Raw genomic sequence first — 54,495 nt, forward strand, 5'->3', positions numbered from 1 at the left:
GGACGCGCGCGGGCTCGGCGACCGCCTGCTCGGCCGGGGTGCCACGCCGCTCGCCGTCGGCCCCGTCACCGCCGCGGGTCGGCTCGCCGCGCAGCAGGTGCACCGCGACTCCGTGTGGCTGCAGAACAGCCTGCGCACGGGCGCCGGGCTGGCGATCGCGGTGCTCGCCGCTCAGCTCCTCCACGTCCAGCACGGGTTCTGGGTCGCCCTCGGCGCGATGTCGGTGCTGCGGACCTCGGCCCTGACCACGACGTCGACGGTCCTGCGCGCGCTGCTCGGCACGGTGGCGGGGTTCGTCATCGGCGCCGGACTGATCCTGCTGGTCGGCACCGGCCCGGCGACCCTGTGGGTCCTGCTGCCGCTCGCCATCCTGGTCGCCGGGTTCGCGCCGCAGACCGTCTCGTTCGCCGCCGGCCAGGCGGCCTTCACGGTCGCGGTCGTCATCCTGTTCAACATCCTTCAGCCGACGGGCTGGCAGGTGGGCCTCCTGCGCGTCCAGGACGTCGCGATCGGGTGCGCCGCGGCGCTCGTCGTCGGGCTCCTCCTCTGGCCGGGGAGCGCCGGAGCACGCGTGCGGCGCGCCCTGGCCGAGGCGTACCGCACGACCTCCGACCTGCTCGTCGACAGCGTCCGCCGCACGCTCAGCCCGGAGCTGCCCCGGACGGACGGGTTCGACGCCGCCTCGGCGTCCCTGCGACTCGACGGCGCCCTGCGGCAGTACCTGGCCGAGCGCGGCGTCCGCCCGGACGACCTGGAGACCGTCACCGCGGTGATCAACGGCGTCGGACGCCTGCGCCTCGCCACCGAGGCGATCGACGAGCTCCCGCGGCCCGACCCCCAGCCGCCCGACCACTCCGGCGAGATCTCCGCGCTGCTGCTCGGCCGGTCGGCCGGCGCCCAGGGCTGGTTCCACGGCATCTCCGCGGCCCTCGTGGAGCGGGGTCCCGTGCCCGCCCCGCTGCCCGCGGACACCCAGGAGCTGGTCGTCGGGCTGCTGGCGGCGGCGCGGCGGCCACGCAGCGAGGCCGTGGCGCGCCGGGAGCTGCAGCTCGCGTGGGTCGGGCTGTTCCTCGACGACACCGCGGCGCTGTCAGCCCGGCTCGGCGGGCCGCTCGCGCGCCTGTGCCTGGGTGGCGACGGACACCCGGAGACGACGACGGGCGCCGACCAGATGGTCGACGCCCGACGCGATGGGGTGGCTAACGGGACTTGAACCCGCGACCCCCTGGACCACAACCAGGTGCTCTACCACCTGAGCTATAGCCACCACGATCCCCCGACGCGGACGCCGGGGCGTCCAGAAGTGTACCCGAGCCTCGGAGCAGTTCTGGAACCGGCGGTCAGTGGCCTCGGCCACTCTCCGTCACGTCCGTGCGAGGCTCAGAGCCGCGCGACGATGGCGTCCGCGAACTGCTCGGCCGACCCCTCCGCGTGCGCGAAGAACAAGGACGGCTCCGTGAGCTCGATCTCGAGCACCACGGGGTTGCCGTCGTCGTCCGGGATGAGGTCGACGCGCGCGTACAGCAGCGGCCCCTCGACGCCGGGCACCAGCTCCGGCAGCGCCGCGACCACGCGCTCGGCCACCTCGCGCTCGGCCTCGCTCGCCTCGCGCGCGCTCATGATCTCCTGGCGGTACAGCTCGTCCGCCAGCTGCTCGCGGTACGGCCCGTCCAGCAGCGCGCCCTTGCGGACGGAGTGGCTGAACTTCCCCTCGACGAAGACGAGCGCCGTCTCGCCGACCGTGTCGACGTTGCGCAGGTAGCGCTGGATCATCACCCACCGGCCCACGCTGAGCAGGTTCTTCGCGTGCGTGATCGCGAGCGAGCGCTGCTGGGTGACCCCGGCCTCGTAGCGGCCGGTGTCGCGCGAGCCCGCGCTCACGGTCGGCTTGACCACGAAGTCGCCGAATGCCGGGAAGCGCGTGTGGATGGCCCGGGAGTCGTGGTTGCGCTCGGGGTCCAGCCAGATGGTCGGGACGATGGGCAGCCCGGCCTTCTCGAGGTCGCGCAGGTACGTCTTGTCGATGTTCCACCCCACCACCGAGGCGGGGTTCAGCAGCGTGCTCGTGCGCTCGACCTTGCGGGTCCAGTCGACGAACTGCGCCGGCCGGTCCGTGTAGTCCCACGTCGAGCGGATGACGACGTGGGGGTACGTGCCCCAGTCGACGGTCGGGTCGTCCCAGACGACGACGTCCGTGGCGACGCCGCGCTCGAGGAGAGCGTCGCGCAGCGCGTGGTCGTCGGAGTCGAGATCGGGCAGCGCGGCACAGGTCGCGAGCGCCAGGCGTGCGGTCGTCGTGGTCACCTGCGCAGCGTACCGACGGGGCCGCCGTCGTCCGCTGTGGCGTGCGTCTCCTCGTCCGAGGGATTGTCCGTGTCGTCGTCGGGCTCGGTCATGCGGTCCAGCGCCCGGACGACGGTGCCGGGAGTGGCGCTGCCGACGACGCGCCCGCTCTCGTCCTGCACGGGGAGTGGACCGTCCGCCCCGACGAAGGCCGCGAGCACGTCGCCCAGCTCCGCGCCGACGGTGAGGACCGGACCGCCCGTCGTCTCCGGACCCACCGGATCGAGGTCGGCCTGCTCCAGGTGCCCCAACGCGAGCAGGCGGGCCGTGCGTCCGCGCCCGACCAGGTCCGCGACGGCCGGGGTGGCCGGGCGCGCCACGACGTCGAGCGGCGTCGAGAGCTGCTCGATGTGGGCACCCGGGCTGAGCACCGCGACGCGGTCCGCCATCCGCACGGCCTCGTCGATGTCGTGCGTCACCAGCATCACCGTGATGCCGAGTGTGCGCTGGATGCGGGCGAACTCCGTCTGCAGCCGCCGGCGGCCGACCGGGTCCACCGCGCCGAACGGCTCGTCCATGAGGAGCACGGGCGGATCGGTCGCCAGCGCGCGAGCCACGCCCACGCGCTGGCGCTCGCCGCCGGAGAGCTCGTGCGGGAACCGGCGCGCGTACCGGTCCGGCGGGAGGCCGACGAGGTCGAGCAGCTCGTCCACGCGCGCGGCCGTCCGCTTGCGGTCCCACCCGACGAGGCCGGGCACGGTGGCCACGTTCTGGGCGACCGTGCGGTGCGGGAACAGGCCGACGTTCTGGATCACGTAGCCCATGCGGCGGCGCAGCCCGACCGGGTCCACCGTCGTGACGTCCTCGCCGCCGAGCAGGATCCGCCCCGACGTCGGCTCGACCAGCCGGTTCGCCATCCGCAGCGTGGTCGACTTCCCGCAGCCCGACGGACCGACGAGCACGAGCACCTCGCCCGGCCGGACCGCGAGCGAGAGGTCGTCGACGGCGGCGCCGGCCTCGCCCGTGCCGCTCGCGTAGGACTTGCTGACGTGCTCGAAGGCGATCGCCGGGTCGTCTGCCACCTCCCGGACGCTAGTACGTGCGTCCGACACGCGCACCGCCTGCGGCAACGTCATCCCCTCCGGCACTGCGCGTGTCGGAGGGCCCGGGTACGTTCGCGGGATGCGTCTGGCCCAGGCCCCACCCAACCCGTGGTTCTCGTGGGAGTACGTCGAGCGCAACGCCTCGGACATCGCCCACGCCCTCGAGCAGCACGCGTCGCTCACGTTCCAGGCCGTCGTGATCGCCTTCGTGCTCGCCCTCCCCCTCGGCGCGCTGGCGCACCTGCGGCCGCGGCTGGCAGGCCCGGTGCTCGGCGTCGCGGGCGTCCTCTACACGGTGCCGTCGCTCGCCCTCTTCGCCATCCTCGCGCCGTACACGGGCATCGGCCGGACCACCGTGCTCATCGGCCTCGTCTCGTACGCGCTCCTGGTGCTGACGCGCAACGTGCTGGTCGGGCTCCAGGGCGTGGACCCCGCGGTGCGCGACGCCGCGCGCGGCATGGGCTACGGGCGCACCCGGATGCTGTTCTCCGTCGAGCTCCCGCAGGCGCTGCCCAGCATCGTCGCCGGCCTCCGGCTGGCCACGGTGACCACGGTCGCGCTGGTCACCGTCGGGGTCGTGGTCGGCTACGGCGGGCTGGGGCAGCTGATGTTCCGCGGCTTCCGCAGCAACTACCACGCGGAGATCATGACGGCGACGGTGCTCTGCCTCCTGCTGGCGCTGGTGTGCGACCTGGTGATCGCGGGCGTCGGCCGACGCCTCACGCCGTGGGCGCGCGTCGAGAGGCCGGTGTGACGTGGACGTCCTGACCAGCGCGTTCGCGTGGCTCAACGACCCGCTCAACTGGGTCGGCCGCAACGGGGTCCTCGCCCTGACGAAGGACCACATCATCGTGTCCGTGCTCGCGGTCCTGCTGGCGGGGGTCGTCGCCCTGCCGCTCGGTCTCTGGCTCGGCCACCGCGGGCGCGGAGGCACCGCCGGCGTCGTCGTCGCGAACACCACCCGCGCCCTGCCGACGCTCGCGCTCCTCACGCTGCTCGCCGCCAGCGGCCTGTTCGGCAACACCGCCACGGTGCTGGCGTGCGCCGTGTTCGCCGTGCCACCGCTCCTCACCAACGCGGTGACGGGACTGGGCGGGGTCGACGCCGACGTGCGCGACGCCGCCCGCGGGGTCGGCATGTCGGGCCGCCGCAGCCTGTGGGCGGTCGAGCTCCCGCTCGCGGTCCCGCTCATCGCCGCGGGCATCCGCACGGCCTCGGTGCAGGTGCTCGCGACGGTCCCCCTGGCGGCGCTCGTCGGGGGGCGCAGCCTCGGCACGATCGTCGTCACGGGCTTCGGTACCCAGGACTACGGACAGGTGCTCGCGGGCGGCATCCTGGTCGCCGGGCTGTGCCTGGTGTCCGAGGGGCTGCTGGCGATCGCCCAGCACCTGATGACGCCGCGGGGCCTGCGCGCGCTGGCGCGGGACACCTCCGACGGTCCCACCCGGCGAACGCGCCGGTCACCCGCCACGTCGCCAGGGGTTGCCGAGCCCGCGGCGAACGGATCGAATAGGTCCGGCCCATCTTCCTGACCTCGTAGACGGCGTCCCCCGATCGCCACCAGGTACCCCTTTCCCCCGCTGACTCCCCGAGGAGAGCACCATGCGAGCGAGACGCTCCACCACCCTGACCCTGATCGCCGTCGCCGCCCTGGCGCTCGGCGCGTGCGGCGCTCCCGGCTCGGGCGGCGGCGAGGCCGAACCCACCTCGTCCGGCAGCTCCGGGCTCGCCACCTGTGACCCCATCGCGGGCGACAAGCTGGTCGTCCTCGAGGACGACAAGGGCCTGCAGAACGCCGACAACATCATCCCGGCCGTGAACAAGGCCGCGGCCGCGGCCAACCCGTCCATCGTCGAGCTGCTGGACACCGTCTCCGCGACGCTGACCACCGAGAAGCTGATCGAGCTCAACAAGGCCGTCGACATCGACCGGAAGACGTCGAGCGAGGTGGCCGGCGAGTTCGTCGACACCGAGAAGCTGGCCGCGACGGACACGCCCGGCGCGGGCACGTCGCTGGTCATCGGCGCGGCGAACTTCTCCGAGAGCGCCACGCTCGCGGAGATCTACGCCGCCGTGCTGCGCACCGCGGGCTACACGGTCGAGGTGCGGACCATCGGGAACCGGGAGACGTACCTGCCGCCGCTGGCGGACGGCACGCTCACCGCGGTCCCGGAGTACGCGGCGACGCTCGCCGACTTCCTCAACGCCCAGCAGAACGGCGCCGACGCGGCGTCCGTGGCGTCGGCGGACGTCGACGCGACCGTCACCGCGCTGGCGCCGCTCGCGGACGCGGCCGGTCTGGTCGTGGGCAAGCCGTCCGCGGCGCAGGACCAGAACGCGTTCGCCGTCACCAGCGAGTTCGCCGCGAAGCACGACGTCAAGACGCTCAGCGACCTGGCCGCCACGTGCGGCGGGCTGGTCCTGGCCGGCCCGGCCGAGTGCCCCGAGCGCCCGTTCTGCCAGCTGGGCCTCGAGGACACGTACGGGCTCGAGTTCGCGGACTTCAAGTCGTACGACTTCGGCCTGATCGGCCAGGCGGTCCGCCAGGGTGAGGCGGCCATCGGCCTGGTCCTGTCGAGCGACGGCTCCCTCGCCGCCGACAGCTGACAGCATCGACGACGGGCCCGACCGGGGAGAACCGGTCGGGCCCGTTGCCGTGCCAGGGCGTCGCCGGCTCTACAGGCCGGAGTGACGACGAAGGGCCTCCTCCAACGTTTCCGCTGGTGGGAGGCCCTTCGGTGGTGCGCCATCAGGGACTCGAACCCCGAACCCGCTGATTAAGAGTCAGCTGCTCTGCCAATTGAGCTAATGGCGCGCGGTTGAGAACGCTAGCAGGCCGGACGCCCGATCTGCCAATCGAGAACCGCTGTCGTGACGACCGTCACGCATCCTCGGCGCGGGGCTGGTCCTCCCACCACTCGGAGTCGGGCAGGCCCTCCGCCTCGAGGATCTCGGCGGACGTCGCCTCGGGTGTCACCAGGTCGACGATCAGGGCCAGCGGGACGTGCTCGGCGAGCAGGTCGAGGACAGGCTGGGTGTCCGGGTCGCCGTCGGGTCCGGCTGCTGCCGCCCCGTCGGGGAGCGGTGTCGTGTCAGTCATGGTGCGACCTCCTCGGTCCATCCGGACGCGCGTCCGACATGTCCCATCCGTTCATGCCACCACCACGACCGGCAGGGCGCAAGGCGCCGGACCGACGTGGCACGAGGCCGTCGACGAGCGAGGCGCTCGACGAGCCACCTCACCCACAGCAGACGCGCGCCGACCGGCGGCGTCGCGTGGAGGAACGCTCAGAGGTACAGCCCGGTTCCCTCGCCCGCGCCGCGGGGCTCCGCGACCGCGTGCACGTCCTTCTCGCGGAGCAGCAGGTACGTCGCGCCGCTGAGCTCGACCTCGGAGCGGTCCTCGGGGTCGAACAGCACCCGGTCGCCCACCTCCACCTGTCGGACGTGCTGCCCGACGGCGACGACGGCACCCCAGGACAGGCGTCTGCCGACGACGGCGGTCGCGGGGATGACGATGCCGGCCGACGAGCGGCGCTCCCCGGCCTCGCCGTCGAGCGAGACGAGCAGGCGGTCGTTGAGCATGCGGATGGGCAGCTCGCTGCTGCCGGGGGCGGTGGTGCTCACGCGACCGACGCTACCTCGCACGCCGACGTAGGCTGGCGGCAGTCCGCACCCCCCACGCGCCAGGAGACACCGTGCCCCGCCTCGCCGTCGGCGACCTCGCTCCCGACTTCACGCTGCCGACCGCCGACGGAGGGTCGATCACCCTCTCCGACCTGCGCGGTCGTCGCGTCATCGTGTACTTCTACCCCGCCGCCATGACCCCGGGCTGCACCACGCAGGCGTGCGACTTCCGGGACAACCTCGCGTCGTTGCAGGGCGCCGGGTTCGCCGTCGTCGGCGTCTCCCCCGACGGCATCGAAGCCCTCGCGAAGTTCGTCGAGCAGGAGCACCTGACCTTCCCGCTCGGCTCCGACCCGGAGCACGCGGTCCTCGAGGCGTGGGGCGCCTGGGGCGAGAAGCTGAACTACGGCAAGACCGTGGTCGGCGTGATCCGCTCGACCGTCGTCGTCGATGCCGAGGGCCGCGTCGAGCTGGCGCAGTACAACGTCAAGGCCACCGGACACGTCGCCAAGCTGCGCCGCGACCTCAAGGTCGCCTGACGCGTGTGGGAAACTTCCGCTGCGCGGGAGTGGTGAAACGGCAGCCACGCCAGGTTTAGGTCCTGGTGCCTGAGAGGGCGTGCGGGTTCAAATCCCGTCTCCCGCACGACGAAAGGGCCGGTCCCCCATCGGGAGGACCGGCCCTTCGTGCGTGGTGATCAGGCCGTGGTGGCGGCCGCGGCGATCTTCTCGCGCACCTCGTCCATGTCGAGCGCCTTCACGGCCTCGACCACCTGCTCCAGCGCGGGAGCCGGCAGCGCGCCGGCCTGGTTGAACACCAGGATCCCGTCGCGGAAAGCCATGAGGGTCGGGATCGAGAAGATCTGCAGCTCGGCGGCGAGCTCCTGCTCAGCCTCCGTGTCGACCTTCGCGTGCACGACGTCCGGGTGGTTCTCCGAGGAGTCCTCGAAGACGGGTCCGAACCGCTTGCACGGCCCGCACCACTCTGCCCAGAAGTCGACAAGCACGATCTCGTTGTCCTTGATGGTCTGGCCGATCGTGCTACCGGTCAGCTCAGTCGTCGCCATGACGTTCCTCCAGTCCTCGGTTACCGCCAGGTAGAGCGCGCAGGCACTGACGACTATTCCCGAGCCTGGCGTGACGCACACCTCGGGACGGGGTGATCCGGGCGGGTGAGCGCGCCGCCTCGTCGCGGGCCGCGGCGGCGGGGTAGACATGGTCAGTGACCGCTTCCGCTGAATATCCCCGCGGCCCCGAACGCCCGGCCGGCTGGCTGAGTGCCGACGAGATCTCCCGGGCCCGCACGCAGCTGCCGATCCTCTACGTCGACGCCATCCCGGTGCGCGTGGACGACTCCGGAGACGTCGTGCAGGTCGGGCTGCTGCTGCGCGTGACGCAGGAGGGCGTGATGTCGCGCGCGCTCGTGTCGGGCCGCGTGATGTACCACGAGCGGGTGCGCGACGCGCTCGTGCGGCACATCGAGAAGGATCTCGGCCCCGTCGCGCTCCCCCAGATCCCCGCCTCGCCGCAGCCGTTCACGGTCGCGGAGTACTTCCCGACGCCGGGCGTCACGCCGTACCACGACGCGCGGCAGCACGCGGTCTCCCTGGCGTACGTCGTGCCCGTGCTCGGTGACTGCCGGCCGCAGCAGGACGCGATCGACCTCGCGTGGATGACGCCCGAGGAGGCGTGCGCCGAGCAGATCCAGTTCGAGATGAACGGTGGGCAGGGCCTGCTGCTCCGGCAGGCGATGGGGCACGTGGGCCGGCTGCCGTGAGCGAGGCCGACCCGAGGGCGTCCGCCGTCCAGGTCGCCGGCCCGCCGCGGTACCTGCTCGCCCGGACGCTGCACGCGATCGTCTTCGTCGCGGCGTCCGTGGGCATCCTCATGGAGGTGGTCACCGCACTGGGCTCGGACGACGTGGGCACGCGGCTGGTCCGGCTGGTCAGCTACTTCACCATCCAGTCGAACATCCTCGCCGCGATCGCGTCCGGCATGCTCGCGTGGCGGCCCGACCGGCGCGGCCGGGTGTTCGCCGTCCTGCGGCTGGACGCGCTGCTGTGCATCGCCGTCACCGGGATCGTCTACCACGCGGTGCTCGCGGGACTGCAGGACCTCACCCCCGCCGGCGCGCTGTCCAACCTGCTCCTGCACACCGTCGTCCCCGTGGGCACGGTCGTCGCCTGGCTCGTCGTCGGGCCGCGTCCTCGCCTGTCGCCCGCCGTCGTCGGCTGGTCGGTCGTCTATCCGCTGGCCTGGATCGCGTACACGTTCGTCCGCGGTGCCGTCGTCGAGTGGTACCCGTACCCGTTCCTCGACGTCTCCGAGATCGGGCTCGCCTCGGCCCTGGTCCGCACGGGGATCGTCGCCGTGATCTTTCTCCTGCTCGCGTTCGGCGCGCTCGCACTGGAGCGCGTGCTCCCGCCGGCGCCCCGCCCGGCCGCCGACTGAGCGCCGTCAGAGACTCAGCTCGGGCCAGTCCGCGAGGTCCGTGCGCATCCGGCGGTCGTGGGTGGCGACGACGACCGCGGCCGACGTCGCGCGCAGCGCGGCCGTGAGCTCGTCGACGAGCCCGACGGACAGGTGGTTGGTCGGCTCGTCGAGGATGAGGACGTGCGGCGCCGCCAGCAGCGCGCACGCGAGGTCGAACCGGCGCCGCTGGCCCACCGAGAGCTCCCGCAGCGGGCGGTCGAGGTCCTCCTCGGTGAGCAGCCCGAGGGCCGCGACCGGAACCAGCTGCCCGGGGTCGAGCAGCTCGGACTCGAGCAGGGTCAGCGCGTGCCGCGCGTACGCGTCGAACCCGGAGAGCTGCTCGGCCACGCCGGCCGCGCGCGGGTGGGCGATGACCGCGGCAGCGTGCTCGGTGGGTCCCTCCTGCGCCAGGACGCCCAGTCGGACGCCGGGGGCGACCGTGCGGACGCCGCGGTCGAGCGCGATCGCCCCCGAGAGCGCGGCGAGCAGCGTCGACTTGCCGGACCCGTTGGGCCCGGTGACCAGCAGCCGACCGCACGCGGGGATGTCGATGCGCACGCCCGCGAGGTCGAGCCGGTCCGCGACGCGCGGCGCCCGCAGCTCCAGCAGCGGGCCCGGCCGGGGGTCCGGGGGCAGCGACGGCAGGTCGGGGAACGTGAGCACGAGCGGTGGAGTCGGGACCTCCACGGCCTCGCCCTCGAGCTTCTGGATCAGGCGGTCCGCGGCCTTCACGTGCCCACGCGCGCGCGTCGCCCGTCGGTGGCCCTGCGAGCCCTTGGGCGGCCGCCACGCGTCGGAGAGGCCCTCGTAGCTGGCGTCCAGCTGCTCGGCCAGAGTCAGCGCGCGCTTGCGCTCCGCGCGGTAGCGGGCACGCCAGCGGCGGACCATCTGGCTCTTGAGGAACCGGTAGTCGGAGTACCTCGTCGCCCCGTACAGCGCGGGTCGCCCGTCCATCGCGGGGTCGAGGTCGAGGATCGCGGTCATCACGTCGTCGAGCAGCCGACGGTCGTGGGTGACGATGACGACCGCGCCCGGCCAGTGGCGCAGCTGGGCCGTGAGGTAGTCGATGCCGGCGGCGTCGAGGTGGTTGGTGGGCTCGTCGAGCAGCAGCAGGTCCGCACGCTCGCCGATCCGGCAGGCCAGCCGCACCCGGTACCGCTCCCCGACGCTCAGCTGGTCGAGGCGACGGTCCGGGTCCCGCGGGGCGCCGAAGCGCGTCAGTGCCTCGTCGACGCGCCGGTCGGCGTCCCAGGCGGCCAGGTGCTCGAACCGCGCGACCGCGGCGGTGAGCCGGCCGAGGTCGCCGGTCTCGTGGTCGAAGCCCGCGATGGCGGCCTCCAGCTCGGCCGCGGCGGTCCGGACCCCGGCGAGCGCCTCACCGACGAACGTGCCGACGGTCGCTCCGGCCGGCGCGTCCAGCTCCTGCTCGACGGACGCGAGCGTCCCGGAGCGGCGGACCGACCCCGACTGCGGCGCGAGCTCGCCGGCGAGCACGCGCAGCAGGGTCGTCTTGCCGGCGCCGTTCTCGCCCACGACGCCCACCCGGTCCCCCGCGCTCACCGTGAGGTCCACGCGGTCGAGCACGGCGTGGCCGGGATAGCCGTAGGTGACGGCGTCGGCGACCAGCTGGACGACGCCGGCCGAGAGGTCCTCACTCACCGCAGGTCATCCGCCGAGCACCCGGACCAGCGTGGGCACCAGGGCGCGGAACGCCGTGCCGCGGTGGCTGATCGCGTTCTTCTCCTCGGGCGTCAGCTCGGCGCACGTCCGGGTCTCGCCCGTCGGCACCAGGATCGGGTCGTAGCCGAAGCCGCCCGCGCCGCGCGGCTCGGCGGCCAGGACGCCCTCGAGCGTGCCCGTCTCCACGTGCTCGAAGCCGTCCGGCGTCACCAGAGCGGCGGCACAGACGAAGCGGGCACCGCGGTGCGCCTCGGCGATGTCCGCCAGCTGCGCGAGCAGCAGGGCCAGGTTCGCCGAGTCGTCGCCGTGCCGGCCCGCCCAGCGCGCCGAGAAGATCCCCGGCGACCCGCCGAGCACGTCCACGGCCAGCCCGGAGTCGTCGGCCACCGCCGGCAGACCCGTGAACGCCGCGAGCGCCCGCGCCTTGAGCAGCGCGTTCTCCGCGAACGTCACCCCGTCCTCGACGGGCTCGGGCGCGCCCACATCCCGGGCGCCCACGACGGACGCCGGGTCGAGCCCGGGCAGCACGGGCGCGAGGATCGCCCGTAGCTCGCCGACCTTGTGAGCGTTGTGCGTGGCCAGCACGAGCCGGGCACCGAGCGGCACGCTCACCGGTCCGCCGGGAGCACGAGACGCGTGGCCGTGCCGTCGCCGGGAGCCGACGTCAGCGCGGCGACCTGCAGCGCCGTCAGCTGCGCGGTGCCGGCGACCGCGAGGTCGAGCAGGGAGTCGAGCTCCGCACGGTCGAACGGCGCGTGCTCGGCGGTGCCCTGCACCTCGACGAACGTGCCCGAGCCGGTGACCACGACGTTCATGTCGGTCTCGGCCCGGACGTCCTCGACGTAGGGCAGGTCGAGCACCGGCAGCCCGTCGACGATGCCGACGGAGACCGCCGCGACCGAGTCGCGCAGCACGACCTTGTTCTTGGGGATGTGCTTCTGCTCGACGGCCCACGCGACGGCGTCGGCCAGCGCGACGTACGCCCCGGTGATCGACGCCGTCCGGGTGCCGCCGTCGGCCTGCAGGACGTCGCAGTCGAGCACGATCGTGTTCTCGCCCAGCGCGGAGACGTCGATGATCGCGCGCAGCGACCGACCGATCAGGCGCGAGATCTCGTGGGTCCGGCCGCCGACCCGGCCCTTGACCGACTCACGGTCGGAGCGGCTGGACGTCGCGCGCGGGAGCATCGAGTACTCGGCGGTGACCCAGCCCTCGCCGGACCCCTTCTTCCAGCGCGGCACACCCGGCGTGAACGAGGCGACGCACAGCACCTTGGTGCCGCCGAACTCGACGAGGACGCTGCCCTCCCCCGCCTCGAGGAACCCGCGGGTCAGGGTCACGGGACGCAGCTCGTCGGGGGCGCGGCCGTCGGCACGCACGCGCGCGAGGGAGGACGTGGAGGGAGCAGAAGTCATGGCGCCGAGCCTAACCGCGCACCCGGACACACCCCTCCGCCGTCCGCGCCAGCCCGGCCGGACGTCCGCACTCCTATGGCCCAGGACCCGCTCGAGTGCGGACGTCAGAGCATGAGGGCGAGGGACGTCCGCACTCCGGGGGGTCAGGACCCGATCGGGTGCGGACGTTGCGGAACTGAACGAGCGCGGTTGCAGGGTGCGCCGCTACAGGACGTGCACGCCGCCCGGGGCCGCCAGGTCGATCGGACCGTCGTACGCCGCGGCAGCCTCGGCCAGCGTGGTCGCGGGGTCGTTCCAGGCGGGGATGTGCGTGAGCACCAGCCGCCCGACGCCGCCGCGGGCCGCCGCCTCACCGGCCCGCCGGCCGGACAGGTGGACGCCGCGCAGGGCGTCGTCGCGCCCCTCGAGGTACGCGGCCTCGGAGAGCAGGAGGTCGACGCCGGCCGCGAGGGTGTCGAGGCCGGCGCACGCGTCGGTGTCGCCCGTGTAGGCGAGCGTGACGGTCCGGGAGGGGTCCGCGTCGCTGGGCCCGGCGACGCGGACGCCGAACGCGGGGATCGGGTGCTCGACGGGCACCGGCTCCAGGGTCAGCGGACCGACCGTCACGGGAGACCCCGGCCGCCACTCGACGACCTCGAACTGGCCGTCGGTGCTGGTGGCCGGGTCCTTGCCGGACAGCTGGGCGAGCCGTTCCGCGGTCCCCGCCGGACCGTGCACGGCGACCGGGTCGCACGGGCCGTCGGGGTGGTAGCGCCGCAGCACGTTGAGCACAGCCAGGTCGGCCACGTGGTCGGCGTGCAGGTGGGACAGCCCGATCGCGTCGAGGCGGGTGGGGTCGCCGAATCGCTGCAGCGCGCTCAGGGCCCCGTTGCCGAGGTCGAGCAGGACCGTCCACGTGCGGCCGTCGGCGTCGTCGGCCTGCACCAGGTAGCCGGACGCGGCGGAGTCCGGACCGGGGAACGAGCCCGCGCAGCCCAGGACGGTGAGCCTCATCGCAGGGCCGCGCTGGACTCGACGCTCTCGACCTCGGGGCCGAGAAAGCGCCGCGCGAGGGTGCGGAACTGGCCAGGGTCCCCTGTCGCCAGGAAGCGGTGCTCGGGCGGTCCGGCCGCCGGGTCGCGCTCGAGGTCGTGCGCGACGAGCGTCCGGTAGACGTCCTTGGCGGTCTCCTCGGCGCTGGACACGAGCGTGATCTCCTCGCCCATGACGTAGCTGATCGCGCCGGTGAGCAGCGGGTAGTGGGTGCAGCCGAGGACCAGGGTGTCGACGCCGGCCTCCCGGACCGGGTCCAGGTACTCGTGGGCGTAGGCGAGGACCTCGGGACCGGAGGTGATGCCCGCCTCGACCAGGCGCACGAACTCCGGGCACGCCTGCGTGGTGAGCACGACGCCGGGCGCCACCGCGAAGGCGTCGTCGTAGGAGCGCGACTCGACCGTGGACTTGGTCGCGATGACCCCGATCCGGCCCGACCGGGTGGCGGCCACGGCGCGTCGCGCGGCCGGGAGGATCACCTCGACCACCGGGATCCCGCGGCGCAGCGTGTATCGCTCGCGGGCGTCGCGCAGCATGGCCGACGAGGCGGTGTTGCACGCGATGACCAGCAGCTTCACGCCGGCGTCCACCAGGTCGTCCATGACCTCGAGCGCGTGTGCGCGCACCGCGGCGAGCGGCTTGCTGCCGTACGGCGTGTTGAGGGTGTCACCGATGTAGAGCGTGGACTCGTGCGGCAGCTGGTCCAGGATCGACCGGGCCACGGTGAGCCCACCGACGCCGGAGTCGAAGATGCCGATGGGGGCGTCGTTCACGCGCACGAGCCTAACCGCTGCGCGCTCACGGTTCGGCCGGGCGCCCGTGGGCGCGCAGGTCGTGCAGCAGCATCTCGACCAACGACTCCTGCAGCCAGCTCAGCGCGCCGTACACGGCGACCAGGTAGCGCCGGGCCGCCGGGTCCATCTCGACGTCCGTGACGTCGTCCAGCTCCGCCTGCGGCGACACCAGCAGCGAGTCGTACAGCCGCTCGGCCTGCTCGTCGGTCCGGATGTCCAGCCGCTCCGCCAGGACCAGCCGCAGGTCGGTCAGCGAGGCCGCGACGTCCTTCGCGTCCTCGGGGGCGACGACGAACGCGTCCGCCCGCCAGCCCTCGGTAGGCGTCGTCAGCGCGACCCACAACCGGGTCAGCCGGGCGATCTTGTCCGCCCGCAGGTCGTCCTCCGTGAGCCGGCGGAACTCCGCGGCGACGCCCGGGTCGTCGCGGGAGGCGTCGGGCAGCAGGCGGCGCACCGCGGGGTCGGACGGCGGCGTCAGGGGCTCCAGGCTCATCCGCGGAGCACCGTCGCCCGCCGCGACGGTCGTCTCCTCGGGCGCCTCCAGCCGGCCCGCGCCCAGCAGCTCGGCGACGTCCGCGACGAGGGCCGCGATCACCTCGCGCTCGTCGTCGTCCAACCGGGCCGCGTACATCCCCCGGCGACGCCGGAACCCCCGCATCACTGCCCGCTGCGCTGGAGCGTCGCCCAGAGCCCGAACCCGTGCATCGCCTGCACATCGACCTCCATCGCCTCGAGCGATCCCGTCGAGACCACGGCCCGCCCCTGTTCGTGCACCTGCCGCATGAGCCGCTCCGCCTTCTTGCGCGGATGTCCGAAGTAGGACTCGAACACGTACGTCACGTAGCTCATGAGGTTGACCGGGTCGTTCCACACGATCGTCACCCACGGGTCGGCGACCGCGGCCTCCTGAGCCTCCTCGACGGTGGCGTCGGGGAGGGTCTGCACTGGCACGCCGTCCACTGTAGGTGCGGGGCGCCGCGGGCGAGCACCTGCGGCCCCGCACGCCGACCCCTACGTTGAGCCCATGACGGCCCCGCAGGCGCCGAGCGCCGCGCTCCTGACCGACCGCTACGAGCTCACGATGCTGCAGGCCGCGCTGGCCGACGGCACCGCGCACCGCAGGTGCGTCTTCGAGGTGTTCACGCGGCGGCTCCCGCACGGCCGCAGGTACGGCGTGCTGGCCGGCACCGGCCGGGTGCTGGAGTCCCTGGACCGGTTCCGGTTCGGCGCCGCCGAGCTCGACTGGCTCGCGCGGGCCGGCGTCGTCGACGACACCACGCTGGCCTACCTCGAGGGCTACCGGTTCACCGGGTCGATCGTCGGGTACGCCGAGGGCGAGGCCTTCTTCCCGTCGTCGCCGGTCATGGCGGTCGACGGCAGCTTCGCCGAGGCGGTCCTGCTGGAGACCCTCGTCCTCTCGATCCTCAACTACGACTCGGCGGTCGCGTCCGCCGCGTCCCGCATGACCAGCGCCGCCGTGGACCGACCGGTGCTGGAGATGGGCTCCCGCCGCGCGCACGAGGAGGCGGCGGTCGCCGCGGCGCGCGCGGCCGTCGTCGCCGGGTTCGTCGGCACCTCCAACCTCGAGGCCGGGCGGCGCTACGGCCTGCCGACCATCGGCACGGCGGCGCACGCGTTCACGCTGCTGCACGACGACGAGGCGGCGGCCTTCGCGGCGCAGGTCGCGGCCCAGGGGCCGGGCACGACGCTGCTGGTCGACACGTACGACGTGCGGCGCGGCGTCGAGCTGGCGCTCGCGGCGGCGGGGACCGGGCTCGGGGCCGTGCGGCTCGACTCCGGTGACCTCGGCGTGCTCGCGCACGAGGTCCGCGCGCAGCTCGACGCCGCCGGTGCGCGGGCCACCAAGATCACGGTGACGTCCGACCTCGACGAGTACGCGATCGCGGCGCTCGCGGTGGCCCCGGTCGACAGCTACGGCGTCGGCACGTCGGTGGTGACCGGCTCCGGGGCGCCGACGTGCGGGATGGTCTACAAGCTCGTGGCCCGCGAGGGGGCCGACGGGACCCTGGCCCCCGTGGCCAAGGCCGCGCGGGGCAAGGTCAGCGTGGGCGGCCGCAAGGCGGCGGCCCGACGGCTCGGCGCGGACGGCCGCGCGGTCGAGGAGGTGCTGGTGGAGGGCGCCGACGACGCCGTCCGCGGCTGGTCACCGCCCGACGCGTCCCTGCGCGGGCTGCACGTGCCCCTGGTCACCGCCGGTGAGGTCGACCCGCGCTGGGTCGGTCCCGACGCGGTGCGCCGGGCAGCAGAACGGCACCGCGCCTCGCGGGACGAGCTGCCGCGCGGAGCGCGACGGCTGTCTGCCGACGAGGCAGCGGTGCCGACCGTGACGCTGCGGCTCGGGGACTGAGGGGCCCGAGCCGCAGCGTCGGTACTGCGCCTGCGGAGGCCGGGTCGTGCGGCGGGGCGGGGTACCGGGATCACCCGGTGATCAGCACGCCCGCGCCGCACCCGGCCCGGCTAGACCCGCGAGCCGCGCCGACCGACCAGCCCGAGGATCAGGCTGACGACGAGCACGATCACGCCGATCCAGATGAGCCAGTGCCCGATGGTCGTCGCGACGCCGAGGATGACGAGGACGACACCGACAAGGATGAGGATGAGCCAGGTAGGCATGGTTGACCCTTTCGATCTGTGGTCACCGATCCGGCGTCCGGGGGTACCCGGGGCCGTGTGTCACGGGGACAAACCTGGCAGCGGAATCCGCCGTCGGCACGTCGAGGGAAAAGTTGCGCGGGGGAACTGAAATGCTATGTGGTCGCGCGTCCAGGTCTGTGACCTGCGGCTTTACCGCGCTTTGACCGTGTCCACATGCTGAGATGCGCCTTGCGGCCGCCCGGTCGACGGATGTAATCGCGCGATGCTCATCGAGCACGCCGCACGTCAGCGCTTGCCGACGAACCACCCGCGCACCATGGCCACGCGCGCCGTCAGCTGGTCGGGGTCCGCGAGGGCGACCTCGGGGCCGCCGCACCGCCGCCGCAGCTCGCTGTGCACCGACCCGTGCGGCTGCCCGCTCTTGCGCGCCCACGCCCCCACCAGCTGCGACAGCTCCTTGCGCAGCTCGGCCTGCTTGCGGTGGTCCATCTCGGCCAGCTCCTCGGACGCCGGCACCCGCTTGCGACCGCTGATCTGGTCGGCCTGCCGCTGCCGCAGGAGGGCGGAGACCTGGTCGGCGTCGAGCAGCCCGGGCAGCCCCAGGAAGTCGAGCTCCTCCTCGGAGCCCATCTCGGCGCCCGTGCCGAACTCGCCGCCGTCGAAGAGCACGCGGTCGAACGACGCCTGCGCCTCGAGCGCCTCGAACGCGCCCTGCTTGCCGTCGGGGCCGATCTCGTCGGGCCCGTTCCGCTCGCGGTTGGCCTCGGCCAGCGCGTCGTCGTCGAGACCGACGTCGACGCCCTGCTCCTCCAGCGTCTTGGGGCGGTCGAGGGCGTGGTCGCGCTCGAGCTCGAGCGTGTGGGCCAGCGCCAGCAGCTGCGGCACGCTGGGCAGGAACACCGACGCCGTCTCCCCGCGACGGCGAGCGCGCACGAACCGGCCGACGGCCTGCGCGAAGAACAGGGGCGTCGCGGTGCTGGTGGCGTACACGCCGACCGCGAGCCGCGGGACGTCGACCCCCTCGGACACCATGCGGACGGCGACCAGCCACCGGGAGTCGCTCGCGGAGAACGCGTCGATCCGGTCGCTCGCGCCGTCGTCGTCGGAGAGCACGACGGTCGGTGACTTGCCGGTGATGCGCGCGAGGTGTCCCGCGTACGCGCGGGCGTCCGCCTGGTCGGTCGCGATCACCATCGCGCCCGCGTCGGGAACCGCCCGTCGCACCTCGGAGAGCCGGCGGTCGGCAGCCGCGAGCACGCTGGGGATCCACTCGCCGTTCGGGTCGAGCGCGGTCCGCCAGGCCTGGGCGGTGATGTCCTTGGTGAGCGGCTCCCCCAGCCGGGCGCTCATCTCGTCGCCCGCCTTGGTGCGCCACCGCATCGAGCCGCTGTAGGACAGGAAGATCACCGGGCGCACGACGTGGTCGCGCAGGGCGTCCCCGTAGCCGTACGTGTAGTCCGCGACGCTGCGCCGGATCCCGTCGCTCTTGCGGTCGTACCGCACGAACGGGATCGCCGCGGTGTCGGACCGGAACGGCGTGCCCGTGAGCGCCAGCCGGCGCGTGGCGCCCTCGAACGCCTCGCGCACGGCGTCGCCCCACGAGAGGGCGTCACCGCCGTGGTGCACCTCGTCGAGGATCACCAGCGTGGGAGCGGCCGCCGTCCGCGCCGCGTGCAGCGCGGGCTTGCTGGCCACCTGGGCGTACGTCACCGCGACGCCGTCGAACCCGTGGCCGTGGCGCCCCTGGGCGTTGCTGAAGTTGGGGTCGAGCGTGATGCCCACCCGTGCGGCGGCATCGGCCCACTGCCGCTTGAGGTGCTCGGTCGGTGCGACGACCGTCACGCGCCGCACGACCTTCGCCTCGAGCAGCTCGGTGGCGATCCGCAGGGCGAACGTCGTCTTGCCGGCGCCGGGCGTGGCGACCGCGAGGAAGTCACGCGGGTTGGACGTCCGGTAGTGCTCGATCGCCTCGGCCTGCCAGGCGCGCAGCTTGCCCGCGGTCCCCCACGGCGCACGCGCCGGGAACGCCGGCGGCAGCGCGGAGGCCGCCGACGAGGACGCGTGGGTCGAGGGGAGGGACGTCGGGCGCGGGGCCGCCGTCACGCGCCGCCGCTGCCGGGGTTGCGGCCGAAGCCCCACGTGCGGCCGCCGCCGGAGCCCTTGCCGCCCTCGTTCTTGTCGCCGTCCTGCGGCTCCCGGAGACCCTCGTAGATCTCCTTGCAGACCGGGCAGACCGGGAACTTGTTCGGGTCCCGGCCGGGCACCCAGACCTTGCCGCAGAGGGCGATGACCGGCTTGCCGCTCAGCGCGGAGTCGAGGATCTTCTCCTTGCGCACGTAGTGCGCGAAGCGCTCGTGGTCCCCCGGCTCGACCTGCTCGCGCGTCTCCTCGCGCTCGAGCACGCTGGTCGACGTACCCGGGTCGGAGGAGAACGGGTCGTCGGGTCCGGTGCTCGGAGGCAGGGGCTCGCTCATGGCGACGAGTGTACGTCGGGGGTCCGACTCTCCCGGGGTGGGTCCGGGGTGCGGAAGGTCACCGGACGGGCTCAGAGTCCTTGCCAGCCGGGCTTCGCCGCGAACGTCTCGCGGTAGTAGTCGGCGAGCTGCAGGCGGCTCGCCGCAGCGTCGTCGACGAGCACCGTGACGTGCGGATGGTGCTGCATGATCGTCGCCGGCCACATGGCGCTGACCGGACCCTCGACCAGCTGGTGCACGGCCTCGGCCTTGCCCTTGCCGGTCGCCAGGAGCACCAGGTGCCGGGCCGACATGATCGTCGCCAGGCCCTGCGTCAGGCAGTGCTGCGGGACCTTGTCGATGTCCCCGCCGAAGAACCGGGCGTTGTCCTCACGCGTCTGGCGCGTGAGCGTCTTGATCCGCGTGCGCGAGGCCAGCGAGGACCCCGGCTCGTTGAACGCGATGTGCCCGTCCGTCCCGATGCCGAGGATCTGGAGGTCCACGCCGCCGGCCGCGGTGATCGCCTCCTCGTACGCCGCGCACGCGCCGACCAGGTCGTCGGCCAGGCCGTCCGGCCCCTGCACCGCGCCGGGCGCGAAGTCGACGCGCGAGGCGATCTCCTTCTCGATGACGTTGCGGTACCGCTCGGGGTGGTCCGCGGCGAGACCGACGTACTCGTCGAGCATGAACGCGCGGGTCCGGGCGAACGAGAGCCCGTGCTCGACGTGCCGGCGAGCGAGCTCGTCGTAGACGGCGAGCGGGCTCGAGCCCGTGGCCAGGCCCAGGACGGCGTCGGGCTGGGCGCGGACCAGCTGCTCGATCGCGGCGGCCGCGAGCCGGCCCAGCTCGGGGCCGGGCGCGATGACGACCTCCATCAGACGTACTCCCCTCTGCCCAGCAGCGCCGCACCCACGGCGCCGACCGGGACGTCGGCCGGCGCCAGGCTCACGCGCCGCTCGAGCCCCATGGACGCCAGGAACGGCGACGTCTGCGCCTCGCGCTCGAGCTCCGCGGTCACCGCCCGCAGCAGCGGCTGCCCGAGGGCGCTCACGCCACCGCCGATGACGACCAGCTCGACGTCGCAGGTCAGGACGAGGATCCGGACGGCCGAGGCGACCGCCCAGGCGAACTGGTCCCGGGTCTCGATCGCCCGCGGGTCGCCGGCCTCGGCAGCGACGAAGAGCTCCTCCGGCGCGGGCCGACCGTATCGGCTGGGCCACGCGGCGTCGAGGGCGGAGCCGGACGCGTACTGCTCCAGGCAGCCCAGCTGGCCGCACTTGCACGGCAGGCCGCCGGGCACGAGCGTGAGGTGGCCGATCTCCCCCGCGCCGCCCGTCGAGCCCCTGCGCAGGCGTCCCTCGAGCAGGAGCCCGGCCGCGAGGCCCGTGCCGAGAGCGAGGAAGGCGAGGTCGTGCACGACGTCGTCGGTGCCCGCGTGCTGGCCGTCGACCGTGTGCGCGGCGCCCACGACGGCGACCGTGAGGTCGTTCTCGACCCGGACGGGCAGGCCCAGCCGGTCCGCGACGAGGGCGGCGAGCGGCGTGCGGTGCTCGATGCCGAGGTTGACCGCGTGCTCGACCGTGCCGTCCGCGGAGTCCACCACGCCCGGCAGCCCGATCCCGACGCCGACCAGCTCGGCCACCGGCACGTCGGCGCTGGCGGCGAGCTCCTCGACCACGGACACCACGGTGTCGACGACCCCGTCCACCCCGCCGACGGTCGCGGAGCGCAGCTGGTGCCGGACGACGCCGTCAGCGTCCATCAGCACGCCGAGCACCTTGGTGCCGCCGACGTCCAGCCCGACCGACCACGGGCGTGCGTTCCCGTCCGACGCCCGCCCCTGCGGCGTCGGGATCCCCTGCGCGCTCACGTCAGCCCTTCACCGCACCCGCGACGAGCCCGGACGTCATCTTGTTCTGCACGAACAGGAAGAACACGATGACGGGGATCGCGATGAGCGCCGACCCGGCCATGACGACGCCCCAGTCCGTGGCGCGGTTGGACTCGACGAGCCCCTGCAGCCACAGCGGGAGCGTGCGCTGCGTCGGGTCGGTCATGACGACGAGGGCGAGGGTGTACTCGTTCCACGCCTGCAGGAACCCGTACACGCCGGCGGCGACCAGGCCCGGTGCGAGCAGCGGGAACGTGATCCGGAAGAAGGCCGCGGTGCGCGAGAGGCCGTCGACCATCCCGGCCTCCTCGAGCTCGATGGGCACCCCGGCCACGAACCCGCGCAGCATCCAGATGGTGAAGGGCAGGATCGCGGCCGTGTAGACGAGCGCCAGGCCGGCGACCTTGTTGACCAGGTTCCAGCCGTCGAGCATCTGGTACTGCGAGATGAACAGACCCTCGGCGGGGATCATCTGCACGACGAGGATCGTTAGGATGAAGCCCTTGCGGCCCCGGAACCGGAACCGGCTGACGGCCAGCGCGGCGAGGAACGCGAAGATCAGCGCCGCCACCAGGACGATCACGACGACGGCCAGCGAGATGCGCATCGCGGCCCAGAACGTCGGGTCGTCGAGCACGCGGCGGAAGTTCGATAGCGTGCCGCCGAGCGGGAAGAACGTCGGGTCGGGCGTCTGCAGCTTGTTCAGCGGCAGGAACGCGCTGTTGATCATCCAGTAGATGGGGAAGACCCACAGCACGGCGAGCACGACGGCAAGGATGCCGAGGGCGCGACGACCTCCGCGGGACTGCGCCCGCCCGGCCTCGGAGGACTTCGGCGTCTTGCGCAGCGGGATCTCCTGCGGCGTCGCCTGGGGCGCGGGTGCGGGAACGTGGACGGCGCTCACAGCTCGTCCTCCTTCAGCATCTGCCGGATGTAGAACCCGGTGAGGGCGAGCGTGAGCACCAGCATGATCGTGGCGAGCGCGCCGGCCAGCGAGAACTCCTTGGCGTAGGAGTAGATGAGGGTGCCCAGCAGGTTGGTCTCGCGCGTCGGCGCGCCGGCCCGCTGGAGCACGTAGATCTGCGTGAAGACCTTCAGGTCCCAGATGACCTGCAGCAGCAGCACGATGGAGAGCACCGGCCGGATCATCGGCATCGTGATGTTCCAGAACCGCTGCCGCGACGAGGCGCCGTCCAGCTGCGCGGCCTCCATCGTCTCCTCGGGGACCTGCAGCAGGCCCGCGTAGACGGAGAACGCGACGAAGGGCACGGACATCCATACGACGATGACCGTCGCGACGAAGTAGAAGGACAGCGGCTGGATGATCCACGAGTGGCCCGCCATGCTGTCGATCCCGAAGACGTTGCTCAGGACCCAGTTGATGACCCCGTACTGCGAGTCGAACAGCCACTGCCAGACGGTCATCGACGCGAGCACCGGGGTGCCCCAGGCCAGCAGGAGCGAGACCTGCAGCGTGATGCGCGACGCGGTGCCGATCCGCGACATGAGCACGGCGAACGCGATGCCGATGAGCATGGTCACCGCGGCGTTGACCAGGCAGAAGGCGATCGAGCGTCCGATGACGGCCCACACGTAGGGGTCCGTCAGGAGGTCGGTGTAGTTCTGGAGCCCGACCCACTCGGCGGGCTGACCGAACTGCTGGCGCAGGCCGTACTCCTGGAAGGAGATGACGAACTGGCGGATCAGCGGGTAGCCGAGGGCGACGCCCATGAGGACGGCGGCGGGGACGAGCAGGCCGTACACGCCGAGCTTGCGTCGGCGGCGGCGCGGGAAGGCGACGGCGACGTCGTCCTGCTGCAGCGCGGGGGCAGAGGCTGCCATGGGGAACTCCTGTCTGGTGGCACGACCGGGCCGGCCTGCGAGGCAGGCCCGGTCGTGCCCGGATCAGGTGGTCCGCCGATCGAGGACCGGTGGACCGTGATCGTCGAGCGGGGCGATCGGTCGGAGGTCGTCCGGCCGATCAGGTCCCGGCCGGCCGCACCCCGGGTGGGGAGGCGGCCGGCCGGAGCCGGATCAGTTCAGCGCGTCCTCGAGGAGCTTGTCCGTCGCAGCGGCGCTCTCCTTGACGTCCGCACCGGTCGCGAGCTTCTGGAAGAAGTCCTCCAGGATGCGGTCACCCTCGACGTCGGCCCACTTCTCGGCCGCCGGCGTGAGCTTGGCGTTGAGCGCGGCGGCGACGGCAGCCTTGGCGTACACGTCGTCACCCATCGAGTCGGCGAACTCCGTGTTGCCCGGGATCAGGCCGTTCTGGCCGAGCTGGTTCTGGAAGTCGGCCGTGAAGATGATCCGCATCAGGCTCTTGGCCAGCTCCTGGTGCTTGGACTTGGCCGCGACCGCGATGTTCGAGCCACCGGCGAAGCCGTTGGCGTACGAGTCGGCGTCGATGCCCGGCAGCGGGAAGACACCGGTGTGCTCCTCGTTGCAGGCCTGCTGCTCGGCGAGCAGCGCCTTGGCCGCGTCCGACTTGTCGTCGGCCGCGACGCCCTTGTTGCAGGCGGGCAGGTCGATGCTCCACCGCGCCCAGGTCGGGGCGGAGAACATGGCGGCCTGGCCGGCGTTGAACGGGACCCACGGCTCGTTCGAGTCGCTGTCGGCCGGGGCGTGAGTGGCGTTCTGGAACAGGTCCTGGACCTCCTCCAGACCCTTGATCGACTCCGGCGAGGAGAGCGCACCCTTCCAGGTGTCGCCGTCCTTGACCGCGAGGTCACCGCCGTTGGTGTAGATCCAGGCGGCGCCGTTGTACCAGTCCTGGCCGGGCAGCCAGAAGCCGGACTGCGTGTCCGTCTGGAGCTTCTTCGCGACCTCGGTGAACTCGGCGAGCGTGGTGGGGACCTCGACGCCGGCCGCGGCGAACGCGTCCTTGTTGTAGAACACGGCACGCGCACCGGAGTAGTACGGGGCGGCGTAGAACTTGCCGTCCGCGCTACCGGCGTCGACGAAGCCCTGGAGCAGCTTCTCGCCACCGAGCTCGTCGTACATGTCCGAGATGTCGGAGAACGCACCCGCGTAGGTGAAGGTCGGCGACTGCGTGTTGCCGATCTCGACCACGTCGGGGGTCTGGTCCTCCGAGGCGAGCGCGGTCTGGAGGCGCGGGACGAGCCCGTTCCAGTCCTGCTCCTCGATGACGAGCTTCGAGCCCGGGTTCTCCGACTCGAAGGTCGTGGTGAGGTACTCGCGGAGCGCGTCCGGGGTGTCCGTGCCGTTGAGCCACAGCTTGATCGTGGCGGGCTCGGGCGTACCGGCGGGCGGCGTCGTGGCGGTGTCGCCGGCGTCGTCGCCGGAGCCACAGGCCGCGAGCGTGAGCGCGGCCGCCACGCCGACGGCCGCGAAACGTAGGATCTTCACGTTGGGGTTCCTCCCGTGAGCGAGACGAGCGCCGGACGGCGTCGCCGGGGGTTTCTTCCGACCTGCAATGGGCCGGCTGGGGGTCGTCACGAGACCCCCAGCTGGCCTGACAGGACCAGGACTGCCGCACCAGCGAGAGCCCCGTCCTCGTCGAGGGATCCCATCCGCATGGCGAGCCCGTGCCCGATGACGGGCATGGTCCGTGCGCGGACGGTGGCGAGCGCCGAGTCGCGCAGAGGTCCGTCCAGCAGCTCCGGCGGGCCGGAGAGCAGGACCTCGGCGAGGTCGAGCGCACTGACGACGGGTGCCAGGGCGATGCCCAGCAGCCGTCCGACCGACGCCAGCGCGGCGTCGGAGTCTTCGGGGGACAGACCGGCGGTCCGGCGGCGCAGGGCCGGGACGCTCAGCACGGTCTCGAGGCAGCCGGAGCGGCCGCACGCGCAGTCCAGCGGGGGCTCGTCGCGCACGTCGCCGTCGACGACCGTGACGTGACCGATCTCCCCGGCGGCGTGGTGGCGGCCGAGCACGAGCGCGCCGTCGACGACGATGCCGGCACCGACACCCTCCCCGATCGTCACGACCATGCAGCCGGAGCCCGCCGCGGAGCCGTACGTGAACTCGCCCAGCGCGCGCGTGTTGGCGTCGTTGGCCACGTGCACCGGGACGCCGAGGCTCTCGGTCAGGCGCGCGGCGAGCGGCAGGTCGTACCAGCCCCGGTTGGGCGCCTGGACGACGGTGCCGGCGAGGTCGATGACGCCGGGCGACGCGATCCCGACGCCGATCACCGGGCGGGTCGCGGCGGCGAGCAGGTCGCGGCAGAGGTTCTCGAGCAGGTCGGCCGCGGCCTCCCCCGTGCGCCCCTCGAGGGCCACGGAGCGGCGGACGACGACGTCGCCGACGAGCGTGAGGACCGCACCGAGCAGGCGGGCGTCGTCGGTGAGGTCGACGGCGACGATCTGGAACGCCTCGGTCCGCATCCCGACAAGCGTGGCGGGCTTGCCGACCTTGCCCTCGACGCGGACGCCGAGCTCCTCGACGAGGCCCTCGGAGATCAGCTCCGCGACCAGACCGGAGACGGTGACGCGCGTCAGGCCGGTGCTCCGCGCGATGTCGGCGCGGGACGCGTGGCCGATGTGGAACAGGTGGGCGAGGACCAGCGAGCGGTTGTGCGCACGTGCGTGCTCGGGCAGCACCTTGCCGGTCGGGCGCAGGGCCCGACCGACTCCGCGTGCTGCCGCGAGGGGCTGCGTGGTCGCTGTCACGTTTGTTAGTAGACCTTCCTTACAAATCGAAGTCAACTCACTTCTGTGACTGTGACCACATCGTGACCGGACGTTCACTCGACCGACTCATGGGATGACACGGTCGTAACGATTCAGGTCCGGCCGGTGGGAACGCGCCCACGCTCGCCACCTGCGGCGACGCTGCGACCTGCGAGAACGCCGGGAACAGGGCGCTGGTTCGATGCGTTCGCATGGTCATGGAACTCGGCCTGTACACGTTCGGCGACGTCCACCCCGACCCCGTCACGGGCGTCCAGGTCTCACCCGGTCAGCGGATCCGCGACGTGCTGGAACGCGTCCGCCTGGCCGAGGAGGTCGGCCTCGACTACGTCGGGCTCGGGGAGCACCACCGGCCCGACTACGCGATCTCGTCGCCGTCGACGGTGATCGCGGCGGCGCTCGCGCAGACCTCGCGGCTCACCGTCGGCAGTGCCGTCACGGTCCTGTCGACCGAGGACCCCGTCCGCGTCTTCCAGCAGTTCGCGACGATGGACCTGCTCTCCGAGGGCCGCGTCGAGCTGCTGGCCGGGCGCGGCTCGTTCATCGAGTCGTATCCGCTGTTCGGTGCGTCGCTGGACGACTACGACGAGCTCTACGACGAGAAGATCCAGCTGCTCCTGCGGCTCGACCAGGCGGAGCGCACCACCTGGCAGGGGCGGTTCCGGCCGGCCCTCGACGACGCGCTGGTCCTCCCCCGCCCGTTCGACCACCCCGGGCGCGGCCAGCACCTGCGGATCGCCGTCGCCACCGGCGGCAACCCGCAGTCGTCGGTCCGCGCCGGCGTGCTCGGGCTGCCGATCAGCTACGCGATCATCGGCGGCCAGCCCGCCCAGTTCGCCCCGCTGGTGGAGCTGTACCGGCGCGCCCACGCCGAGTCCGGGCACGACGAGGCGTCGCGGTTCGTGTCGGTGGCCGGCATGGGCTTCTTCGCCGAAGACGGCAAGGGGGCCCGGGACTTCTTCTACCCCTACTGGCTCGAGTCCATGCGCCGGATCTCGTCGGAACGCGGCTTCCCGATGCCCAACCGCATCTCCTACGAGTCCCAGGCCGCGCGCGGCGGCGCGTACTTCGTCGGCGAGCCCGAGGAGGTCGCCGAGCGGATCGTCGCGCTGCACGGCGTGCTGCACCACGACCGGCAGTCGTTCCAGATGGACCTCTCGAGCGTGCCGCAGAAGGAGTCGCTGCGCTCCATCGAGCTGCTGGGCACCCGCATCGCCCCGCTGGTCCGCGCGGCACTCGGCGACTAGCTAGCGGCCCATCCGGCCCGTCTCGTACGCCCACATCGCGAGCTCCACGCGGTTCCGCGCGCCGAGCTTGTCCATGAGGCTGCCGAGGTGGGTCTTCACCGTCCCCAGGCTGATGTGGAGCTCGTCGGCGATCTCGGAGTTGGTCCTCCCCCGCGCCACCGTGACCAGCACCTCCTCCTCGCGGCCGGTCAGCGGGGCGATGGGCTGGGCCGGCGGACCGTCGTCGCCCCCGGCCGCGAACGCGGCGAGCAGGCGGACCGTGACGTTGGGGGCGATGAGCGCGTCGCCGGCGGCGGCCGCGTGGACCGCCTGGACCAGCAGCTCGGGACCGGCGTCCTTCAGCAGGAACCCGCGGGCACCCGCCTTGAGGGCGCCGTGCACGTACTCGTCGAGGTCGAACGTGGTGATCACCACGACCGCCATCGGGTCGGCGACGTCCGGGCCGGCCAGCCGCCGGGTCGCCTCGATGCCGTCCATCTCGGGCATCCGGATGTCGAACAGGCACACGTCCGGGCGCAGCTCGCGGGCCCGGGCCACCGCCTGGCGGCCGTCGGCCACCTGCGCGACGACCTCGATCCCGGGCTGCGCGGCGAGGATCATCGACAGGCCCGTCCGGACGATCTCCTGGTCGTCCGCCACCAGCACACGGATCGTCATCGGCACACCCTCGCACTCGGTCCGGCGGCTGTCGGCGTCGTCGGCACGCCGTCGTGTTCCGCCCGCCGACGACCATCTCGGACCACGACCGTCACCGGACCGCTCCCGCCTTCGGCAGCACGGCCGCGACCGTCCAGCCTCGCTCCGCGCCCGGACCCGCGTCGAGGGTGCCTCCCAGCAGCGCGGCGCGCTCGGTCATCCCGACCAGCCCGTAGCCCGTGCCGCTGCGCGAGTGGACCTCGCCGTCGTCGACCACCGTCAACCGCACGCACTCGTCGTCCCCCGCGACGCGGACGTCGATCCGCGAGGCGTGCCTCGCGTGCCGCAGCGCGTTGGTGATCGACTCCTGCGCCAGTCGGTAGACCGCCACGCCGACCGCGGGCCGCAGGTCGTCCAGGTCGCCCGACAGCTGCAGGTCGACGCGGGGCGGTCCGTCGATGGCCCGCGCGAGCCGCTCGATGTCCGCCACGCCCTGCTGCGGCGCCAGGTCGGGGGCATCACCGCCGCGCAGGGCGCCGACCATGAGCCGCATCTCCGTGAGCGCGCGGGAGGCCTCGGTCTCGATGAGCCGCAACGCGTCGACGGCAGCTTCGGGGTTCGTCGCCGCCACCACGCGGCCCGCCTGGGCCCGGACCGCGATCGCGGAGACGTGGTGCGCCACCGTGTCGTGCAGCTCTCGGGCGAGCTGCTCGCGCTCGCGGACACGGACGAGGTCGCGCTCGCGCATCCGCGAGCTGGCGCCGTACCGGACCCAGGCGCCGATCGCCGCCGGCGACATGACGAAGACGACCTCGAGCACGGCGTCGCCGATGCCGGTCCAGTGGCCCGCGATCCCGAGCGCCGCCGACGTCGCCACGACCGCGAGCCCGAGGACGATCTCCCGTCCGCTCCCCCACCGGCAGAGCGCGTACGGCAGCACGAGCACGACCGCCGTCGTGTAGAGCCCCCACTGCCCCGCGCCCGAGGCGAGCGCGATCGCGTCGACGAGCGCCTGCCCCCCGAAGACCGCCACGACCGCGGCGAGCGGGTGCGTGCGCCGCCACAGCAGCGCGAGCACGACGACGACGGCCACGACCAGCGCGACCGGGCGCCACGTCACGTCGGGACGGAGCAGCCCCTCGAGCACGGCGGTCGGCAGGAGGAGCCCGACCAGCACCCAGTCCCGCCAGACCCGCGCCGGCGCGCCCGGCGGTCGGGAGGCCGCCCACAGGGGGCGGAGGGCGTCGGGGATCACGCGTTGCAGCCTAGGCACGCGGTGCGCGCTGCGGGTCGGCCGAACGGTCTACCCCGCGCTCGGCCGATCCGTCGGGCGTCCGTCGCCCGGTCCGCGCCGACCGTCGCGGTCCTCGACGAGCACCGCTGTCAGCGCACCGCGCCGACCCAGCCGAGCGCGCCCGGCCAGCGGACGGACTCGCTCGCGCGGCGGACCCCCTCGTCCAGCGCGGCAACGATTCCCTGCCCCGAGGCGAGCGACGCCGCCGTCGCACCGTGCAGCACGTCGCCGGCGCCGAGCGTGTCGACCACCTGCACGGCCGGCGGCACGACGGTGGACCATGCGGCGCGACCGTCGGGGCCCGAAAGGCGGAGGCGCAGGGGTCCGGCACCCGCGGACCGGGCGACCGTGACCGGCCCGAGGGCCGCGACGCGGTCCAGCAGGTCGTCGGTCGGCGCGGGCGCGCCGGGCAGGGCGAAGTCCGCGGACAGGACCGCGTGGTCGACCACGGCGAGGAGCCGGTCGAGCCCGGGCTTCCAGCTGCCGCCGTCGAGGAGCACCGGGACGCCCCGGTCCCGAGCGCGCGTGGCGAGGGCGATCGCCGCCTCGAGCTGGTGCCCGTCGAGGAGGAGCGCGGTCGCCCCGTCGAGGGCGGCGGCGGCGGGCAGCGGCACGTCGGCGGAACCCGTCGCGTTGACCGACACCACCGCCCGCTCCCCCGTCGCGGCGGTCACCAGCACGGTCGAGACGGCCGGTGACCCGGGCCGCCCCGCCAGCAGGTCGACGACCTCGACGCCGGCGCGGACGAGCCCGTCGCGGACCAGGTCGGCCACCGGTCCCGACCCCAGCGCGGTCACCAGCCGGGTCCGGACGCCCAGGGCGACGGCCGTCGCGGCAGCATTGGCCGCCGGACCGCCGAACGTGACCTCGAGGCTGCGGGCGACCACCTTCTCGTCGGCACCGGGCACCCGGTCGACCACCTGCACGACGTCGAGCGTCGCGAGGCCGCAGCAGACGAGGAACGGCCGCGCGTCGGTCACGTTCACCCCACGCGCGCGGGCTGGGCGGCCGGCCTGTCCACCAGCGCGAACGTCGCCGCGCCGAGCACCAGGGCCGCGACGGCGACCGCGGGCCACGCCCCGATCACACGACCGAGGAGGTGCGACCCCGCGAAGCAGACGGCGCCCACCAGGACGACGGCCCCGACCCGCCACCAGCCGGCAGACCGGGCGCGGACGACGCACCAGGCCACGCCGGCGAGCAGCACCACGCCGCCCAGCGCACGCACGTCCGTGAGCTCCGCGACGGCGAAGCCGACCACCAGCGTGAGCGCGGCGAGGACCGCGGTGGGGATGCGAGACATGCCGCACAACCTAACCCGCCACGTGCAGGACGAACGTGCGGTGCGAGGGGTCGCCGCTGCGCCTTACGGTGGTCCCAGGCTGACGTCGCGACCGCCGCTGCGCAGCACTCCGCAGACCCGCCGCACACCCCCCGCACGGATCGTTCGTGCAGCCGGGTGGACGCCGGCAGAGAGGGAACACCGTGTCCACGCAGCCCATCGACGCCACGACCACCGACGCCTGGGAGGCGCTCAGCGTCCACGAGTCGACGCTGACGCCCGACCTGCGCGCCTGGTTCGCCGACGACCCCGGCCGTGCCGCACGCCTCACGCTCCCGCTGGCGGACCTCACCGTCGACCTCTCGAAGAACCTGGTCACCGACGAGACGATCGAGCTGCTGCTGCGGCTCGCCGACGAGGTCGGGGTCGCGGACCGGCTCCAGGCGATGCTGCGCGGCGACCACATCAACGTCACCGAGGACCGCGCGGTGCTGCACACGGCCCTGCGCCGCCCGCCCGGTGCGTCGCCCTCCCTCGCGGTCGACGGCCAGGACATCGACCGCGACGTGCAGGCCGAGCTCACCACGATGTTCGCGTTCGCCGACAAGGTCCGCGGCGGCGAGTGGACCGGCGTGACCGGCGAGCGCGTCCGGACGGTCGTCAACATCGGCATCGGCGGGTCGGACCTCGGGCCGGTCATGGCCTACGAGGCGCTGAAGCCGTACGTCCAGGACGGTCTCGAGGTGCGGTTCGTCTCCAACATCGACCCGAGCGACCTCGCGGAGACCGTCAAGGACCTCGACCCGACGACCACGCTGTTCATCGTCGCGTCGAAGACCTTCGGCACCCTGGAGACGCTGACCAACGCGCGCCTGGCCCGCGCCTGGCTGTGGGAGCAGCTGGGCACGGCCGACGACGACGAGTCCCGCAACGCCGCCGTCGCCAAGCACTTCGTCGCGGTCTCGACGGCGCTCGACAAGGTGGCTGCGTTCGGCATCGACCCGGCGAACGCGTTCGGCTTCTGGGACTGGGTGGGCGGCCGCTACTCGGTGGACTCGACCATCGGCACGTCACTGGCCATCGCGATCGGCCCCGACGCCTTCCGGGACTTCCTGGCCGGCTTCCACGCGGTCGACGAGCACGTGGCGACGACGCCGTTCGCGCAGAACGTGCCCGTCCTCATGGGTCTTCTCAACGTCTGGTACGTCAACTTCCTCGGCGCGCACACCCACGCGGTCCTGCCGTACGCGCAGTACCTGCACCGCTTCGCGGCGTACCTGCAGCAGCTGACCATGGAGTCCAACGGCAAGTCGGTCCGCTGGGACGGCACCCCCGTCACCACGCAGACCGGCGAGGTGTTCTGGGGCGAGCCGGGCACCAACGGCCAGCACGCGTTCTACCAGCTCATCCACCAGGGCACGAGGCTCATCCCCGCCGACTTCATCGCCGTCGCCAACCCGGCGCACCCGCTGCAGGACGCTGGCGTGGACGTGCACGGCCTGTTCCTGGCCAACTTCTTCGCGCAGACCAAGGCGCTGGCCTTCGGCAAGACCGCCGACGAGGTCCGCGCCGAGGGCACGGCCGAGGACATCGTGCCCGCCCGCGTGTTCTCCGGGAACCGCCCGACCACCTCGATCCTCGCCGCGTCGCTCACGCCGAGCGTGCTGGGCCAGCTCATCGCGCTGTACGAGCACATCACCTTCGTGCAGGGGGTCGTGTGGGGCATCGACTCGTTCGACCAGTGGGGTGTCGAGCTGGGCAAGAAGCTCGCCCTCGAGATCGCCCCGGCGGTCCAGGGCGACGCCGCCGCTCTCGACGCGCAGGACCCGTCGACCCGCGCGCTCATCAGCAAGTACCTCGAGCTGCGCGACTGACCCGCGACACCTCGCGTGAAGACTTCGTCGCGCCCCGCGGGACGAAGTCTTCACGCGAGCGACTGAGACACGCCGCGCGATCGCGGGCCGGCGCAGGATCGTGCGATCGTCGCGCTCTGGCGTCGTCACGCGGACGCAACCACGGTCGCGTGCTCGCCCTAGCTGAAGCGCGCCGACCTCTCGACCACCACGCCGCGGCCGGCGGTCGCGTCCCACTCGTAGACGGTCGCGCCGTCGATGAGCACGTGCTCGGCGCGCGACGTCACGTCGAGCGGGTCGCCGGACCATACGACGACGTCCCCGTCGAGCCCGGGCGCGAGCGCGCCGACCCGCTCGTCCAGGCGCAGGAACGCCGCCGGGTTCACGGTCAGCGCCTCGAGCGCGGTCTGCCGCGGCAGACCCTCCTTGACCGCGAGCGTCGCCTGGTGGACCAGGAAGTTGATGGGGACCACCGGGTGGTCGGTGGTGATCGCCACCCGGACCCCCGCGGCGGCCAGCGTGGCCAGGTTCGCGATGGCCCGGTCGCGCAGCTCGACCTTCGACCGGGTGGTGAACATGGGACCGAAGATCACCGGGATGTCGCGCTCGGCCAGCACGTCGGCGATCTTGTGCGCCTCGGTGCCGTGGTTGATGACCAGCCGGTAGCCGAACTCGTCAGCCAGGCGCAGGGCGGTCGCGATGTCGTCGTGCCGGTGCGTGTGCTGGTCCCAGGCCAGCTCGCCGTCGAGCACCCGGGTGAGCGTGTCCAGCGCGAGGTCGACCTTGAACGGCTCGCCCTTCGTCGCGGCGGCGGCCCGCGCCGCGGCGTAGTGCTGGGCGCGCGTGAACGCGTCGCGGATCACCAGGGCGGTGCCCAGCCGGGTCGACGGCGTCTGCTTGCGCTCGCCGTAGACCCGCTTCGGGTTCTCCCCCAGCGCCGACTTCACGCTCACCGCCGCGGAGATGACCTGCTCGTCGACCGTCCGCCCGCCCCACGCCTTGATGGCCACGGACTGCCCGCCGATCGGGTTGCCCGACCCCGGCTTCACGACGATCGACGTCACGCCCCCGCTGAGCGCGTCGCGGAAGCCCTCGTCCTCGATGTTGATCGCGTCGATCGCCCGGACCGCGGCGGCGTTCGGGGTCGTCATCTCGTTGGTGTCGTTCCCCGCCGCGCCCTCGCCCTCCTCGTGCAGGCCGACGTGCCCGTGCGACTCGACGAACCCCGGGAGCACCCACCGACCCGTCGCGTCGATGATCCGGGCGCCGTCCGGCACCTCGACGTCGGCGCCGACCGCGGTGATGCGGCCGTCGACGACGAGCACCGTGCCACCCTCGATCGGCTCGGAGACGACGGGGACGACGTAGCCGCCGGTCACGGCGACGATCTGACGAGGCGTGGAGGTCATCGCTCCACCGTATGTCGACCGGTCGCCCACCGTCGCCGACCGCCTCCGCGGGCGCCGCCGCGGTCGTCGACCATGCGGTTGGCAGTCTCATTCGCCGGAATGGGGCGACCAACGACATGGTCGACCGCGCGGACTCGGTCGGTCGCAGCCGTGTCGGTCGGCGGAGCCATCGAGCTCGGGCCGTCGGTCACTCCGCGAGCCGGCCGCGCGATGGGTCGGCCGCGGCGGGGGCTCGGCGGCGTCGTGAGAGGCTCGGGCCGTGGCGGAGGTGACGCGGGCGCGCGTGGACGCGTGGACCTGGGCGGTGCGGCTGTTCCCGACCCGGTCCGCCGCCGCGTCCGCCTGCCGCGCCGGTCACGTGCGGGTCAACGGCGACCGCGCCAAGCCGGCGACGATGGTGGTCCCCGGCGACGAGGTGCACGTCCGCGGCGGCGAGCGCGAGCGGATCGTCGTCGTGCAGCGCACCGTGGTGAAGCGGGTGGGCGCCCCCGTCGCGGTGGCCTGCTACCTCGACCGCTCCCCCGCCCCGCTGCCCAAGGAGCACGTGGTGCCCGGGGAGCGCGACCGCGGCGCAGGGCGGCCCACCAAGCGCGACCGCCGACTGATCCAGCGCCTCAAGGGCCGCTGACCCCGCAGCTACTGCGGCGGCGTGAGGCCGAGGCGGGCTGCGAGCGCCATGGAGTCGTAGGGCGCGCGGACCTTGATGTCGTTGTCGAAGTACACGAAGACGTCGCGCGCGTCGGCGTGCGCGGGAGGACCGGAGAGGGTGCGCGCGCCCGCGGGTGAGCCGCCGGCGGACCAGGTCCGGACCTTGGCGGCCCAGCGGTCGAGGGCCTCGTCGTCGTACCCGCTGGCGTAGAGCTCCGTCTCGCCGTGCAGCCGGACGTAGACCAGGTCCGCGGTGACGTCCTCGATCACCGGCCAGCGCCCGGCGGCGTCGGCGATCACGAGACCGATGCCGTGCGCGCGGAGCAGCTCGACGAACTCGGGCACCTCGAAGCTGGCGTGCCGGACCTCGAGCACGTGGCGCAGGGGTCGGTCGGCGTCGGTCGTGGTCCAGGCGCGGTCGTCCAGGCGCTCGTCGTGCTCGGTGGCAAGGGACGCCGCGGCGGCGGTGCTCCGCGGTAGGAGGTCGAAGAACGAGGCGAGCCTGTCGGGGTGGAACCCGAGGTTGGGCGGGAGCTGCCAGAGGATGGGACCGAGCTTGGGGCCGAGCGCCAGGACCCCGCTCGCGAAGAAGTTCGCGACCGGCACCCGCACGTCGGACAGCTTCTTCATGTGCGTGACGAACCGCGGCCCCTTGACCGAGAAGAGGAAGTCGTCGGGCGTCTCCGCCACCCAGCTCGCGTAGTTCTCCGGCCGCTGCAGCGCGTAGAACGATCCGTTGATCTCGATCGAGGTCAGGCGCCGCGACGCGTACTCCAGCTCGCGGCGTTGCGGCAGGTCGGGCGGGTAGAACACGCCGCGCCAGGGCGGGTAGCGCCAGCCGGAGATCCCCGTGCGGATCGTCATGCAGGCAGTGTGCCGTGCGACGCCGGTCGCGGCCCGACGGCGCATAGTGGAGGGGTGATCGCCGACGAGCAGACCTGGCTGGCCTCGGTCTACCGTCCGGCCGCGCCCGTCGACGTCCGGCTCACGCTCGGCCCGCTGCGCCGGGGCGCGGGCGACCCGGCCTGGCTGTTCGCCGCGGACGGCTCGGTCTGGCAGGCGACGTGGACGCCGGACGGACCCGCGACCCGCCACCTGGTCCGCCGGCAGGACGGCATCCACGCGACCGCCTGGGGACCCGGCGCGGAGCGTGCGCTCGAGGGCGTCCCGGACCTGCTCGGCGCGCGCGACGACCCCACGGGCTTCGACGCCGCCCGCCACCCGGTGGTCCGCGACGCCCACCACCGCCTGCCCGGGCTGCGGATCCCGCGGTCCGGGAACGTGGTCGAGGCGCTGGTGCCCGCGGTGCTCGAGCAGCGCGTGGTGGGCCTGGACGCCAAGGCGGCCTGGCGGCGGCTCGTCCTCCAGCACGGCACTCCCGCGCCCGGGCCTGCGCCGGCCACGATGCGCGTCCCGCCGACGGCCGAGGCGTGGCGCGCGGTCCCCGTCTGGGACTGGCGGCGGGCCGGCGTCGAGGAGCAGCGCGCCGGGACGGTCCTGCGCGCCGCCGTCGTCGCGAACCGCCTTCAGGAGGGCGCCGACCTGCCCATCGAGGAGGCCCGCCGGCGCCTGCTCACCGTGCGGGGCATCGGTCCGTGGACGGTCGCCGAGATCGCGTCGCGCGCGCTGGGCGACGCCGACGCGGTGTCGGTCGGCGACTTCCACCTGGCCCACCTGGTCGGCTGGGCTCTCACCGGGCGCCGCACGGACGACGCGGGCATGCTGCAGCTGCTCGAGCCGTGGTCCGGTCACCGGCAGCGGGTGATCCGGCTGATCGAGCTCACCCAGGCGGCGAACGCGCCGCGGTTCGGACCGCGCGCACCGCGCGCGCGTCCCCTGCGGTGACGGGCCGCTGAAAACTTCTCGCCGGATCGTGTCGATCCGCGGCGCTCAGGTTCGTCCATCAGATGACGGACCGAACGAGACGACCTGGAGGACCGATGCGTTTCCTGCTCCTGATCTGCGACGACCCCGCGGCTGAGCCCTACCGCCCCGAGGACGACACCATCGTCGACTGGGTCGCGGAGAACGACCGCCGCGGCCTGAGCCTGATCGGCGACCGGCTCCGTCCCGTCGAGGACGCCCGCACCGTGCGGGTGCGCTCGTCGCAGCTGCTGGTCACGGACGGGCCGTTCGCCGAGACGCAGGAGCACATCGCCGGGTTCGACGTCCTCGAGTGTGCCGACCTCGACGAGGCCCTCGAGCGGGCGGCCGCGCACCCGATGGCCCGCTTCGGGCGCGTCGAGGTCCGAGCCACCTGGCCCCTGGACCTCTGACCTCGTTCTTCTCACCGCGAAAGACGTCGACCCCGCGGGGCCGCACCGCACAGACTGTCCCTACCGTCCGCGCCGACCCCGTCGGCCGCGCCACACCCCTCCCTCTCACACCCGAGGTGCACCGCTGTGACCGACGAGACCCTGACCACCACTCACCCGCCGTCGAGCCCGACGGACAACGGCCCGCGCGACCGCCTCGCCGTGCGCCTGCTGCTCACCTCGACGTTCGTCGTCATCCTCAACGAGACGATCATGGGCGTCGCGCTCCCCCACCTGATGACCGACCTGGACATCCCGGCCAGCACCGCGCAGTGGGTCACCACCGCGTTCATGCTGACGATGGCCGTCGTCATCCCGGTGACCGGCTTCGTGATCCAGCGGTTCACCACGCGGACGACGTTCCTCGCGGCGATGACCCTGTTCAGCATCGGCACCACCATCTGCGCGCTGGCCCCCGGGTTCGGCGTGCTCATCGCGGGCCGCGTGGTGCAGGCCAGCGGCACGGCGATCATGCTGCCGCTGCTCATGACGACGGTCATGACCGTGACGCCGCCGGCCAGCCGCGGCCGCACGATGGGCAACATCTCCATCGTCATCTCGGTCGCGCCCGCCATCGGCCCCACGATCTCGGGGCTCGTGCTGAGCGTGCTCGACTGGCGGTGGCTGTTCGCGCTGGTCCTGCCCATCGCCATCGGCGCGCTCGCGCTCGGCGCGGTGCGGCTGCCCAACCTCACCGAGCCCAAGACTGCCCGCGTGGACATCGGCTCGGTGGTCCTGTCGGCGCTCGCGTTCGGCGGCCTGGTCTACGGCCTCAGCGGTCTCGGCGCGGCGGCGACCACCGGCGTCTCGACGGCCACCTGGGTGTCGCTAGGCGTCGGTGCGGTGTCGCTCGCCGTGTTCATCTGGCGCCAGCTCCAGCTGCAGAAGGTGGACGACGCGCTGCTCGACCTGCGGACGTTCTCGTCGTCGACCTTCCGGATCTCGGTCGGCGTGATGGCCATCAGCATGATGTCGCTGTTCGGCACGCTGATCCTGGTGCCGCTGTACGCGCAGACCGTCCTCGGGCTGGAGGCGCTGCAGACGGGTCTGCTGCTGCTGCCCGGCGGCCTGCTCATGGGTCTGCTCGCGCCGAGCGTCGGGCGCGCCTACGACAAGTACGGCCCTCGGCCGCTGCTGGTGCCGGGCGCGGTCGTCGTCAGTGCGGGCGCCTGGGGCTTCACGCTCCTGGGCACGACGAGCTCTCCGTGGCTGCTGCTGGCCTCGCACGTCCTGCTCAGCGCGGGCCTGGCCCTGATGTTCACGCCGCTGTTCACGTCCGCCCTCGGCTCGCTGCCCATGCACCTGTACTCGCACGGCAGCGCGGTCGTCGGCACCGTGCAGCAGGTCGCCGGCGCCGCCGGCACCGCACTGTTCGTCACCGTCCTGACGGCGCAGAGCGCGACGCTCGTGGCCGGCGGGTCCGACGTCCTCGACGCCACCGCCGGGGGCATCCACGCCGCCTTCCTGGTCGGCGCGGTCATCTCCCTGGTGGCCATCCCCGCCGCGTTCTTCGTGCGGGCGGCGCCGACCCCGCACGACCTGCCGGTGGACGAGACGGCGGAGGCCTTCGCGCACTGACGAGCCTCGTTCACTGACGAGCCTCGTCCACTGACGACGCCCGTTCACTGACGACGCGTCGTTCACTGACTACGCTGGTGGCCTCCGACGGAACCGTCGTCGGGGGCCACCAGCCGCCAGGAGGACGTTCATGAGCTACCCGGTGATCGAGCGTCGCGAGGACGGGTCCAGCACGCCGGGTCGCGCCCTGGCCGTCGTGTTCCCGGCCATCCTGTTCCTGCTGGGCCTCGGCCTGTTCACCGTGGCCTTCAACGTCGGCGACTGGGGCCCGTGGCTCTTCGCGGGCGGCATCCTGTCGATCACGCTGGCGTTCGCCATCCCGACGACGATCCTGCCGGCCCTCGAGGACCGCTGACCTCTCAGCGCGACCGGCGCCACCAGTGGCGCGGGGGCTCGGGGGGTGGCTCGACCGGTTCCGGCGCGGCCGACGCCGTGCGACGGGCGCGCCACGAGCGCACCTCGACCTCCACGTCGCGCAGCGGCGTGACCACCGGTGGGCCGCCCATCAGCTGACGCCGTGCCGACACGATCCGGGCGTTGAACTCGGCCAGGGCCTCCCGTACGTCCTGCTCGGTCCGCAGCGCGTCGAGCCGGTCGAGCAGCGCCGCGTCGTCCTTGCGCAGCTGGATCGCCTCGGGCACGACACCGGTGATCTGCTCACGCGCGATCAGCGCCTTGAGCCACCAGTCGGGGTCGTGCTGCGTGCCGATGCCCGGGATGGGCTTGCCGGCCAGGGGTAGGTCGTCGAACTCCCCGCGGGCGATCGCCTGGTCGATCACGACGTCGACCCACAGGTGCCGGTTCGCCATCCGCCCGGCCGCCGACGCGGGCGGGTCGCTCTCGGAGGACCGCTCGGCGGCACCGTCGCGCGCCGCGTCGCGGTCCACGCGATACCGGGCGGCGTCGCGCACCGGGTCGTGCTCGGGCATCGTCACCTCCGGTGCTCGTCGCCACCCCAACCTCGGACCCCAAACTACGACGGCCTCGGCCATCGCCGCACGTCACCGCGGCAGCCGCAGCTCCGCCCGCAGCCCGCCCAGCCCGGAGTCGCCGAGCACCACGTCGCCGCCCTGCTCCCGCGCGATCTCCCGCGCGATGGCGAGCCCGAGCCCGCTGCCGCCCGCGTCGCGCTCGCGCGCCTCGTCCAGCCGCACGAACCGCTCGAACACCCGCTCGCGGTCCTCGGGGGCCAGGCCCGCACCGTCGTCCTCGACCCGCACGCTGCCGTCGGCGACCACCACGTCGACCCGGTCGACGGCGTGCCGCGCGGCGTTGTCGACGAGGTTGCGCAGCACCCGCCCGACGGCCGTCGCATCGCCGTGCGCGCGGCCGTCGCCCGTCACCGTGATAGCCACGGCCCCGCCGGGCCGGACGACGTCCCGGGCGACCACGCCCAGGTCGAGCTCCTCGTGCGCGAGGGGTGTCGACCCCACGCGGGCCAGCAGGAGCAGGTCGTCGACCAGCACCTGCATCCGCAGCACCTCACCCTCGAGGTCGGACGCGAGCTCGTCGGTGCCGTACGAGGCCGGGTGCGCGCGGGCGACCTCGATGCTGGTGCGCAGCGCCGCGAGCGGCGACCTCAGCTCGTGGGCCGCGTCGGCGACGAACGCCCGCTGCCGCGCTGCGCCGGCCTCGAGCCGGTCGAGCATCGAGTTGAGCGTGCGGGCCAGCGCCCCGAGCTCGTCGTCGCGCGCGGGCACGGGCAGCGAGCCCGGCCCTCCCGACGACGCCACACGCGCGGCCCCCCGCCGCAGCTCCTCCACCGGCCGCAGCGCCCGCCCGAGGATGAGCCAGACGCCCAGGCCCAGCGCGAGCGTGAGCAGCGGGACGACGACCGCGAGCGCCAGCCGGAGCGCGTCCAGCACGCCCTGCACCTCGGTGAGCGGCACGCTCGCGACGACCGTCGCCGGCTCGCCGCGGTAGGTCGTCTGCTGCACCGCCACCCGTGCGAGGTCGTCGTAGGCGCTCTGGTCCGTGGTCGAGACCCCGCTGAGCCCGGCCAGGACGTCGGCCGGCACCACCGGGAGGGTGCGGCTGGCGTTCGGGGACGTGGCGAGCACGGCGCCGCCGGAGTCGATCAGCTGGACGATCTCGCCCGGCTCGGCCACCGGCAGCGTCTCGGGCAGCCGGTCGTCGGACGCGAGCGCGGCGACGGTCGCGGCGCGGTCGTGCACCACGTCGGACAGCGCGTCGACCCGGGTGTTCCGCAGGACGATCGTGAGGGCGATCGCCCCGACGACGAGCGCGACGCACAACGCCCCCGACGCCAGCAGCGTGAGCCGCAGCCGCAGCGACGCGCCGCGGCGGACGCCCGCCACGGTCAGCCCGCCACGCGGTACCCGGCGCCGCGGACGGTCTCGACCACGTCCCGACCGAGCTTGCGGCGCAGGTAGCCGACGTAGACCTCGACGACGTTGACGTCCTCGCCGGTGCCGTCCCAGACGTGGTCCCGCAGCTCGACCTTGCCGACCACGCGGTCCGCGTGGTGCATGAGGTACTCCAGCAGCGCGAGCTCGCGCGTGGTGAGCGAGACCGCCTCGCCGCCGTGGCTCACGCGCCGCGTCGCGGTGTCGAGCACGAGCCCCCCGACCGTGAGCACGGGCGGGCGCACCTGGCCCTGCCGGCGCAGGAGCGCGCGCAGCCGCGAGACCAGCACGACGAACGCGAACGGCTTGGTGAGGTAGTCGTCGGCCCCCACGTCGAGCCCGTCGGCCACGTCGTACTCGCCGTCCTTGGCGCTGAGCATGAGCACGGGGGTCCACACGTCCCGGGCCCGCAGCTCGGTCACCACGTCGTAGCCGTTGCGCCGCGGAAGCATGACGTCCAGCACGATCGCGTCGTAGCCGTCCTCCGACGCGAGCTCGAGGCCGCGCTCACCGTCATAGGCGACGTCGACCGCGAAACCCTCGGCCGTGAGGCCCCGGTGCAGGGCGCGCACCAGCCCCCGCTCGTCGTCGACCACCAGCACCCGCATGCTCCGAGCATCGCACCCGTCGGCCACCGGGGTGCGCCCGCGCTCTCAGCATGCCCTCAGCAGGGACGTTGCACAGTGGAGTCATGAACGAGTCCCGTCGCAGCGATACATCCCCCACCCGGCGCACCCTGTCTCCCCGGGCCCGCTGGGCCGTCCCCGTCGTCGCCGCGGTCGCGGTCGGCCTGGCCTTCGTCGCCCCGCCGCTGTTCGCCTCCGCCGACGACGCCGGCCTGCCGACCATCAGCCCCGAGGACCTCGCCGCCCGCGTGGCGAGCGCGGAGCCGTCGCCGCTGTCGGGCACCGTGGTCTACACGGCGCGGCTCGGGCTGCCGGAGCTCCCGTTCGGCGACGTCGGCGGCGCCAACCCCGTCGCGCTGCTGAGCGGCAGCTCGACGATGCGCGTCTGGTCGGACGGCGAGCAGCGGTCCCGCGTCGCCCTCCTCGGCCCGACGAGCGAGTACTCGGTGGTGCAGGACGGGCCGCAGGCGTGGACGTACTCGAGCACCGACGACGCGGTCGTCCACTACACCCTCGACGCCGCGGATGCGGCGCGCTACGGCGAGCTGGCCGCGCAGGCGGAGGCGGGTGAGCTGCCGGTGCAGGACGACCTGCCGACGCCGGCCGAGGCCGGGCGTGAGGCGGTCGGGCTGGCCGAGCAGTCGTCCACCGTGACGCTCGACGCGCAGACGGAGGTCGCGGGGCACGCCGCGTACCAGCTGGTGGTGACGCCGACCAGCGACACGACCCTCGTCGGCAGGATCGTCGTCGCCGTGGACGCGAAGACCTCCACCCCGCTGCGGGTGCAGGTGTGGAGCAAGGCCGACACCGAGACGCCCGCGTTGGAGATCGGGTTCACCGACGTCTCCTTCGCGACGCCCGCCGACTCCGTGCTCGCCTTCTCGGCCCCGGCCGGCGCCTCCACCAGGGACGTCGTCGTGCCGCTGCCGGACGAGCCCGCGGCCGCGAGCGAGGCCGCGGACAAGGAGCTCCCCGAGGGCGTGACGGTCACCGGCACCGGTTGGGACACCGTGGTGCAGGCGTCCGGCCTGGACGTGGCCGCACTGCTCGCCGGCCAGCCGGGGGCGGCGGGTGCTCTGCCCGGCGTCGACAAGACCTTCGGGTCGCAGGGCGCCGAGCAGCTGTACCAGGAGTTCGTGCCCGAGGAGGGCTCGGGTTCCCCGATGGGCTCGCTGGACACCTCCGCGCTGTACGACACGCTCACCACCGCCGTGCCCGAGGGGCGCCTGCTCCAGTCGGCGCTGCTCTCGGTGCTGGTCACCGACGACGGCCGCGTGCTGGTCGGCGCGGTGCCGGGCGCCACGCTCCAGGCGCTGGCGGCGCAGTGACCGAACGGGCTGCCGAGGCCGTGCCGCCGGGATCGTCCGGTGGTGCGGCCTCGGTCGACCTCGCCATCCGGACCGACGGGCTCACCAAGCGGTTCCGGTCCGGGCAGGTGGCCGTCGACGGGATCGACCTGCAGGTGCCGCGCGGCGCGGTCTACGGGTTCATCGGTCCCAACGGCTCGGGCAAGACGACGACCATCCGGATGCTGCTCGGGCTGGTCCGGCCGACCAGCGGGCGCGCGTACCTGCTCGGGGAGCCGATGCCCGAGGCCGGTGCCGTGGTGCTCCCGCGGGTCGGCGCGCTCGTCGAGGGTCCCGCGTTCCACCCGTACCTGACCGGGCGCGCCAACCTGGGCCGGCTCGACGCGAGCGACGCCACGGCGGACCCCCGCACGGCCACGCAGCGCGCCGACGAGGCGCTGGAGCGCGTGGGCCTCGGCGCGGCGGCCGCCAAGCCGTACCGGCAGTACTCGCTCGGCATGAAGCAGCGGCTCGGCCTCGCTGCCGCCCTGCTGCGCCCCCGCGAGCTGCTCGTGCTCGACGAGCCGACCAACGGGCTCGATCCCCAGGGCACGCGCGAGGTGCGGAACCTCGTGCGCGAGCTCGCCGAGCAGGGCACGACCGTGCTGGTCTCGTCGCACCTGCTCGCCGAGATCGAGCAGGTCTGCTCGCACGTCGGGATCATGGGCCGCGGTCGGCTCCTGCTGCAGGGCGACCGCGCCGCGCTGACCGACCGCGGCGCCGCCCGCGTGTCCGTGCAGACCTCCGCGGACCACGTCGGCGCCGCCACCGAGGTGCTCGCCGGGCTCGGGCTCACCGAGCTCCGGGTGGTCGGCCGCACGGTCAGCGGGCTGCTCGGCGGTGTGCCGCCCGAGAAGGTCTCGGCCGCGCTCGTGCACGCGGGCGTCGACCTGCTGGGCCTCGAGGTGCGCCGGCCGAACCTCGAGCAGATCTTCGTCGAGCTGACCGGGGAGGGCTTCGATGTCGCTCGTTGAGGCGGCGCCCCGGCGGGGCTCGCTGCTCCGGCTCACCCGCAGCGAGCTGCGCCTCGTGCTGGGCCGACGCCGCAACCTCGTGCTCCTCACCGGCCTCGCGCTGGTGCCGCTGCTGCTCGGCACGGTCCTGTTCCTGACCCAGGACTCGGCGCTCGACGGCCAGGGACCGGGGTTCATCGGCCAGGTGACCAGCAACGGGCTGTTCCTCGTCGTCGCGTCCCTGTTCCTCTGCCTGCCGTTCCTGCTGCCGCTGACCATCGGCATCGCGTCGGGCGACGCCATCGCCGGCGAGGCGTCGGCCGGGACCCTGCGCTACCTGCTCACCGTCCCGGTCGCGCGCGGCCGGCTGCTCGCGGTCAAGGCCGTGGGCGCGCTCGCGTTCGCGGCGTCCGCCGTGCTCGCCATCGCGATCGTGGGGCTGGTGGCCGGTGCCGGGTACTTCGGGCTGCACGGCGTCACCCTCCTCTCGGGTACCACCGTCCCGCTGGGCGACGGGGTGCTCCGCGTCGCCGCGATCGTGGCCTACGTCGGGTTGTCCATGACCGGGCTCGTCGCGGTCGGGCTGTTCTACTCGACGCTGACCGAGGTGCCGGTCGGCGCCATGGCCGCGACCGTCGTCACCGCCATCGTCTGCGGCGTCCTGGACCAGCTCCCCCAGCTGCACGCGATCGCCCCCGCGCTGCTCACGCACCACTGGCTCGACTTCGCGGAGTTCCTGCGGCTCGAGCCCGACTGGGGCGTGCTCGGGCAGGGGCTCGCGCTGCAGGCCGCCTGGGTGGTCATCTTCGGCGCGCTCGCGTGGAGCCGCTTCACGACGGCGGACGTCTCGAGCTGAGCGACACGCCGTGCGTGTCCGCTCAAGGCCGTGCGGGTCCGCTCGGGGTCGTGCGTGTCCGCTCAGGGCAGACGCGTCGCGGGGACGGGCGGCCGGGTTCGCGGGCTAGCGTGGCTGCGGAGCACGCAGCCGCACCCCGGAGGACGCCATGACGCACCTGGAGCACCGTCCCGAACCGCTGCTGCGCCGGCTCGTCGGCGCCATCCTGCGGGAGAACCGCGAGCGCCAGCGCCGCACGTTGCGGGACGTCGCCGAGGACGCGCGCGTGTCCATCGCGTACCTCAGCGAGGTGGAGCGCGGCCGCAAGGAGGCCTCGTCGGAGGTGCTCGCTGCCGTGTGCCGGGCGCTCGGGCTGCGGCTGGTCGACCTCGTCGGCACCGCCCACGCGCAGCTCGCGCTGGCCGAGGGCCGCGTCGTCGTCGACCTCACGGCGCCCGCCGCCCTCGAGCCGGCGTCGGCGTCCGCCCGGCACGAGCTCGCCACGGTCACGACGCTCACCGCGCGGGCGGACGCGACGGTCCCGACCGGCCTGCTGCTCGCCGCCTGATCAGGCGACCGCCTGCACCTCCTTGAGCGTCGTGACCACGCGGTCCGCCAGCCCGTAGTCGACGGCCTGCTGCGCGGTGAGGATGAGGTCGCGCTCGGTGTCGGTGCGGAGCTTGGCGAGGGGCTGCCCGGTGTGCCGGTGCAGGATCCGGTCGACCTGCTCGCGCAGGCGCGCGATCTCCCGCGCCTGGATCTCGAGGTCGGCCGCGGTCCCCTCGCCGCCGCCCGACGGCTGGTGCAGCAGGACGCGGGCGTGCTCGAGCACGTGCCGGTTCCCCGGCGTGCCCGCGGCCAGCAGCACGGCGGCGGCGGACGCGGCCTGCCCCAGGCAGAACGTGGCCACGGTGGGCTTGATGTACTGGATGGTGTCGTAGACGGCCAGCAGCGCCGTGATCGAGCCGCCGGGCGAGTTGATGTAGAGGTGGATCGGTGAGTCCTGGCTCTCGGACTGCAGGTGGAGCAGCTGCGCGATGACCACGTTGGCCACGCCGTCGTCGATCTCGGTGCCCAGGAAGATGATCCGGTCGGTGAGCAGCCGCGAGTAGACGTCGGAGGCCCGCTCCCCCGTCGGCCGCTGCTCGATGACCACCGGGATCGTGTACTGGCCGGCCATCACAGGCCCGCCCGTCGCATCGAGGCGTCCGGGCGGACGTCGTCGAGGTGCTCGACCACCTTGTCGATGAACCCGTAGGCCAACGCCTCCTCGGCGGTGAACCAGCGGTCGCGGTCGGCGTCGCGCTCGATCGTCTCGACCGACTGGCCCGTGTGCTCCGCGGTCAGCGACTGCATCGTGCGCTTCACGTGGGCCATGTTCTGCGCCTGGATCGCGATGTCGATCGCGGTGCCGCCGATGCCGCCGGAGGGCTGGTGCATGAGCACGCGCGAGTGCCGCAGCGCGTACCGCTTGCCGGGCGTGCCGGCGCTGAGCAGGAACTGGGCCGCGCTCGCCGCCAGGCCCATCGCCAGCGTGGACACGTCGTTGGGGATCAGCCGCATGGTGTCGTACATCGCCAGCGCCGCGCTGACCGAGCCGCCCGGCGAGTTGATGTAGAGGGCGATGTCGCGCCGCGGGTCCTCCGCGGAGAGCAGCAGGAGCTGCGCGCAGACCCGGTTGGCGATGGCGTCGTCGACCTCCTGGCCGAGCACGACGATGCGCTGGTGCAGGAGCCGGGTGGACAGGTCGTCGTCGAACGGGCGGACGGTGGGTGGGGCCGTGGCCATGAGTGCCTCCGTGGTGATCGCTGGTCCCTCGACGGTGGCACGGCGCGGGCGTCGGACGGCCCCCGGTCTGCCGTGGGCGGATCTGCCGACGGCAGACGTCGGCGCCGCCGGATACTTGCCGATCTGGAAAGCTCGACCTACACTTTCCACCATGGAAAGTAACCCGACGCAGAGCGACCCCGACGACGCACGGGAAGCTCTGGCGATGGCGGACGAGGCGCGCCGACGGCTGACCACCCGCCTGCGCCTGCCCGCCGGCTTCTACCCCGTCCTCGCCACGGGTGTCGCGGTCCAGCTCGGCACCGCGTCCTACGGGATCGCCGCGCAGACGGTCGCGGGGGTCGGGATCGGGCTGGCCGGGGTCGCCGTCTTCCTGGGGGTCGCGGCGGTCCTGCTGCAGCGGTTCAGCCGGATCAACGGGGTCAGGGTGGACGGTCTGGCCAGCCAGGTCGTGCTCGCGGCCGGCGCCGGTGCCTCGCTCGTCTACCTCGGCGCACTCGCCGCGGGGATCTGGGCCGCGTTCGCGTCGAGATGGTGGCTCGTCGGGGTGGTCTCCGTCGTCGGAGGCGTCGGCTGCGCACTCGGGGTCCGCCACTGGTGGCACACCTACCGAAATGACCCGGCCGCCCACACGCGTGGCGCCTCCCCGCGGGTGCTCGGCGCGCTCGCCGTCGTGGCGTGCCTCGGGTGCGCGGCGCTGCTGGTCCTCGGCTGATGGCCGGGCTCGACCCCCGGATCCACGCGCCGACGCGGCTGCAGCTGGTGACGACGCTCTCCGGCGTGTCGGAGGCGGAGTTCGCGACGCTGCGGACCGCCCTCGAGGTCAGCGACTCGGTGCTGTCCAAGCACGTCTCCGCGCTGGTCGACGCCGGCTACCTGCACAGTCGCAAGAGCGTCCACGCGGGGCGACGGACGACGTGGGTCGGACTGACCCCCGTCGGCAGGCGGGCCCTGCACGAGCACGTCGTGGCGGTGCGGCGCCTGATCGACGCCGTGGAGTGACGGCTAGCCTCGACGGATGCCCGGCTCCGCGATCCCGCTGCGGTCCGACTGCACCCGCTGCGTCGGCCTGTGCTGCGTCGCGCTCCCGTTCGCGAGGTCCTCGGACTTCGCGTTCGACAAGCCCGCGGGCGAGCCGTGCCGGAACCTGACGACGGACTTCCGGTGCACCATCCATGCGAGCCTGCGCGACCGCGGCATGACCGGCTGCACCGTCTACGAGTGCTTCGGTGCGGGCCAGCACGTCACCCAGGGCACGTACGGCGGCCGGAGCTGGCGCGAGCACCCCGAGACCAGGGCCGAGATGTTCGCGGTGTTCCCCGTGATGCGCCACCTGCACGAGCTGCTCGCGCACCTGGCCGAGGCGGCGGCCATCGAGGAGGCGCGACCCGTCCACGACGAGGTCGCGGTCCTCGTCGAGGAGATCGCGCGATGGTCGGAGAGCGACCCCTCGACGATCCTGGACGTGGACGTCGGTGCCTTGCGCGGCCGCGTCGGACCGGTGCTCGGCCGCGCGAGCGCGCTGGCCCGCGCCGGCCGACGCGGGCCCGAGCACCGGAACGCCGACCTCGTCGGCCGCGACCTGCGCCGCACGGACCTGCGGGGGGCGGACCTGCGGGGCGCCTACCTGCTGGGCGCGGACCTGCGCGGCACCGACCTGCGCCGGGCGGACCTGCTCGGCGCCGACCTGCGGGGCGCCCGGCTGCACGGCGCCGACCTGACKGGCGCGCTGTTCCTCACGCCCCCGCAGGTGGCCTCGGCGTACGGCGACGCGACGACCCGGCTGCCCGTCGGCCTCGTCGCACCCGCGCACTGGTGACGGCTGCGCTCAGGTGGCGGGCCGCGAGCGCGCGGTGATGACGCGCGCGACCACCGCGAGGACGATCGCGACCCCGGCGCCGACGAGGTACACACCGGCGAGTCCGATGCCGGTCGCGGACTCCAGCGGCGCGACGCCGAACGCGGCGAACCCGTAGCCGACCTGGTACGCCGCGATGAGCTCGCCGGAGGACGTCGCACCGAGCCGGGGGAACTCCTCCCCGGCGAGGCTCAGGGTGAGGGGCAACATGGCGGAGCAGGCGAACCCGGCGGCGGCGAAGGCGAGGACGGCGGCGACCGCGCCGTGGGACGAGGAGACCGCGAGGTTGGACCCGGCGATGAGGATGGGCAGCACGACGAACACCACCGTTGCGGCGACACGCGACGTGAGGGCGGCGACGATGACGCGGCCCAGCGTCACGCAGGCCCAGAAGGCGGCCAGCGCCAAGGAGGCGACCTGCGCCGACAGGGCGCGCTCGCCGGTCAGGTACACGCTCGACCAGTTGCCGAAGAGCGTCTCGCACACGCCGTACAGCACGGCTGCGCCGGCGTACCACCAGAACCGGGTGGGCAGCTTCTGGCGCTGTCCGGCGGCACGGTGCGGCGACGGCCCGGCGTCCAGCGCGGTCCGCAGGGCGAGGACGAGGAAGAACGCGAGACCCACGGCGGCGATCACCGGCAGCAACCACCACGCGCCGAGCGCGAGGAAGAGCGCGATCAGCAGCGGCGCGAGCGCGGTCCCGGTGCCGAGCAGCGCGTTGAGGGTGAGGATCGACCGGTCCTGGTCGGCGGGCTTCAGCCGCGCGGCGAACGTGTTCAGCGCGGGCACCGTGGTGCCGAAGCCGAAGCCCAGCGCACCCGTCGCGCACAGGAGCACCGGGTAGGCGGCGGGCGACGTCGACACCACCTGGCTCAGCACCAGCAGGAGCATCGCAAGGAGGTTCGAGACGAGACCGATCTGCAGGACTCGCTGCAGCGACCAGCGCGCGGCCAGCAGCGGGGACGTCGCCGCCCCGGTGATCGCCAGGACGACCTGCGGCACGAACATCAGCCCGTACTGGGTGGTGGTGAGGTCGTAGCCGGTCGGGCTCAGGAGGATCGAGCTCGCGGCGGGGAACGAGACGAGCGCCAGCCCCTGGACGAGGCCGCCGCCGTAGACGAGGACGGAACGGGAGCGCGGGGTCGCGTCGACGGTGGTCATCCCGCGGCCAGCCCCCAGGAGCCGCTCCACGACTGGCGCGGCGCGAGCGTGACGACGTCGGCCTCCGACCGGAACGCGTGGGGCGGGCAGGTCATCGGCTCGATCGCGATGGACTGCCGTCGGCGCTCGGACGGGAGGACGGCGTCGCCCGTGTAGACCATGAGGTACCCGAACGCGTCGTCGACCCAGAGGCGCACGCCCCGAGCCGTGGCCGGGTCCACCAGGTGCACGACGGCGCGCCCGTCGTCGCCTCGTTCGAGGCCGCCGAGCAGGGTGTCCAGCACCTCCGGTCCGGGGGTCCGCGGCTCCAGGAAGTCGAGGTGCGTCCCGCTGACGTCGAGGGGCACCGGGCGCTCGTCGGGGTCGGTCGGCACGGGGAGGTGGCTCCGCGCAGGGATGCGCAGCTCGAGGCCGTCGACGGGCGCGCCGACGCTCAGGTACGGGTGGAACCCGATGCCGAACGGAGCGGGTTCGTCGCCGTGGTTGGTCGCCGTGGCAGCGACCGTGAGCCCGTCCGCCGCCAGGTGGTACCCGACCTGCAGGCCGAGCTCCCAGGCGTATCCCGGCTGGGGGCGCAGGACGCAGGCGAGCACCGCGTCGTGCTCGGTGACGGAGACCTCGGACCAGTCCAGCCAGCGGACCATGCCGTGGATGGCGTTGCCGCGTTCCGGCTCGTCCAGCGCGACCTGGCACGAGTGACCACCGAAGGTGTACCGGCCGCCGGCCAGCCGGTTCGGGAACGGCGCCAGCACCTGGCCCCGGCCGTCGGGCGCGCGTTCGGTCTCCGCGTAGCCGTCGAGCACGGGCCGCCCGTCGAGCACGCACTGCCGCAGCCCGGCTCCGACCTGCGTCACGACCGCCTCGTGGTCGCCCGCCGTGAGGCGGTACTGCCGACCCGACGGAGGGGTCCTGCTCACGGGGCGCTCTGGTCGACCGACGTGATCGGCTTGGTGATCTCCTCCAGCGACTTCCCCTCGGCGTTGATCCCGTAGACGATCTCGACGACGCCGCCGATGACCATGATCAGGCCGCCGATCACGTAGCCGATCACGAGACCGGTGCGGTCGGACCCGTCACCGATGAGCCAGCCGAAGAAGAACGGGCCGATCGCACCGAAGACCTGGGCGATGGCAAAGAACACCGCGATCGCCTCGGCGCGGATCTCGATGGGCCACGTCTCGCTCACGGTCAGGTAGGCGGCGCTCGCGCCCGCCGACGCGAAGAAGAAGATGACCACCCACACGACCGTCTGCGTCGTGGCCGTGAGCAGGTCCTCGCCGAACAGCCAGGCGCTGATCGCCAGCAGCACCCCCGAGACCAGGTAGGTGCCGGAGATCATCTTCTTGCGCCCGACGCTGTCGAACAGCGGACCGAGGATGAGGGGCCCCAGCAGGTTCCCGACCGAGAAGGCCAGGCCGTAGAGCGGCACCGTGGCTGCGGGCACGTCGTAGAACTTGGTGAGCACGAGGGCGTAGGTGAAGAAGATCGCGTTGTAGAGGAACGACTGCGTGATCATGAGGGTCGAGCCGAGGATGGCGCGCCGGGGGTACTCGTGGAAGACGAGTCGCAGGAACACCATGTAGCCGTACTTCTTGTCGGGCACGAGCGACAGGGCGTGGCTGTCGTCCAGCTCGGGGAGCTCCTGGCCGTGCTTGCGTGCGTTGTCCTCGATCTTCGCGAGCTCGGCCTCCGCCTCGTCCAGCCGGCCGTGGCTCATCAGCCAGCGAGGACTCTCCGGCAGGGTGCGGCCGACGATGATCACGACGAGCGCGAGCACGGGCCCCATGAGGAACGCGAGCCGCCAGCCGACGTTGATCGCGAACTGGTTGAGGAAGATGAGCGAGGCGAACGAGCCGATGATCGCGCCGGCCCAGTAGGTGCCGTTGATCCAGATGTCGACGCGGCCGCGGTACTTCGACGGCATCATCTCGTCGATCGCGGAGTTGATCGCGGCGTACTGACCGCCGATGCCCATGCCGGCGACGAACCGGGTGGCGTAGAAGAACACGAGCCAGCCCTCATGGTGCCCCGTGACGAAGGCCGCCGCGCCCGTGCCCAGCAGGTACAGCAGCAGCGTGACGATGAGGAGCCGCTTGCGGCCGAGCTTGTCGGACATGCGGCCGAAGTACAGGGCGCCGACCATCTCGCCGATCAGGTAGACCGACGCGATCAGGCCGATCTCCTGGGAGGACATGCCCAGCGTCTCCGGGCTGGTCAGCACGCCCGTGACCGAGCTGGAGATCGTGATCTGCAGGCCGTCGAGGATCCAGGCGGCGCCGAGGCCGGCGACCATCCGGGTGTGGAACGGCGTCCAGCGCAGTCGGTCGAGCCGGGCCGGGATGGTGGACCGGACCACCGCGTCGGCGGTCATCGGAGTGCCGCGGGGGTGGGTGCAGTCGGGGTGCAGGGCTGAGCGTCCATGGCGACAACTCCTTCGTCCGCCCCACCGGGACCCCTCAGGACGTCCTCGGCGGTGAGGTGCACGACGACGAGTCCAGCACCACCGGCAACCGCCGTCGTCATCCACTCGGGATGATGCGGCGGCTCGCGACGACCGAGCCGCGCATCACCCCGTCCGGATGATGCGCGCACCTGGTCTGGTGCGGAGCATCGAAGGCACGCGGATCACCTGTCCATGTCGACGTCGGCCGAGAGCTCGTCGACCACGCTCCTGCGAAGGGTCACCAGCCGTGACGACGCAGACGGACCACAGCGTTCTCATCAACGGGTTCGGCCTGCTCTTCGTGATCCTGAACTCGTTCGGCCTCGGGCTCAGGCTGCCGGTCGGCAAGGTGGTGGCGCAGGCCGTCGCGCACTGGAAGATCACCGTGTCGGTCCTCGTGGTCAACTTCGTGATCATCCCGCTGCTGTTCGTCGGCTATCTGCTCACGATCGCGTCCTCCATCCCGAGCGAGATCAAGGTCGGCTTCTGCATCGCAGCGCTGAGTGCGGGCATGCCGTTCGCTCCGATCCTCGCCCGGTTGGCCAAGGCGGACGTCAGCATCGCCACCACCCTGCTGGTGGTCCTGACGATCGGGACGGTCATCGCCCTGCCCGTGGGGCTGCCACTGGCGATCAACGCCGTCGACGCGCAGCTGAGCACCACGGCGTGGGACGTCGCATGGCCCCTGGTGCTCTTCCTGCTGCTCCCGCTGGCTCTCGGGTGCGCGTTCCGGGTCTGGTGGCCCGACCTCACGCCGCCCCTGCGGCGGTGGGTCGTCCGGGTCGCCATCCTGTGCCTGCTCTTCAACCTCAACTTCACGCTTGTGGCGTACTGGGACCTGTTCGTGCAGAACTGGGGCACCGAGAGCTACGCCGCGGCGATCGCCGGCCCGTTCATCGGCCTCGGGTGCGGCTACCTGCTGGTCACCGCTCTGCGAGTCAAGGACCTGGGGATCAGGCATGCGAGCGAGGTGACGACGGCGGTCCGCAACATCGGTCCCATGCTCCTGATGATGATCTTCCCGTTCGTCTCCGACCCACTCGTCACCGTCTCGATCACGATCCTCAACACCGTGGGGATCATCGTCGTCCTGGTGTTCGTCCTGGCCTGGAGACGTTCCGTCCCGGCGGACGAGGTCGTCGCCCTCCCCTGAACCCGGGCCCTTTCATCCCGACGGGATGATGCTCGGCCGTCGTGGCCGGGGGACGCTCGAAGCGGGTCGACAGCCTCCGCGGACGTCGCCTCACAGCCGCACCGTCGATCTCCAGGAGGACCGGTGTCCGATCTCGACCTGGCCCGCCTGCAGTTCGCCTCGACGAGCATCTACCACTTCCTCTTCGTGCCGATCACGATCGGCCTGGGGTTCCTGGTCGCGGTGCTGCACACGATGTGGTTCCGGTCCGGCAACCCCGACCACAAGCGGCTGACCAAGTTCTTCGGCACGCTCCTGCTGATCAACGTGGCGGTCGGCGTGGTGACCGGCCTGATCCAGGAGTTCCAGTTCGGGATGAACTGGTCGGCGTACTCCCGGTACGTCGGCGACGTCTTCGGGGCGCCCCTGGCGATGGAGGGCCTCGCGGCGTTCTTCCTCGAGTCGACGTTCATCGGGCTCTGGGTCTTCGGCTGGAACGTGCTCCCCCGCGGGATCCACCTGCTGACCGTCTGGCTCGTGGCCGTCGGCGCGGCGGGCTCGGCGGCGTTCATCATGGCCGCGAACTCGTGGATGCAGCACCCGGTCGGGTACACCGTCGACCAGTCGACCGGCCGGCCGGAGCTCTCCGACATCGGCGCGGTGATGACCAACCCGGTCTTCCTGTGGGGCTACGCCCACGTGCTCACCGCGTCCCTGGTCACCGGGACCGTCCTCATGCTCGCGGTCTCGGCCTGGTACCTGCGTCGCAAGCAGCACGAGGAGGTGTTCCTGCGCTCGGCCAAGGTGTCGATCGCGGTGCTCCTGCCCTCGATCTTCCTGGCGCTCGGCGTCGGCAGCCACCTCGGCGTCATCGAGGCGACGTACCAGCCGATGAAGATCTCCGCAGCCGAGGGCCAGTGGGAGACGTGCCAGCCCTGCTCGTTCTCGGCCTTCCAGATCGGCGGCGGCAACAACGACCAGGACCCCACCAAGATCATCGAGATCCCCCACCTGCTCTCGATCCTGGCGACCGGGACGTGGGACGGCGAGGTGCAGGGGCTCAACGAGCTCAACGCCCAGTACCAGGAGCAGTACGGCCCGGGGAACTACGTGCCGAACGTCTTCATCCAGTACTGGTCGATGCGGGTGATGGCCTACCTGGGCTCCCTGGCAGCGCTCGTCGCTCTGTGGGGCCTGTGGCTGCTCTGGCGGCGACGACTACCCACCGCCCGCGTGTTCCTGTTCGTCGCGACGTGGGCCGTCGCCTTCCCGTTCCTCATGAACACGGCGGGCTGGATGCTGACCGAGAACGGCCGGCAGCCGTGGATCGTGCAGGGCCTGATGCTCACCAATGACGGCGTCTCGACGTCCGTCGGCAGGACCGAGCTGATCATCAGCATCGTCGTCTTCTACGGCATCTTCCTGCTCCTCGGCGCCGTCAACGTGTTCCTGATGATGCGCTACGCGCGCCGCGGGCTCGAGCTCGAGGAGCCCGAGGAGCACGTCGACGACGACCAGCCCCGCGTTCCCGCCCTGACGTTCTGAGGAGGTGTCCCGATGACCCTGCCCGACCTGTGGTTCCTGATCATCGCGTTCCTCTGGACCGGGTTCTTCGTGCTGGAGGGGTTCGACTTCGGCGTCGGCATGCTGCACAAGGTCGTGGGCCGCACCGACACGGAGCAGCGCGTGGCGATCAACGCGATCGGGCCGT

Annotated in this window: 60 protein-coding genes and 3 tRNA genes (1 of these 63 only partly in view); 26 read left to right on the top strand and 37 right to left on the bottom strand. The window is 73.0% G+C overall.

Annotated elements, in window-relative coordinates:
• Positions 1-1,213: FUSC family protein (locus AC1DT4_RS11045; RefSeq protein WP_477089839.1), on the top strand; the 1,213-nt coding region annotated here is incomplete at its 5' end.
• Here the strand turns inward: AC1DT4_RS11045 and AC1DT4_RS11050 are convergent.
• The 3 genes from AC1DT4_RS11050 to AC1DT4_RS11060 form a co-directional block, all read right to left on the bottom strand.
• Positions 1,192-1,267: transfer RNA gene (locus AC1DT4_RS11050), tRNA-His, on the bottom strand. The two genes, AC1DT4_RS11045 and AC1DT4_RS11050, sit on opposite strands and share 22 nt — an antisense overlap.
• Positions 1,268-1,380: 113 nt before the next feature.
• The gene (locus AC1DT4_RS11055; RefSeq protein ID WP_477089840.1) at positions 1,381-2,304 is read right to left on the bottom strand and encodes an ATP-grasp domain-containing protein; all 924 of its coding nucleotides are present in this window, start codon (positions 2,302-2,304) and stop codon (positions 1,381-1,383) included.
• Positions 2,301-3,419 (bottom strand): ABC transporter ATP-binding protein, encoded by a 1,119-nt coding sequence (locus AC1DT4_RS11060; RefSeq protein WP_477089841.1) that lies wholly within the window; start codon positions 3,417-3,419, stop codon positions 2,301-2,303. The genes AC1DT4_RS11055 and AC1DT4_RS11060 overlap by 4 nt, the downstream gene beginning before the upstream one ends.
• A gap of 46 nt (positions 3,420-3,465) precedes the next feature.
• Here AC1DT4_RS11060 and AC1DT4_RS11065 point away from each other — a divergent pair, with 46 nt between their 5' ends.
• The 3 genes from AC1DT4_RS11065 (at position 3,466) to AC1DT4_RS11075 (ending at position 5,993) form a co-directional block, all read left to right on the top strand.
• Positions 3,466-4,140: an ABC transporter permease gene (locus AC1DT4_RS11065; RefSeq protein ID WP_477089842.1), complete on the top strand. Its 675-nt coding sequence runs from the start codon at positions 3,466-3,468 to the stop codon at positions 4,138-4,140.
• Position 4,141: 1 nt separating this feature from the next.
• Positions 4,142-4,918: an ABC transporter permease gene (locus AC1DT4_RS11070; RefSeq protein WP_477089843.1), complete on the top strand. Its 777-nt coding sequence runs from the start codon at positions 4,142-4,144 to the stop codon at positions 4,916-4,918.
• Positions 4,919-4,988: 70 nt separating this feature from the next.
• On the top strand, positions 4,989-5,993 hold the full coding sequence (locus tag AC1DT4_RS11075; protein WP_477089844.1) for a glycine betaine ABC transporter substrate-binding protein: 1,005 nt from the start codon (positions 4,989-4,991) through the stop codon (positions 5,991-5,993).
• Positions 5,994-6,125: 132 nt separating this feature from the next.
• Here AC1DT4_RS11075 and AC1DT4_RS11080 read toward each other — a convergent pair.
• The 3 genes from AC1DT4_RS11080 to AC1DT4_RS11090 form a co-directional block, all read right to left on the bottom strand.
• Positions 6,126-6,201, bottom strand: a tRNA-Lys gene (locus AC1DT4_RS11080).
• Positions 6,202-6,267: 66 nt separating this feature from the next.
• Entirely contained in the window at positions 6,268-6,486 is a 219-nt protein-coding gene (locus AC1DT4_RS11085; protein WP_477089845.1) for a hypothetical protein, read from the bottom strand.
• A gap of 188 nt (positions 6,487-6,674) precedes the next feature.
• The gene (locus AC1DT4_RS11090; protein ID WP_477089945.1) at positions 6,675-6,971 is read right to left on the bottom strand and encodes a GroES family chaperonin; all 297 of its coding nucleotides are present in this window, start codon (positions 6,969-6,971) and stop codon (positions 6,675-6,677) included.
• A 113-nt stretch (positions 6,972-7,084) separates the two neighbouring features.
• Between AC1DT4_RS11090 and bcp the strand changes: the two genes are divergently transcribed.
• Positions 7,085-7,552, top strand: coding sequence for a thioredoxin-dependent thiol peroxidase (gene bcp / locus AC1DT4_RS11095; protein WP_477089846.1), 468 nt, complete (start codon positions 7,085-7,087; stop codon positions 7,550-7,552).
• 23 nt (positions 7,553-7,575) lie between these two features.
• Positions 7,576-7,658 (top strand) — tRNA-Leu (locus AC1DT4_RS11100).
• A gap of 52 nt (positions 7,659-7,710) precedes the next feature.
• Here AC1DT4_RS11100 and trxA read toward each other — a convergent pair.
• Positions 7,711-8,079, bottom strand: coding sequence for a thioredoxin (gene trxA, locus AC1DT4_RS11105; RefSeq protein ID WP_370503817.1), 369 nt, complete (start codon positions 8,077-8,079; stop codon positions 7,711-7,713).
• A 155-nt stretch (positions 8,080-8,234) separates the two neighbouring features.
• On the opposite strand from trxA, the gene AC1DT4_RS11110 reads away from it, so the two are divergent.
• Both AC1DT4_RS11110 and AC1DT4_RS11115 read left to right on the top strand, forming a co-directional pair.
• A complete protein-coding gene (locus tag AC1DT4_RS11110) occupies positions 8,235-8,789 on the top strand; it encodes an NUDIX hydrolase family protein (protein ID WP_370503818.1) in 555 nt (184 codons plus the stop codon).
• Positions 8,786-9,463 (top strand): Pr6Pr family membrane protein, encoded by a 678-nt coding sequence (locus AC1DT4_RS11115; RefSeq protein WP_477089847.1) that lies wholly within the window; start codon positions 8,786-8,788, stop codon positions 9,461-9,463. Before AC1DT4_RS11110 ends, AC1DT4_RS11115 begins: the two co-directional genes overlap by 4 nt.
• A gap of 6 nt (positions 9,464-9,469) precedes the next feature.
• On the opposite strand, the gene AC1DT4_RS11120 is transcribed toward AC1DT4_RS11115, so the two are convergent.
• From AC1DT4_RS11120 to clpS, 7 genes are all read right to left on the bottom strand, one after another.
• On the bottom strand, positions 9,470-11,143 hold the full coding sequence (locus AC1DT4_RS11120) for an ABC-F family ATP-binding cassette domain-containing protein (protein WP_477089848.1): 1,674 nt from the start codon (positions 11,141-11,143) through the stop codon (positions 9,470-9,472).
• Positions 11,144-11,149: 6 nt separating this feature from the next.
• Entirely contained in the window at positions 11,150-11,776 is a 627-nt protein-coding gene (rdgB, locus tag AC1DT4_RS11125; protein WP_477089849.1) for an RdgB/HAM1 family non-canonical purine NTP pyrophosphatase, read from the bottom strand.
• Positions 11,773-12,579 carry a ribonuclease PH gene (rph, locus tag AC1DT4_RS11130; protein WP_477089850.1) on the bottom strand — a complete coding sequence of 269 codons (807 nt, stop codon included), beginning with the start codon at positions 12,577-12,579 and terminating at the stop codon, positions 11,773-11,775. The genes rdgB and rph overlap by 4 nt, the downstream gene beginning before the upstream one ends.
• Before the next feature lie 204 nt (positions 12,580-12,783).
• Positions 12,784-13,572 carry an MBL fold metallo-hydrolase gene (locus AC1DT4_RS11135; protein ID WP_477089851.1) on the bottom strand — a complete coding sequence of 263 codons (789 nt, stop codon included), beginning with the start codon at positions 13,570-13,572 and terminating at the stop codon, positions 12,784-12,786.
• Positions 13,569-14,384: a glutamate racemase gene (gene murI / locus AC1DT4_RS11140; RefSeq protein WP_477089852.1), complete on the bottom strand. Its 816-nt coding sequence runs from the start codon at positions 14,382-14,384 to the stop codon at positions 13,569-13,571. The genes AC1DT4_RS11135 and murI overlap by 4 nt, the downstream gene beginning before the upstream one ends.
• Positions 14,385-14,409: 25 nt before the next feature.
• Complete coding sequence (locus AC1DT4_RS11145; RefSeq protein ID WP_477089853.1) at positions 14,410-15,063, bottom strand: DUF2017 domain-containing protein; 654 nt, start codon at positions 15,061-15,063, stop codon at positions 14,410-14,412.
• The gene (gene clpS, locus AC1DT4_RS11150) at positions 15,063-15,356 is read right to left on the bottom strand and encodes an ATP-dependent Clp protease adapter ClpS (protein ID WP_477089854.1); all 294 of its coding nucleotides are present in this window, start codon (positions 15,354-15,356) and stop codon (positions 15,063-15,065) included. Before clpS ends, AC1DT4_RS11145 begins: the two co-directional genes overlap by 1 nt.
• A 73-nt stretch (positions 15,357-15,429) precedes the next feature.
• Between clpS and AC1DT4_RS11155 the strand changes: the two genes are divergently transcribed.
• A complete protein-coding gene (locus tag AC1DT4_RS11155) occupies positions 15,430-16,773 on the top strand; it encodes a nicotinate phosphoribosyltransferase (RefSeq protein ID WP_477089855.1) in 1,344 nt (447 codons plus the stop codon).
• Between the two features lie 110 nt (positions 16,774-16,883).
• On the opposite strand, the gene AC1DT4_RS11160 is transcribed toward AC1DT4_RS11155, so the two are convergent.
• The 9 genes from AC1DT4_RS11160 to AC1DT4_RS11200 all read right to left on the bottom strand — a co-directional run bounded on the left by AC1DT4_RS11160 (position 16,884) and on the right by AC1DT4_RS11200 (position 25,993).
• Positions 16,884-17,039, bottom strand: coding sequence for a hypothetical protein (locus AC1DT4_RS11160; protein WP_456844566.1), 156 nt, complete (start codon positions 17,037-17,039; stop codon positions 16,884-16,886).
• A gap of 267 nt (positions 17,040-17,306) precedes the next feature.
• Positions 17,307-19,124 carry a DEAD/DEAH box helicase gene (locus AC1DT4_RS11165; protein ID WP_477089856.1) on the bottom strand — a complete coding sequence of 606 codons (1,818 nt, stop codon included), beginning with the start codon at positions 19,122-19,124 and terminating at the stop codon, positions 17,307-17,309.
• Positions 19,121-19,495, bottom strand: a complete 375-nt coding sequence (locus tag AC1DT4_RS11170; protein ID WP_477089857.1) for a DUF3039 domain-containing protein — start codon at positions 19,493-19,495, stop codon at positions 19,121-19,123. The genes AC1DT4_RS11165 and AC1DT4_RS11170 overlap by 4 nt, the downstream gene beginning before the upstream one ends.
• A gap of 71 nt (positions 19,496-19,566) precedes the next feature.
• Positions 19,567-20,349 (bottom strand): glucosamine-6-phosphate deaminase, encoded by a 783-nt coding sequence (gene nagB / locus AC1DT4_RS11175; RefSeq protein ID WP_477089858.1) that lies wholly within the window; start codon positions 20,347-20,349, stop codon positions 19,567-19,569.
• Positions 20,349-21,344, bottom strand: coding sequence for an ROK family protein (locus AC1DT4_RS11180; protein WP_477089859.1), 996 nt, complete (start codon positions 21,342-21,344; stop codon positions 20,349-20,351). Before AC1DT4_RS11180 ends, nagB begins: the two co-directional genes overlap by 1 nt.
• Position 21,345: 1 nt before the next feature.
• Positions 21,346-22,218 (bottom strand): carbohydrate ABC transporter permease, encoded by an 873-nt coding sequence (locus tag AC1DT4_RS11185; protein WP_477089946.1) that lies wholly within the window; start codon positions 22,216-22,218, stop codon positions 21,346-21,348.
• Positions 22,219-22,265: 47 nt separating this feature from the next.
• Complete coding sequence (locus tag AC1DT4_RS11190) at positions 22,266-23,207, bottom strand: carbohydrate ABC transporter permease (protein ID WP_477089860.1); 942 nt, start codon at positions 23,205-23,207, stop codon at positions 22,266-22,268.
• A 192-nt stretch (positions 23,208-23,399) separates the two neighbouring features.
• Entirely contained in the window at positions 23,400-24,731 is a 1,332-nt protein-coding gene (locus AC1DT4_RS11195; protein WP_477089861.1) for an extracellular solute-binding protein, read from the bottom strand.
• An 86-nt stretch (positions 24,732-24,817) separates the two neighbouring features.
• On the bottom strand, positions 24,818-25,993 hold the full coding sequence (locus tag AC1DT4_RS11200) for an ROK family transcriptional regulator (RefSeq protein WP_477089862.1): 1,176 nt from the start codon (positions 25,991-25,993) through the stop codon (positions 24,818-24,820).
• 212 nt (positions 25,994-26,205) lie between these two features.
• Here AC1DT4_RS11200 and AC1DT4_RS11205 point away from each other — a divergent pair, with 212 nt between their 5' ends.
• Positions 26,206-27,261, top strand: coding sequence for an LLM class flavin-dependent oxidoreductase (locus AC1DT4_RS11205; RefSeq protein ID WP_477089863.1), 1,056 nt, complete (start codon positions 26,206-26,208; stop codon positions 27,259-27,261).
• On the opposite strand, the gene AC1DT4_RS11210 is transcribed toward AC1DT4_RS11205, so the two are convergent.
• The 4 genes from AC1DT4_RS11210 to AC1DT4_RS11225 all read right to left on the bottom strand — a co-directional run bounded on the left by AC1DT4_RS11210 (position 27,262) and on the right by AC1DT4_RS11225 (position 30,494).
• Positions 27,262-27,918, bottom strand: coding sequence for a response regulator (locus AC1DT4_RS11210; RefSeq protein WP_477089864.1), 657 nt, complete (start codon positions 27,916-27,918; stop codon positions 27,262-27,264).
• A gap of 91 nt (positions 27,919-28,009) precedes the next feature.
• Positions 28,010-29,152 (bottom strand): sensor histidine kinase, encoded by a 1,143-nt coding sequence (locus AC1DT4_RS11215; RefSeq protein ID WP_477089865.1) that lies wholly within the window; start codon positions 29,150-29,152, stop codon positions 28,010-28,012.
• Positions 29,153-29,280: 128 nt separating this feature from the next.
• Positions 29,281-30,171: a PfkB family carbohydrate kinase gene (locus tag AC1DT4_RS11220; RefSeq protein WP_477089866.1), complete on the bottom strand. Its 891-nt coding sequence runs from the start codon at positions 30,169-30,171 to the stop codon at positions 29,281-29,283.
• 2 nt (positions 30,172-30,173) lie between these two features.
• Positions 30,174-30,494 carry a hypothetical protein gene (locus AC1DT4_RS11225; protein WP_477089867.1) on the bottom strand — a complete coding sequence of 107 codons (321 nt, stop codon included), beginning with the start codon at positions 30,492-30,494 and terminating at the stop codon, positions 30,174-30,176.
• Between the two features lie 182 nt (positions 30,495-30,676).
• On the opposite strand from AC1DT4_RS11225, the gene pgi reads away from it, so the two are divergent.
• The gene (gene pgi, locus AC1DT4_RS11230; protein WP_477089868.1) at positions 30,677-32,347 is read left to right on the top strand and encodes a glucose-6-phosphate isomerase; all 1,671 of its coding nucleotides are present in this window, start codon (positions 30,677-30,679) and stop codon (positions 32,345-32,347) included.
• A gap of 158 nt (positions 32,348-32,505) precedes the next feature.
• Here pgi and AC1DT4_RS11235 read toward each other — a convergent pair whose 3' ends face one another.
• Positions 32,506-33,735, bottom strand: a complete 1,230-nt coding sequence (locus AC1DT4_RS11235; RefSeq protein ID WP_477089869.1) for an amidohydrolase — start codon at positions 33,733-33,735, stop codon at positions 32,506-32,508.
• 259 nt (positions 33,736-33,994) lie between these two features.
• Between AC1DT4_RS11235 and AC1DT4_RS11240 the strand changes: the two genes are divergently transcribed.
• Positions 33,995-34,363 carry an RNA-binding S4 domain-containing protein gene (locus AC1DT4_RS11240; protein WP_477089870.1) on the top strand — a complete coding sequence of 123 codons (369 nt, stop codon included), beginning with the start codon at positions 33,995-33,997 and terminating at the stop codon, positions 34,361-34,363.
• A gap of 8 nt (positions 34,364-34,371) precedes the next feature.
• Here the strand turns inward: AC1DT4_RS11240 and AC1DT4_RS11245 are convergent, their stop codons facing one another.
• Entirely contained in the window at positions 34,372-35,247 is an 876-nt protein-coding gene (locus AC1DT4_RS11245) for a DUF72 domain-containing protein (protein ID WP_477089871.1), read from the bottom strand.
• A 54-nt stretch (positions 35,248-35,301) separates the two neighbouring features.
• Between AC1DT4_RS11245 and AC1DT4_RS11250 the strand changes: the two genes are divergently transcribed.
• The 4 genes from AC1DT4_RS11250 to AC1DT4_RS11265 all read left to right on the top strand — a co-directional run bounded on the left by AC1DT4_RS11250 (position 35,302) and on the right by AC1DT4_RS11265 (position 38,631).
• Entirely contained in the window at positions 35,302-36,228 is a 927-nt protein-coding gene (locus tag AC1DT4_RS11250; protein ID WP_477089872.1) for a DNA-3-methyladenine glycosylase family protein, read from the top strand.
• 95 nt (positions 36,229-36,323) lie between these two features.
• Entirely contained in the window at positions 36,324-36,659 is a 336-nt protein-coding gene (locus AC1DT4_RS11255) for a YciI family protein (RefSeq protein ID WP_477089873.1), read from the top strand.
• Positions 36,660-36,785: 126 nt separating this feature from the next.
• Positions 36,786-38,276 carry an MDR family MFS transporter gene (locus AC1DT4_RS11260; protein WP_477089874.1) on the top strand — a complete coding sequence of 497 codons (1,491 nt, stop codon included), beginning with the start codon at positions 36,786-36,788 and terminating at the stop codon, positions 38,274-38,276.
• Between the two features lie 130 nt (positions 38,277-38,406).
• Entirely contained in the window at positions 38,407-38,631 is a 225-nt protein-coding gene (locus AC1DT4_RS11265; RefSeq protein WP_477089875.1) for a hypothetical protein, read from the top strand.
• Between the two features lie 4 nt (positions 38,632-38,635).
• On the opposite strand, the gene AC1DT4_RS11270 is transcribed toward AC1DT4_RS11265, so the two are convergent.
• The 3 genes from AC1DT4_RS11270 to AC1DT4_RS11280 form a co-directional block, all read right to left on the bottom strand.
• Positions 38,636-39,205, bottom strand: coding sequence for a DnaJ family domain-containing protein (locus AC1DT4_RS11270; RefSeq protein WP_477089876.1), 570 nt, complete (start codon positions 39,203-39,205; stop codon positions 38,636-38,638).
• 72 nt (positions 39,206-39,277) lie between these two features.
• A complete protein-coding gene (locus tag AC1DT4_RS11275; protein ID WP_477089877.1) occupies positions 39,278-40,594 on the bottom strand; it encodes an ATP-binding protein in 1,317 nt (438 codons plus the stop codon).
• Between the two features lie 2 nt (positions 40,595-40,596).
• A complete protein-coding gene (locus tag AC1DT4_RS11280) occupies positions 40,597-41,250 on the bottom strand; it encodes a response regulator transcription factor (protein ID WP_477089878.1) in 654 nt (217 codons plus the stop codon).
• Positions 41,251-41,333: 83 nt separating this feature from the next.
• On the opposite strand from AC1DT4_RS11280, the gene AC1DT4_RS11285 reads away from it, so the two are divergent.
• The 4 genes from AC1DT4_RS11285 (at position 41,334) to AC1DT4_RS11300 (ending at position 44,970) form a co-directional block, all read left to right on the top strand.
• Positions 41,334-42,596, top strand: a complete 1,263-nt coding sequence (locus AC1DT4_RS11285; RefSeq protein WP_477089879.1) for a LolA family protein — start codon at positions 41,334-41,336, stop codon at positions 42,594-42,596.
• Positions 42,593-43,588 (top strand): ABC transporter ATP-binding protein, encoded by a 996-nt coding sequence (locus AC1DT4_RS11290; RefSeq protein WP_477089880.1) that lies wholly within the window; start codon positions 42,593-42,595, stop codon positions 43,586-43,588. Before AC1DT4_RS11285 ends, AC1DT4_RS11290 begins: the two co-directional genes overlap by 4 nt.
• Positions 43,575-44,423: an ABC transporter permease gene (locus AC1DT4_RS11295; RefSeq protein ID WP_477089881.1), complete on the top strand. Its 849-nt coding sequence runs from the start codon at positions 43,575-43,577 to the stop codon at positions 44,421-44,423. Before AC1DT4_RS11290 ends, AC1DT4_RS11295 begins: the two co-directional genes overlap by 14 nt.
• Before the next feature lie 148 nt (positions 44,424-44,571).
• Entirely contained in the window at positions 44,572-44,970 is a 399-nt protein-coding gene (locus AC1DT4_RS11300; protein WP_477089882.1) for a helix-turn-helix domain-containing protein, read from the top strand.
• Here the strand turns inward: AC1DT4_RS11300 and AC1DT4_RS11305 are convergent, their stop codons facing one another.
• Positions 44,971-45,582, bottom strand: a complete 612-nt coding sequence (locus AC1DT4_RS11305; protein ID WP_477089883.1) for a ClpP family protease — start codon at positions 45,580-45,582, stop codon at positions 44,971-44,973.
• Positions 45,582-46,190 (bottom strand): ClpP family protease, encoded by a 609-nt coding sequence (locus AC1DT4_RS11310; RefSeq protein WP_477089884.1) that lies wholly within the window; start codon positions 46,188-46,190, stop codon positions 45,582-45,584. The genes AC1DT4_RS11305 and AC1DT4_RS11310 overlap by 1 nt, the downstream gene beginning before the upstream one ends.
• Before the next feature lie 151 nt (positions 46,191-46,341).
• On the opposite strand from AC1DT4_RS11310, the gene AC1DT4_RS11315 reads away from it, so the two are divergent.
• The 3 genes from AC1DT4_RS11315 to AC1DT4_RS11325 are packed head-to-tail and all read left to right on the top strand — an operon-like array spanning position 46,342 to position 48,009.
• A complete protein-coding gene (locus AC1DT4_RS11315) occupies positions 46,342-46,905 on the top strand; it encodes a hypothetical protein (RefSeq protein WP_477089885.1) in 564 nt (187 codons plus the stop codon).
• Positions 46,905-47,192 (top strand): transcriptional regulator, encoded by a 288-nt coding sequence (locus AC1DT4_RS11320; RefSeq protein WP_477089886.1) that lies wholly within the window; start codon positions 46,905-46,907, stop codon positions 47,190-47,192. Before AC1DT4_RS11315 ends, AC1DT4_RS11320 begins: the two co-directional genes overlap by 1 nt.
• A gap of 16 nt (positions 47,193-47,208) precedes the next feature.
• A complete protein-coding gene (locus AC1DT4_RS11325; protein WP_477089887.1) occupies positions 47,209-48,009 on the top strand; it encodes a pentapeptide repeat-containing protein in 801 nt (266 codons plus the stop codon).
• 9 nt (positions 48,010-48,018) lie between these two features.
• Here AC1DT4_RS11325 and AC1DT4_RS11330 read toward each other — a convergent pair whose 3' ends face one another.
• Genes AC1DT4_RS11330 through AC1DT4_RS11340 form a run of 3 tightly spaced genes read right to left on the bottom strand, consistent with a single transcriptional unit; the run spans position 48,019 to position 51,580 of the window.
• Positions 48,019-49,209, bottom strand: coding sequence for an MFS transporter (locus tag AC1DT4_RS11330; RefSeq protein WP_477089888.1), 1,191 nt, complete (start codon positions 49,207-49,209; stop codon positions 48,019-48,021).
• Positions 49,206-50,126, bottom strand: coding sequence for an aldose 1-epimerase family protein (locus AC1DT4_RS11335; protein WP_477089889.1), 921 nt, complete (start codon positions 50,124-50,126; stop codon positions 49,206-49,208). Before AC1DT4_RS11335 ends, AC1DT4_RS11330 begins: the two co-directional genes overlap by 4 nt.
• On the bottom strand, positions 50,123-51,580 hold the full coding sequence (locus AC1DT4_RS11340) for an MFS transporter (protein WP_477089890.1): 1,458 nt from the start codon (positions 51,578-51,580) through the stop codon (positions 50,123-50,125). Before AC1DT4_RS11340 ends, AC1DT4_RS11335 begins: the two co-directional genes overlap by 4 nt.
• Positions 51,581-51,899: 319 nt before the next feature.
• Between AC1DT4_RS11340 and AC1DT4_RS11345 the strand changes: the two genes are divergently transcribed.
• The 3 genes from AC1DT4_RS11345 to cydB all read left to right on the top strand — a co-directional run.
• Entirely contained in the window at positions 51,900-52,805 is a 906-nt protein-coding gene (locus AC1DT4_RS11345) for a bile acid:sodium symporter family protein (protein ID WP_477089891.1), read from the top strand.
• A 123-nt stretch (positions 52,806-52,928) separates the two neighbouring features.
• Complete coding sequence (locus tag AC1DT4_RS11350) at positions 52,929-54,329, top strand: cytochrome ubiquinol oxidase subunit I (protein ID WP_477089892.1); 1,401 nt, start codon at positions 52,929-52,931, stop codon at positions 54,327-54,329.
• Positions 54,330-54,341: 12 nt separating this feature from the next.
• Positions 54,342-54,495 carry the 5' end (the start) of a cytochrome d ubiquinol oxidase subunit II gene (gene cydB, locus AC1DT4_RS11355; RefSeq protein ID WP_477089893.1) on the top strand. 911 nt of this gene lie beyond the right edge of the window, so 154 of the gene's 1,065 nt are visible here — the first part of the coding sequence; it begins with the start codon at positions 54,342-54,344; its stop codon lies off the right edge, out of view.

Source organism: Cellulomonas sp. P4_D11 (genome assembly GCF_056401915.1).

Coding starts and splice junctions, on each gene's coding strand:
- AC1DT4_RS11060 (WP_477089841.1), bottom strand. CDS start 3,419: ATGACGTTGCCGCAGGCGGTGCGCGTGTCGGACGCACGTACTAGCGTC.
- AC1DT4_RS11065 (WP_477089842.1), top strand. CDS start 3,466: ATGCGTCTGGCCCAGGCCCCACCCAACCCGTGGTTCTCGTGGGAGTAC.
- AC1DT4_RS11075 (WP_477089844.1), top strand. CDS start 4,989: ATGCGAGCGAGACGCTCCACCACCCTGACCCTGATCGCCGTCGCCGCC.
- AC1DT4_RS11085 (WP_477089845.1), bottom strand. CDS start 6,486: ATGACTGACACGACACCGCTCCCCGACGGGGCGGCAGCAGCCGGACCC.
- AC1DT4_RS11090 (WP_477089945.1), bottom strand. CDS start 6,971: ATGCTCAACGACCGCCTGCTCGTCTCGCTCGACGGCGAGGCCGGGGAG.
- trxA (WP_370503817.1), bottom strand. CDS start 8,079: ATGGCGACGACTGAGCTGACCGGTAGCACGATCGGCCAGACCATCAAG.
- rph (WP_477089850.1), bottom strand. CDS start 12,579: ATGACTTCTGCTCCCTCCACGTCCTCCCTCGCGCGCGTGCGTGCCGAC.
- AC1DT4_RS11135 (WP_477089851.1), bottom strand. CDS start 13,572: ATGAGGCTCACCGTCCTGGGCTGCGCGGGCTCGTTCCCCGGTCCGGAC.
- AC1DT4_RS11145 (WP_477089853.1), bottom strand. CDS start 15,063: ATGCGGGGGTTCCGGCGTCGCCGGGGGATGTACGCGGCCCGGTTGGAC.
- AC1DT4_RS11155 (WP_477089855.1), top strand. CDS start 15,430: ATGACGGCCCCGCAGGCGCCGAGCGCCGCGCTCCTGACCGACCGCTAC.
- AC1DT4_RS11160 (WP_456844566.1), bottom strand. CDS start 17,039: ATGCCTACCTGGCTCATCCTCATCCTTGTCGGTGTCGTCCTCGTCATC.
- AC1DT4_RS11170 (WP_477089857.1), bottom strand. CDS start 19,495: ATGAGCGAGCCCCTGCCTCCGAGCACCGGACCCGACGACCCGTTCTCC.
- nagB (WP_477089858.1), bottom strand. CDS start 20,349: ATGGAGGTCGTCATCGCGCCCGGCCCCGAGCTGGGCCGGCTCGCGGCC.
- AC1DT4_RS11190 (WP_477089860.1), bottom strand. CDS start 23,207: ATGGCAGCCTCTGCCCCCGCGCTGCAGCAGGACGACGTCGCCGTCGCC.
- AC1DT4_RS11205 (WP_477089863.1), top strand. CDS start 26,206: ATGGTCATGGAACTCGGCCTGTACACGTTCGGCGACGTCCACCCCGAC.
- AC1DT4_RS11210 (WP_477089864.1), bottom strand. CDS start 27,918: ATGACGATCCGTGTGCTGGTGGCGGACGACCAGGAGATCGTCCGGACG.
- AC1DT4_RS11225 (WP_477089867.1), bottom strand. CDS start 30,494: ATGTCTCGCATCCCCACCGCGGTCCTCGCCGCGCTCACGCTGGTGGTC.
- AC1DT4_RS11235 (WP_477089869.1), bottom strand. CDS start 33,735: ATGACCTCCACGCCTCGTCAGATCGTCGCCGTGACCGGCGGCTACGTC.
- AC1DT4_RS11245 (WP_477089871.1), bottom strand. CDS start 35,247: ATGACGATCCGCACGGGGATCTCCGGCTGGCGCTACCCGCCCTGGCGC.
- AC1DT4_RS11255 (WP_477089873.1), top strand. CDS start 36,324: ATGCGTTTCCTGCTCCTGATCTGCGACGACCCCGCGGCTGAGCCCTAC.
- AC1DT4_RS11265 (WP_477089875.1), top strand. CDS start 38,407: ATGAGCTACCCGGTGATCGAGCGTCGCGAGGACGGGTCCAGCACGCCG.
- AC1DT4_RS11270 (WP_477089876.1), bottom strand. CDS start 39,205: ATGCCCGAGCACGACCCGGTGCGCGACGCCGCCCGGTATCGCGTGGAC.
- AC1DT4_RS11280 (WP_477089878.1), bottom strand. CDS start 41,250: ATGCGGGTGCTGGTGGTCGACGACGAGCGGGGGCTGGTGCGCGCCCTG.
- AC1DT4_RS11285 (WP_477089879.1), top strand. CDS start 41,334: ATGAACGAGTCCCGTCGCAGCGATACATCCCCCACCCGGCGCACCCTG.
- AC1DT4_RS11295 (WP_477089881.1), top strand. CDS start 43,575: ATGTCGCTCGTTGAGGCGGCGCCCCGGCGGGGCTCGCTGCTCCGGCTC.
- AC1DT4_RS11300 (WP_477089882.1), top strand. CDS start 44,572: ATGACGCACCTGGAGCACCGTCCCGAACCGCTGCTGCGCCGGCTCGTC.
- AC1DT4_RS11305 (WP_477089883.1), bottom strand. CDS start 45,582: ATGGCCGGCCAGTACACGATCCCGGTGGTCATCGAGCAGCGGCCGACG.
- AC1DT4_RS11310 (WP_477089884.1), bottom strand. CDS start 46,190: ATGGCCACGGCCCCACCCACCGTCCGCCCGTTCGACGACGACCTGTCC.
- AC1DT4_RS11315 (WP_477089885.1), top strand. CDS start 46,342: ATGGAAAGTAACCCGACGCAGAGCGACCCCGACGACGCACGGGAAGCT.
- AC1DT4_RS11320 (WP_477089886.1), top strand. CDS start 46,905: ATGGCCGGGCTCGACCCCCGGATCCACGCGCCGACGCGGCTGCAGCTG.
- AC1DT4_RS11330 (WP_477089888.1), bottom strand. CDS start 49,209: ATGACCACCGTCGACGCGACCCCGCGCTCCCGTTCCGTCCTCGTCTAC.
- AC1DT4_RS11340 (WP_477089890.1), bottom strand. CDS start 51,580: ATGACCGCCGACGCGGTGGTCCGGTCCACCATCCCGGCCCGGCTCGAC.